This is a genomic window from Paenibacillus sp. J22P51, assembly GCF_059692215.1.
Window position 1 is genome coordinate 229,651 of the sequence record NZ_JCAUAZ010000008.1, and the last position, 40,737, is coordinate 270,387.

At 46.8% G+C, this 40,737-nt stretch carries 40 protein-coding genes, 16 tRNA genes, 1 rRNA gene and 1 riboswitch (1 of these 58 only partly in view); of the genes, 7 read left to right on the forward strand and 50 right to left on the reverse strand.

Annotated elements, in window-relative coordinates; translation table 11 throughout:
* The 6 genes from AC58QC_RS18815 to AC58QC_RS18840 all read right to left on the reverse strand — a co-directional run.
* Nucleotides 1–444, reverse strand: partial view of an ABC transporter ATP-binding protein gene (locus AC58QC_RS18815; RefSeq protein WP_497416696.1) — the 5' portion only. The gene continues 318 nt to the left of window position 1, outside the view; 444 of the gene's 762 nt are visible here — the first part of the coding sequence; its start codon is at nucleotides 442–444; its stop codon lies beyond the left edge, outside the window.
* A 13-nt stretch (nucleotides 445–457) separates the two neighbouring features.
* On the reverse strand, nucleotides 458–1,324 hold the full coding sequence (locus AC58QC_RS18820) for a pentapeptide repeat-containing protein (RefSeq protein ID WP_497416697.1): 867 nt from the start codon (nucleotides 1,322–1,324) through the stop codon (nucleotides 458–460).
* Nucleotides 1,325–1,340: 16 nt separating this feature from the next.
* On the reverse strand, nucleotides 1,341–1,670 hold the full coding sequence (locus AC58QC_RS18825; RefSeq protein ID WP_497272459.1) for a PadR family transcriptional regulator: 330 nt from the start codon (nucleotides 1,668–1,670) through the stop codon (nucleotides 1,341–1,343).
* 257 nt (nucleotides 1,671–1,927) lie between these two features.
* The gene (locus tag AC58QC_RS18830; RefSeq protein WP_497416649.1) at nucleotides 1,928–3,019 is read right to left on the reverse strand and encodes a phosphodiester glycosidase family protein; all 1,092 of its coding nucleotides are present in this window, start codon (nucleotides 3,017–3,019) and stop codon (nucleotides 1,928–1,930) included.
* Nucleotides 3,020–3,390: 371 nt separating this feature from the next.
* Nucleotides 3,391–4,200, reverse strand: a complete 810-nt coding sequence (locus tag AC58QC_RS18835; RefSeq protein WP_497416650.1) for a TrmH family RNA methyltransferase — start codon at nucleotides 4,198–4,200, stop codon at nucleotides 3,391–3,393.
* A gap of 8 nt (nucleotides 4,201–4,208) precedes the next feature.
* Nucleotides 4,209–4,868: a potassium channel family protein gene (locus AC58QC_RS18840; protein ID WP_497416651.1), complete on the reverse strand. Its 660-nt coding sequence runs from the start codon at nucleotides 4,866–4,868 to the stop codon at nucleotides 4,209–4,211.
* 173 nt (nucleotides 4,869–5,041) lie between these two features.
* On the opposite strand from AC58QC_RS18840, the gene sspI reads away from it, so the two are divergent.
* Nucleotides 5,042–5,245, forward strand: a complete 204-nt coding sequence (sspI, locus tag AC58QC_RS18845; protein WP_497416652.1) for a small acid-soluble spore protein SspI — start codon at nucleotides 5,042–5,044, stop codon at nucleotides 5,243–5,245.
* 157 nt (nucleotides 5,246–5,402) lie between these two features.
* On the opposite strand, the gene AC58QC_RS18850 is transcribed toward sspI, so the two are convergent.
* The 8 genes from AC58QC_RS18850 to zwf all read right to left on the reverse strand — a co-directional run bounded on the left by AC58QC_RS18850 (nucleotide 5,403) and on the right by zwf (nucleotide 15,011).
* The gene (locus AC58QC_RS18850; protein WP_497416653.1) at nucleotides 5,403–6,500 is read right to left on the reverse strand and encodes a Gfo/Idh/MocA family protein; all 1,098 of its coding nucleotides are present in this window, start codon (nucleotides 6,498–6,500) and stop codon (nucleotides 5,403–5,405) included.
* A 21-nt stretch (nucleotides 6,501–6,521) separates the two neighbouring features.
* Nucleotides 6,522–7,154, reverse strand: coding sequence for a ThuA domain-containing protein (locus AC58QC_RS18855; protein ID WP_497416654.1), 633 nt, complete (start codon nucleotides 7,152–7,154; stop codon nucleotides 6,522–6,524).
* A 34-nt stretch (nucleotides 7,155–7,188) separates the two neighbouring features.
* Entirely contained in the window at nucleotides 7,189–8,328 is a 1,140-nt protein-coding gene (locus AC58QC_RS18860; protein ID WP_497416698.1) for a Gfo/Idh/MocA family protein, read from the reverse strand.
* 60 nt (nucleotides 8,329–8,388) lie between these two features.
* Nucleotides 8,389–9,423, reverse strand: a complete 1,035-nt coding sequence (locus tag AC58QC_RS18865; RefSeq protein WP_497416655.1) for a LacI family DNA-binding transcriptional regulator — start codon at nucleotides 9,421–9,423, stop codon at nucleotides 8,389–8,391.
* A 225-nt stretch (nucleotides 9,424–9,648) separates the two neighbouring features.
* Nucleotides 9,649–10,473: a YheC/YheD family protein gene (locus AC58QC_RS18870; protein WP_497416656.1), complete on the reverse strand. Its 825-nt coding sequence runs from the start codon at nucleotides 10,471–10,473 to the stop codon at nucleotides 9,649–9,651.
* A gap of 127 nt (nucleotides 10,474–10,600) precedes the next feature.
* Nucleotides 10,601–12,184, reverse strand: coding sequence for a peptide chain release factor 3 (locus AC58QC_RS18875; protein WP_497416657.1), 1,584 nt, complete (start codon nucleotides 12,182–12,184; stop codon nucleotides 10,601–10,603).
* 46 nt (nucleotides 12,185–12,230) lie between these two features.
* Nucleotides 12,231–13,304 carry a metallophosphoesterase family protein gene (locus AC58QC_RS18880; protein WP_497416658.1) on the reverse strand — a complete coding sequence of 358 codons (1,074 nt, stop codon included), beginning with the start codon at nucleotides 13,302–13,304 and terminating at the stop codon, nucleotides 12,231–12,233.
* A gap of 171 nt (nucleotides 13,305–13,475) precedes the next feature.
* Entirely contained in the window at nucleotides 13,476–15,011 is a 1,536-nt protein-coding gene (gene zwf / locus AC58QC_RS18885; protein WP_497416659.1) for a glucose-6-phosphate dehydrogenase, read from the reverse strand.
* Between the two features lie 191 nt (nucleotides 15,012–15,202).
* Between zwf and AC58QC_RS18890 the strand changes: the two genes are divergently transcribed.
* Entirely contained in the window at nucleotides 15,203–15,571 is a 369-nt protein-coding gene (locus AC58QC_RS18890; protein WP_497416660.1) for a hypothetical protein, read from the forward strand.
* 56 nt (nucleotides 15,572–15,627) lie between these two features.
* On the opposite strand, the gene AC58QC_RS18895 is transcribed toward AC58QC_RS18890, so the two are convergent.
* The gene (locus AC58QC_RS18895) at nucleotides 15,628–16,074 is read right to left on the reverse strand and encodes a GNAT family N-acetyltransferase (RefSeq protein WP_497416661.1); all 447 of its coding nucleotides are present in this window, start codon (nucleotides 16,072–16,074) and stop codon (nucleotides 15,628–15,630) included.
* 129 nt (nucleotides 16,075–16,203) lie between these two features.
* Between AC58QC_RS18895 and AC58QC_RS18900 the strand changes: the two genes are divergently transcribed.
* Entirely contained in the window at nucleotides 16,204–16,923 is a 720-nt protein-coding gene (locus tag AC58QC_RS18900; RefSeq protein WP_497416662.1) for a hypothetical protein, read from the forward strand.
* 110 nt (nucleotides 16,924–17,033) lie between these two features.
* Here AC58QC_RS18900 and lepB read toward each other — a convergent pair whose 3' ends face one another.
* The 5 genes from lepB to AC58QC_RS18925 form a co-directional block, all read right to left on the reverse strand.
* Nucleotides 17,034–17,582, reverse strand: coding sequence for a signal peptidase I (lepB, locus tag AC58QC_RS18905; protein WP_497416663.1), 549 nt, complete (start codon nucleotides 17,580–17,582; stop codon nucleotides 17,034–17,036).
* Between the two features lie 18 nt (nucleotides 17,583–17,600).
* A complete protein-coding gene (locus tag AC58QC_RS18910; protein WP_497365316.1) occupies nucleotides 17,601–18,248 on the reverse strand; it encodes a response regulator in 648 nt (215 codons plus the stop codon).
* A gap of 26 nt (nucleotides 18,249–18,274) precedes the next feature.
* Entirely contained in the window at nucleotides 18,275–19,342 is a 1,068-nt protein-coding gene (locus tag AC58QC_RS18915; RefSeq protein ID WP_497416664.1) for a sensor histidine kinase, read from the reverse strand.
* A gap of 24 nt (nucleotides 19,343–19,366) precedes the next feature.
* Complete coding sequence (gene liaF, locus AC58QC_RS18920; protein WP_497416665.1) at nucleotides 19,367–20,029, reverse strand: cell wall-active antibiotics response protein LiaF; 663 nt, start codon at nucleotides 20,027–20,029, stop codon at nucleotides 19,367–19,369.
* Between the two features lie 131 nt (nucleotides 20,030–20,160).
* Nucleotides 20,161–20,817, reverse strand: a complete 657-nt coding sequence (locus tag AC58QC_RS18925; RefSeq protein WP_497416666.1) for a PspA/IM30 family protein — start codon at nucleotides 20,815–20,817, stop codon at nucleotides 20,161–20,163.
* Nucleotides 20,818–20,971: 154 nt separating this feature from the next.
* Nucleotides 20,972–21,123, forward strand: a riboswitch (cyclic di-AMP (ydaO/yuaA leader).
* A gap of 4 nt (nucleotides 21,124–21,127) precedes the next feature.
* Here AC58QC_RS18925 and AC58QC_RS18930 point away from each other — a divergent pair.
* On the forward strand, nucleotides 21,128–21,919 hold the full coding sequence (locus AC58QC_RS18930; protein WP_497416667.1) for a stalk domain-containing protein: 792 nt from the start codon (nucleotides 21,128–21,130) through the stop codon (nucleotides 21,917–21,919).
* Between the two features lie 158 nt (nucleotides 21,920–22,077).
* Nucleotides 22,078–22,182, forward strand: a complete 105-nt coding sequence (locus tag AC58QC_RS18935) for a YjcZ family sporulation protein (RefSeq protein WP_497416668.1) — start codon at nucleotides 22,078–22,080, stop codon at nucleotides 22,180–22,182.
* A 373-nt stretch (nucleotides 22,183–22,555) separates the two neighbouring features.
* Here AC58QC_RS18935 and AC58QC_RS18940 read toward each other — a convergent pair whose 3' ends face one another.
* From AC58QC_RS18940 to AC58QC_RS18965, 6 genes are all read right to left on the reverse strand, one after another.
* On the reverse strand, nucleotides 22,556–23,833 hold the full coding sequence (locus AC58QC_RS18940) for a molybdopterin molybdotransferase MoeA (protein ID WP_497416669.1): 1,278 nt from the start codon (nucleotides 23,831–23,833) through the stop codon (nucleotides 22,556–22,558).
* 29 nt (nucleotides 23,834–23,862) lie between these two features.
* Nucleotides 23,863–24,867 (reverse strand): GTP 3',8-cyclase MoaA, encoded by a 1,005-nt coding sequence (moaA, locus tag AC58QC_RS18945; RefSeq protein WP_497416670.1) that lies wholly within the window; start codon nucleotides 24,865–24,867, stop codon nucleotides 23,863–23,865.
* 84 nt (nucleotides 24,868–24,951) lie between these two features.
* Nucleotides 24,952–25,566, reverse strand: a complete 615-nt coding sequence (gene mobA / locus AC58QC_RS18950) for a molybdenum cofactor guanylyltransferase (RefSeq protein WP_497416671.1) — start codon at nucleotides 25,564–25,566, stop codon at nucleotides 24,952–24,954.
* Nucleotides 25,563–26,207 (reverse strand): MOSC domain-containing protein, encoded by a 645-nt coding sequence (locus AC58QC_RS18955; protein WP_497416672.1) that lies wholly within the window; start codon nucleotides 26,205–26,207, stop codon nucleotides 25,563–25,565. Before AC58QC_RS18955 ends, mobA begins: the two co-directional genes overlap by 4 nt.
* Nucleotides 26,208–26,306: 99 nt before the next feature.
* The gene (locus AC58QC_RS18960; protein WP_497416673.1) at nucleotides 26,307–27,656 is read right to left on the reverse strand and encodes a molybdopterin-dependent oxidoreductase; all 1,350 of its coding nucleotides are present in this window, start codon (nucleotides 27,654–27,656) and stop codon (nucleotides 26,307–26,309) included.
* Nucleotides 27,657–27,835: 179 nt separating this feature from the next.
* Nucleotides 27,836–28,219: a hypothetical protein gene (locus AC58QC_RS18965; RefSeq protein WP_497416674.1), complete on the reverse strand. Its 384-nt coding sequence runs from the start codon at nucleotides 28,217–28,219 to the stop codon at nucleotides 27,836–27,838.
* 181 nt (nucleotides 28,220–28,400) lie between these two features.
* Between AC58QC_RS18965 and AC58QC_RS18970 the strand changes: the two genes are divergently transcribed.
* Complete coding sequence (locus AC58QC_RS18970; RefSeq protein ID WP_497416675.1) at nucleotides 28,401–29,198, forward strand: alpha/beta fold hydrolase; 798 nt, start codon at nucleotides 28,401–28,403, stop codon at nucleotides 29,196–29,198.
* Here the strand turns inward: AC58QC_RS18970 and AC58QC_RS18975 are convergent.
* Together AC58QC_RS18975 and AC58QC_RS18980 are read right to left on the reverse strand one after the other, a co-directional pair.
* Nucleotides 29,188–30,402: an ROK family protein gene (locus AC58QC_RS18975; RefSeq protein WP_497416676.1), complete on the reverse strand. Its 1,215-nt coding sequence runs from the start codon at nucleotides 30,400–30,402 to the stop codon at nucleotides 29,188–29,190. The two genes, AC58QC_RS18970 and AC58QC_RS18975, sit on opposite strands and share 11 nt — an antisense overlap.
* 77 nt (nucleotides 30,403–30,479) lie before the next feature.
* Entirely contained in the window at nucleotides 30,480–31,190 is a 711-nt protein-coding gene (locus AC58QC_RS18980) for a class I SAM-dependent methyltransferase (protein WP_497416699.1), read from the reverse strand.
* A 250-nt stretch (nucleotides 31,191–31,440) separates the two neighbouring features.
* Here AC58QC_RS18980 and AC58QC_RS18985 point away from each other — a divergent pair, with 250 nt between their 5' ends.
* Nucleotides 31,441–31,548: a YjcZ family sporulation protein gene (locus AC58QC_RS18985; protein ID WP_497416677.1), complete on the forward strand. Its 108-nt coding sequence runs from the start codon at nucleotides 31,441–31,443 to the stop codon at nucleotides 31,546–31,548.
* Nucleotides 31,549–31,617: 69 nt separating this feature from the next.
* On the opposite strand, the gene AC58QC_RS18990 is transcribed toward AC58QC_RS18985, so the two are convergent.
* The 22 genes from AC58QC_RS18990 to AC58QC_RS19095 all read right to left on the reverse strand — a co-directional run.
* Complete coding sequence (locus AC58QC_RS18990) at nucleotides 31,618–33,168, reverse strand: ABC transporter substrate-binding protein (RefSeq protein ID WP_497416678.1); 1,551 nt, start codon at nucleotides 33,166–33,168, stop codon at nucleotides 31,618–31,620.
* Nucleotides 33,169–33,242: 74 nt separating this feature from the next.
* Nucleotides 33,243–34,190, reverse strand: coding sequence for a carbohydrate ABC transporter permease (locus tag AC58QC_RS18995; RefSeq protein ID WP_497416679.1), 948 nt, complete (start codon nucleotides 34,188–34,190; stop codon nucleotides 33,243–33,245).
* 15 nt (nucleotides 34,191–34,205) lie between these two features.
* Nucleotides 34,206–35,186, reverse strand: a complete 981-nt coding sequence (locus AC58QC_RS19000) for an ABC transporter permease (protein WP_497416680.1) — start codon at nucleotides 35,184–35,186, stop codon at nucleotides 34,206–34,208.
* A gap of 249 nt (nucleotides 35,187–35,435) precedes the next feature.
* Complete coding sequence (locus AC58QC_RS19005; protein WP_497416681.1) at nucleotides 35,436–37,037, reverse strand: response regulator transcription factor; 1,602 nt, start codon at nucleotides 37,035–37,037, stop codon at nucleotides 35,436–35,438.
* Entirely contained in the window at nucleotides 37,030–38,739 is a 1,710-nt protein-coding gene (locus AC58QC_RS19010) for a sensor histidine kinase (RefSeq protein WP_497416682.1), read from the reverse strand. The genes AC58QC_RS19005 and AC58QC_RS19010 overlap by 8 nt, the downstream gene beginning before the upstream one ends.
* Before the next feature lie 266 nt (nucleotides 38,740–39,005).
* Nucleotides 39,006–39,084, reverse strand: a tRNA-Leu gene (locus tag AC58QC_RS19015).
* Between the two features lie 18 nt (nucleotides 39,085–39,102).
* Nucleotides 39,103–39,191, reverse strand: a tRNA-Leu gene (locus AC58QC_RS19020).
* Between the two features lie 11 nt (nucleotides 39,192–39,202).
* A tRNA-Cys gene (locus AC58QC_RS19025) sits at nucleotides 39,203–39,276 on the reverse strand.
* Nucleotides 39,277–39,286: 10 nt separating this feature from the next.
* Nucleotides 39,287–39,361 (reverse strand) — tRNA-Gly (locus tag AC58QC_RS19030).
* Between the two features lie 8 nt (nucleotides 39,362–39,369).
* Nucleotides 39,370–39,441 (reverse strand) — tRNA-Gln (locus tag AC58QC_RS19035).
* 22 nt (nucleotides 39,442–39,463) lie between these two features.
* Nucleotides 39,464–39,536, reverse strand: a tRNA-His gene (locus AC58QC_RS19040).
* Nucleotides 39,537–39,561: 25 nt separating this feature from the next.
* Nucleotides 39,562–39,635: transfer RNA gene (locus AC58QC_RS19045), tRNA-Trp, on the reverse strand.
* 13 nt (nucleotides 39,636–39,648) lie between these two features.
* Nucleotides 39,649–39,730: transfer RNA gene (locus tag AC58QC_RS19050), tRNA-Tyr, on the reverse strand.
* A gap of 9 nt (nucleotides 39,731–39,739) precedes the next feature.
* Nucleotides 39,740–39,815, reverse strand: a tRNA-Thr gene (locus tag AC58QC_RS19055).
* Nucleotides 39,816–39,831: 16 nt separating this feature from the next.
* A tRNA-Phe gene (locus AC58QC_RS19060) sits at nucleotides 39,832–39,907 on the reverse strand.
* A 23-nt stretch (nucleotides 39,908–39,930) separates the two neighbouring features.
* Nucleotides 39,931–40,007 (reverse strand) — tRNA-Asp (locus tag AC58QC_RS19065).
* A gap of 11 nt (nucleotides 40,008–40,018) precedes the next feature.
* Nucleotides 40,019–40,095: transfer RNA gene (locus tag AC58QC_RS19070), tRNA-Met, on the reverse strand.
* A gap of 56 nt (nucleotides 40,096–40,151) precedes the next feature.
* Nucleotides 40,152–40,224 (reverse strand) — tRNA-Val (locus tag AC58QC_RS19075).
* A gap of 14 nt (nucleotides 40,225–40,238) precedes the next feature.
* Nucleotides 40,239–40,313: transfer RNA gene (locus AC58QC_RS19080), tRNA-Glu, on the reverse strand.
* 15 nt (nucleotides 40,314–40,328) lie between these two features.
* A tRNA-Ser gene (locus AC58QC_RS19085) sits at nucleotides 40,329–40,420 on the reverse strand.
* Between the two features lie 3 nt (nucleotides 40,421–40,423).
* Nucleotides 40,424–40,499 (reverse strand) — tRNA-Asn (locus AC58QC_RS19090).
* An 81-nt stretch (nucleotides 40,500–40,580) separates the two neighbouring features.
* Nucleotides 40,581–40,737 (reverse strand): 23S ribosomal RNA (locus AC58QC_RS19095); the annotation flags it as partial.

A 40,737-nucleotide genomic window follows, 5' to 3' on the forward strand; every position in this document is an offset into this window, starting at 1 on the left:
GCTCAAGGCGATGTCGAGCCTGCGGCGCATACCACCTGAATACGTAGACGCTCTGCGGTCGGCGGCCTCTGTCAGGCCGAAGCGTTTAAGCAAGTCGTCCGCAACCTGACGTGGATCCTTGAGGTAACGCAGCTTCGCAATCATGATCAGATTTTCCCGACCTGTCAAAATTTCGTCCACGGCTGCAAATTGCCCAGTAAGACTGATCGCTTGCCGCACATTCTCGGGTTTAGAAGCAACATCAAATCCGTTGACGGTGGCTGTTCCGCTATCTTGTTTGAGCAGTGTGGTGAGGATTTTGACAACTGTTGTCTTGCCCGCCCCGTTGGAGCCGAGCAGGGCGAAAATACTACCCTTTTCTACCTCGAAATCAACGCCTTTCAGCACTTGAAGCTGCTTGTAGGACTTTTGCAGGCCAACCACTTTAATTGAAGTATTTTGCATAAAATTCCCCTCCTTATCGAATAGTAACCTTGGACAAGTCGGCCCCCATGCCTTTAAGCGAAGCATAGGTCAGTTTATCCATGACTGCGCCGTCAAAGCAGATGGTTTTGAAGGCACGGTAATACTTATTGGTCAATGAAAAGAACGCCTGAAAAGACACATTCATGAGTATAGCACCCCTAAATGAAACTTCGTTTACTGCCGATTTGTCAAATTTAACACCGATAAAGGTTTGACCGTCAAAACGCACCCCGCTCAGGTCGGAATATTCGAAGTCCACGCCGTCAAAGATACAACCTTCAAAGCTAGTTTTTCTAAGGTCGATCTTGCTTAGCGTGACATCGGTCAGTTTGGCACCTGTAAATTTCGCTCCTTCCATCCCTGAAACACTGAAGTTAGTGCGTACAAGGATCGATTCATTGAAGCTTACATTCGTAAGGTCACTTGCAGTTAGGGTACAGTCCGTCAGATTTGCTCTATCAAAATTAGCTTCACGTAAATCACTGGTTTTAAACGAACTTCCGGTTAAGTCAGCGCCCGCAAAGTCGGCACCGCGTAACGCGCTAGCATTAAATTGACCTTTATGGGCCTTGACGCCTGCAAAGTCGCCCATCGCTAAGTTGCTAGCACTAAAATTTGTCACGACTTGCCTTTCCAGAGAGCGGGAGAGGTTGGCAACTTCCAATATCGTTTGTTCAATGTCGCCGATGCTCTCAATGGTCATCTTAAATGCTGTTTCATCGTCTTTGCCCTCGGCTTTGAGTTCACGATATCGCTCCTGCAAATCGGAGTGCAGGTCCGTCTTTAATTCGGTGACGCTTTTTACCCCATCGTATGGCGTAAACACGCCGTTCAAATAGTTCGTTAATTTCTGATTCATCATAAAAATCTCTCCCTTATAATAAATTTTCTAGTACGCGCTTTGAGTACTCCCAATTGTTTTTGTTGCGTACGTAAGCATTCCTGCCTTTTTCAGTAATCCTAAAATACTTGCGCCGTCCACCCTGAGATTCATCGCCCCAATACCACTCGATATCACCGTCAGTTTCAAGCCGCCGGACACTGGAGTACATGGTGGCTTCCTTTAATTCATACTCGCCGCCTGAGCGCTCGGCGATCAGTTTAACAATCTCGTACCCGTAGCGGTCAGCTTCGGATAAGAGCCGTAAAATCATCGTATCGGTATGTCCGCGCAGCAGGTCGGATGTAATTTTGTTCTCGCTCATGTCATCACCTCCGTGTTTTTATAATACGACATAGTACTGTGACTGTCAAGGTAGTATTTCAAATAAAATACTTTGCTTGAAAATCATGTTGTATTCATAATGATATCTAATGGATTCATTCTCTTTTTCCGTGCTTTTTCTAATTTGAAACAGATTAGAAAATAAATATACCGATGCCCACTCCGACTTATACATCGGTAGGCATCGGTATGAATGTTGTAATCTGCGCTATATATACCCTCGGCTTTGAGTAGAGCTTACTTATTCAAATTATTTTGTTCCGCGAGGTATCCTGGGTTATCATAAGCACCACCCGGATCAATTTGAGTCACACCTTCCCAAATGTTCGGCACTTCAACCTGATCAGGATGTTCGAAAATAAGGAGCCCTGATGGGAGCCTTCTCTCACCATAACGGCTTGATGGATGGGTAATAAGATCACTTCCGACAACCATTTCAGAAGACGCGCCACCGTCTAAGAAACCGGCATTTAAGCAGCCTTCTTTCAGTAACAGATCCTGAACATCTTTTAACGAAGCGCCTACACTTTTGGTCTGACGACCGTCAATAACGACAATGATAATGACACCATCTGCGCGTTGACCGATGGCTGTCCGCGGGTTAAGGCCATCTCCTACTATGGGCAGTGCTTTTCCGTTTGCAATGATGCGCGGATAGAAGGAAACGGCATCGGTCACATGCAAATCTAACAGTTCATCAATAGAATATTTGCCGATGATCAATTTACCGGTATTATCAAAAGCGACAACTTGTTGAGGTACAGTTCCATCAACGCTCGTATACAAAATCTTACCGCCTGACATAATAACTCCAATAGGAGCAAATCCGTTGCCTAGACCCTGCGGGTCGTTGAAGCCTCCACCATTAACACCGGCTAATGCTCCCGTACGTTTCACCATAGAACTGATCGTTTCACCTTGACCCACTACACTGGGAACAACTACTCGGATAGCTCTTGGATCGTATACGTACATTTTTTTCCCAACCCAACCATGTCCAGAGATATCTTCAATGTCTATTACCTTGCCATCTTGTTTTTGAATGTTGATGGCATTCATATCCTGTTTCTCTATCGAGTTAATTTCACTCATTTGCATGACATTTTGAATCATCTCGTCTCGTTTCTTTACACCAACAAAAATCCATGCCCAGTCACGATGCTGCGTGGCAATAACCGTATCCGCAAGAAACAGGCGGATGTTCTTTCCTGGTGGTGTTATGAAAAGAAAACTGACGAAAAGACATACGAGTAAAATACAAATCAGTACCGAACGTTTCAGCCAGCTTCTGCTTTGCTCTTGTTTATAATCAATTCCCGCTAGCTTCATTTAATTGATTCCTACTTTCTTTAAAATTTAAGTGTGATCCGGTATATCATAATAAGTCTTCGAACTCATCGAACTCACGTCTGTGGTTTACAAATTACTTTTAGATAGCATAAAGGTACTCAAAGTATATAAAGCTAATCTGTATTTGAGATGAAAATGAGATTAAGTTTTGAAAACCATGCTGTGTAAATAGAACCAATTTAGCTAAATAATTCAATATAATCTTAAAAATAGAAAAAAAGGCAACCACATTGGGTTGCCTTTTTTGCTTTATGAGGACAAAGCAGTCGCTTAGGAATAGAAATTAACCTAGGTGACTGCTTTTTTATTACTGTATCTTTTAGATTTTGTTTGTTTTAGTTGCAGTTCAACTACCTCGTCATCCGCTGTCTCGCCGCCTCAAACAGCAAAACCGTCGCCGCCATCGCGACGTTCAGCGATTCCGCTTTGCCCTGCATCGGAATAATAACCTTCACGTCCGACTGCGCAGCAACTTCCGGCGACACGCCCTTGGCCTCGTTGCCGAGAATCAGCCACGTCGGCTGCCGCAGGTCCGTGTCGTAGCACGAGCCTTGCGCCTGCAAGCTCGTTGTCACAAGCCGCACGCCGCGCTCACGCGCACGCGGCAGCAGCTCAGCCAGATCTGCCTCCACAATCGGCAGATGATACATCGATCCCATCGTCGATCGGATCGTCTTGGGATTGTATAGATCGACCGTGCCGCGGCCGAGCACGACAGCTTTGGCCCCGACGGCATCCGCGCTGCGGATAATCGTGCCCAAGTTACCTGGGTCTTGGACGCCGTCCAAAACCACGACCAAATCGTGCTCGCCGGCAAACAGCTCGTCCATGCCTAGTTGTGGCCGCGCTACAATGGCCACTACGCCTTGCGGGGTCTGTGCATCCGAACATTTGTCCAGTACAGCTGGACTGACAGCCACCCATTCGACGTGCGATCCTTCAGCAAGCGCTGCAAGCTCCGCAGGTAATCCTTTTTCCGCAAGAAAAAGAATAACCTCCACGTGTGCCCCAGCTTTCAATGCTTCCTCAATTACATGGTAACCTTCTATGATATATTTCCCTTGCTTATCTCGGCCTCGGCGCTCTAAGAGTTGAGCCCAGTCTTTGACTCTCGTATTTTGAACGGACATAATTTCTATATATGAATTTGAATTTGCCATGATTGTACCTACTCCGCAAAAGTGACTTCAAAGGTTTGAAGACTCGAATTTTTACCCACAATAACCAAAACATCTTCCTGCTTAATTGGCTCTTCAGCACTTGGCGGAATGATCATCTGCTCATTTTGCTTAATTGCAATCACATTGCAGCCAAATTTGGCGCGGACATCGAGCTCACGCAGGCTTTTGCCAATCATCTGCTTCGATGCTTTCATTTCCAATATACTATAGTCGGCCGAAAGCTCTATATAATCGATAATATTCGTTGAAATCATATGATGAGCCACGCGCTGTCCCATATCTCTCTCCGGATAGACGATTTTATCAGCGCCAATTTTTTTGAGAACCTTGCCGTGAAGATCATTAACAGCTTTTACGATCGTCGTAGCTATGCCCAATTCCTTGAGAATCAATGTAGTCAAAATACTCGCTTGAATATCCTCACCAATTGCCACAACCACAACGTCAAAATTTCGAATCCCCAAAGCCCGCATAGCTTCCTCATCTGTCGAATCGGCTTGAACAGCATGTGTGACATAGGCAGAAACATCTTGCACTGTTACTTCGTTCCTATCAATGGCTAGAACCTCGAAGCCTGATTGTGATAACGTCTTGGCGACAGCTGAACCGAATCTTCCCATCCCAATAATCGCAAATTGTTTTCTCACTGCTCACGTTCCCCCATATTCCCAAGAATACCTCCCATTATATCATACTTGCTACTCGATGCTCACTTCTCCATCATCGAGCCATAACCAGCTTTGGCGAAGTGTGGGAAGGATGAAGCCATCTTCAACTGTGCATATTAATAGCGAGAATGAAATGGAAGCGAGGTCCTCGAATGAATATCACCCTTAGACAAGCCATCCACCAGCGGGTTCATAACAAAACGACCGAAGAGCTCAAGGAAGTAATTGAAGATTCCATCGGCGGAGAAGAGAAGGTTTTACCCGGACTTGGTGTGCTTTTTGAAATTATTTGGCAGCATACAGAAGCTAGTACGCAGGATACGCTCGTCGAAACACTCAAGGCACACCTCGAGTGAAATTAAACCATATACATCGACTATCGTTTTTAAAAATAACCAAACTTGCTAGGGGATGCTGCGGCATTCCTTAGCACTATGATTAAACAATCAAAGCATCGCGTTATCCAATTAAAAAAATCCCCCTCGCATTCCCGAGGAGGATCCATGTTCATTTCTATAGCACCGTAAACGGATTCATCGCTACCGGCTTCTCACAGCTGCTATGCATCACATAGTGCTGTCCGGAATCGGATGCATCATGGAAGCCATGCATGGCTTCTAGCACATGGTAAGCCAGCTCGCCATTCGCACGATGTGCGGAGTTATCGCCTGTTAACAATGCCTGCGCCATTACTGCAACACCAAGTCCGCGATGATTGTCTTTGTAACCGTGTGAAAGCGGGATCGGTTCATATGCAGCGGAACCAAGCTTGCGAATAAGCACTTCCCCTCCGAAGATATTCGGGTTAGGCACACTCAAAGAGCCATGGCTGCCGTAGATTTCAATGTGTGGCAGTTGCGTGCCTGCCATAATATCAAAGCTTGTCACGAGCGTTGCGATTGCACCACAGTGGAAATCTAATACGCCTGCAACGTGAGTCGGCGTATCCACATTAATTTTTTGCCCGCGCTTCTTCTCACTCGAAATCGTTCTCTCTGGGAAGCTAACGGCCGTTGAACCCGTTATACGACGAATCGGACCCAACAATGCCACAAGCGCCGTTAAATAATAGGGCCCCATATCGAACATCGGACCGCCGCCTTTGGCATAGTAAAACTCCGGATCCGGATGCCAGTGCTCATGCCCCTTACCCATCATGAAGGCTGTAGCGGCAATTGGTGTACCAATCCAGCCATCTTCAATCAGCTTCACAGCTGTTTGAATCCCTCCTCCAAGGAACGTATCTGGCGCACTGCCAATCAGCAGTCCTTTACGCTTAGCAACCTCTAAGATTTGCTGCCCTTCTTCACGGGTAACCGCCAACGGCTTCTCCACATACGCATGTTTGCCTGCTTCTAGGATCTGAATACACACTTCCGCATGCACCGCAGGAATAGTCAAATTAATCACAATGTCCACCTGAGGATCGCTTAGCAATTGTTCTACTGTATACGCATGAGGAATCCCAAACTCTTCCGCTCGTGCTTGCGCTCTACTTACATCAATATCTGCACAAGCGACTAATTCCAAGTGTGCAAATGTCGGGATATTTTTCATATAAGCCGAACTGATATTCCCACATCCAATGATACCAACCTTCATCTTGTTCATCGAATTCATTCCCCCTTGTGATTAGCGTGTCGCCCATAGCAACCCGCGTCGCATTAATTCCAATGTTTCCGGCATACGAACAATGTTAGCCTGATGGCCAAGTGAGTTATAATACACCTTGCCAGCACCGAAAGTTTTGGTCCAAATAACCGGCATCTCCACATCATCGAAGTCTGTCACCGCATGTACTTTAATCGCTGGGTCAACATGCATATAATATTTCTCCGAAACAACCACGAAATCACCAATGCCCGCGGTCAATGGCTGCTCGTTGTCTTTCATACGAACTGTATAGGTAACACCATCATTTCCCGGATGTGCCACCCATTGTCCACCAACCATATATTGGTAATTCACTTCATTTCGGAAGGAATCAGCCATCCCGCCATGACAGCCTGCGATCCCTGATCCGCCTACTTGGACCGCGTTAATTAAAGGCGTTAGCTGCTCTTTTTCAATTTTCCCCATTGTCCACACAGGGACTATAAGATCGATACTTGCTAAGCGCTCTTCATCACGGAAGCTGTCTAGCGTATCCGAAACCTCCACCGCATAATTTTCTTCCCTTAACATGCCCGCAAAAATCCCCGCAACCTCCTCGGGTTGATGGCCATCCCAGCCACCCCATACAATCAATGCTTGTTTCTGACTCATCCCAAACGTGCTCCCCTCTCTATCAAAGTCCCTTTTATACTTCGCTTATACTCACCCAACGGCGCTGCGCAATCGATTGGTCTACGGCTTCCAGCACCTCTTGGCATTTCACGCCATCTACGAAATTCGGAACTGGCTGACGATCCTCTGATAGCGCTGTCATCAACTCGACAACTTCATGCACAAATGTATGTTCATAGCCAATCGTATGTCCTGCCGGCCACCAAGCATCCATATAGGCATGTGAGGCATCTGTTGCAAGCACCCGTCTAAAGCCCTGAACATCCTCATCATCACTTGTAAAATAAACCTGCAATTCATTCAATCGCTCGAAATCGAATTTCACGCTGCCTTTACTGCCGTTAATTTCAAAAGAATTCGTACACCGGTGCCCTGGTGCAAACCGTGTAGCCTCGAAGCTGCCTAACGCGCCATTGGCAAACCTCGCCATGAATAACGTCGCGTCATCGACGGTAACAGGACCATGCGGTGCATCCTTGCTGCCTTTGGCGCTAAGCCCTGTCATGGATGTCGGCAGCGGACGCTCCTTCACGAACGTTTCACTCATCCCGATCACCTCGGTCATATCGCCAACGAGGAAGTGCGCAAGATCGATGAGATGCGCCCCCAAATCGCCGTGTGAGCCTGAGCCTGCGATCTCCTTTTGCAAACGCCATACTAACGGGAATGTCGGATCAACGATCCAATCCTGCAGGAACCACGCGCGGAAGTGGTAGATCTGGCCGAGACGACCGCTCTCGACGAGCTTCTTCGCCAGCTGCACCGCAGGTGCAAACCGATAGTTGAAGCCGACCATGTGCTTCACACCCGCCTCTTCAGCCGCTTCCAGCATCTCCCTTGCATCCGCAAGGGTCAGTGCCAGCGGCTTCTCACAGAAGAGATGCTTGCCGGCCTTTGCCGCCGCCAACGCGATTTCCTTGTGCGCATCACTCGGCGCATTGATATCGACCACGTCGATTTCGGGATGCGTAACCAGCTCGCGCCAATCTGTCACATAACCGTCCCATCCGAATTGCTCCGTTGCCTGACGAACACCGTTCTCGTCCCGACCGCAGATGAGCTTCATCTTCGGAATTGCCGTCTGCGGAAAGAACATAGGTAAATCTTTATAAGCATGACTATGGGCTTTTCCCATAAATTTATAGCCAATCATCCCGATATTAAATGTCTTTTTCACCGAATTCACGCCTCCCCAAAGTGTAGTTATGCTATCTCACTTCAACCGCTGTTCATGCCTCGATGACTGCCTAATCTTCACTTCTGTTGGCAGCTTCACTTGTAATTGAGCCTCGCTATTTCCCTGCCCAACACTTGCAAGCACTGCACGTGCCGCCTGTTTGCCCATTTCAAAAAAAGGCACTTTAATGCTGCTAAGCGGTGGATCACTTAGCTTCGCAGCATCCGAGTCATCGCACCCGATAACAGCAAAATCTCGCCCAGCAACCCAGCCACGTTCCCGAAGACCCTGCATCAATCCGATGGCCATTCGATCATTGGCCGCAAATACGGCTTCTACATGATCCCGGATCTCCCACAGCCTTGCCGCTGCCTCATACCCACTAGTACGGCTGTAGTTCCCCTCTAGCTGAAGCGCAGGATCAATCGTTAAGCCTGCCTCCAGCATTGCCCTTTGATAGCCATGAAGTCTGTCCAAGGAATTCGAATACTGCGGAGAACCGTTGAGGAACGCGATTTTGCGGTAACCTTCATCCAGCAAATGACGAACCGCCTGATAACTCCCCTCCACATGATCCGCATCTACCTCAAGGAAGGATAGCCCCTCGAATCGTTGGTTAACCAAGCAAAACGGATGACCCTGCTCTTGCAACTGCAGTAAAGAGCTTCGCTGGGACTCGGTATCTCGTGCCCCCAGAATCACACAGGCATCCACCTTTTGCGAGCGGTATAACCGTCCATAATCCAAATCATCATCTGGTGTCAGCAGGGACAACAACATGTCATAGCCTTGCTCCCTCACCTGCTCCCCAATCCCGCTCAGAATTTCTGCAAAATAATACGCGGAAAACAGATGCACCTTCGGCATATACGGAAGCACCACGCCAAGATTACCACTTCTTCTTCGAGCGAAGCTTTGCGCAATCGCATTCGGGTGGTATCCAAGTACTTTCGCTGCTTCAAGTACACGTGCTTTGGTTGCAGGCTTCATCGGACCAAGTCCATTGAACACACGAGAGACGGTCGCCTCTGATACCTTGGCTAGCTCAGCAACCTCTTTTCTCGTTACCATGTTGATATGCTCCCTTCCACTCATTTCCTCACGATATGTACACGCGTACATTTTCTCATTCAAGTACTGTTTCTGTCAATATAAATTCCTATCATGTCGCCATCGCTCATTTTCCATCTCCATCGATGATTTTGGAATTGGTTATTCGTCCCTCAATTACTTGAAGGAGTTCCCTATTCATTGCCTCAAAATTGACATATGTACGACAACAGACCGGTTATGATTTCATAACCGGCCGTATGCCTTGGCGTATCTTCTTATTTTCGCAAAAATGCGCTTATCACTTAATCTCTGAAAAATATAAGGATCCGGACTTGTGTTCACCTCAAGAACCCATGGATGCAGATCCTTATCTAAGGCTACATCGACCCCAATCTCTTTAACTCCTCTATACCTAGCGTTGATCGCCTTAGCAACCTGAACCCCCATCACATGCAGCTGCTTGACATACCCTTTCCTCTCCGTAGGCGGCAAATACTTCTGGAGCAAGGTATCCACCGATTTCAACGTTCCCCCATTATGAAAGTTCGTCACAATCTTCGTGGGATGTGCCACGCGGCCGATAACCCCAGTGGTTTCCCATTTACGAGCAGGCGTTTGCTGCACCATGACACGAAGATCAAAGCGATTCCCCTTATAGGTCAGCAAATGTATCCCTTTCTGTACCAGATAGGGACGCTTCTTAGTCAGTTTGAGAAGAGATACGAACATCTCACCGAATGTTTTGAACCTTTTGATCGTGACCCCAGATTGGAAGGAATAGGACCGTTCATCGTCCTCCCCCGCTAACTCTACACGGATCACACCGTTCCCGAACATCCCAATATTGGGTTTAACATAGACCATTTTATATTGTTCGAGCATTTCTTGTAAGGTTGCTGACGTCATACGTTTGGTGCTTGGCACATACTTGCGAAGTGATTCAACCGACTCGACGGCCTTGGTTTTTCCAATTTTGCTGCTTACATATCTTGCTCTTTTCAAGCCTAGTGTTTTCTTGGTGATTTTCTTTATACGCTTAATTAAACGCTTCTTTATACGCTTCTTCATACCTAGCCTCCAGCTTCGAATTCACCCCATCCTAGTGTATGAAGGCAATCGACGGTTGGCGACTATTAAAAGAAAGAAGAGGCTGCCCTGAAAGCCATCAGGAGAGCCTCTTTCTCATGTTTTGCGATTAAGGCGCACTCGTTAAGAACTGTGCACTTGGGTTCTTATCAATGGAAGAGCGCAGTGCATATTCACTTTCGAATAAGCCCACGAAATTCCCTTTCTTATCTTTCACCAATTGTGAGTTGATTCGGAATTTAGCCGGATCGATTTTATCATCGATGATCCAACGCGCGAATTGATAGTTCTGACGCTGCAAGAGAATATCTACGCCATATTCCGATTTCATCCGATGCTCCAATACTTCGAATTGAAGTTGGCCTACGACGCCAAGAATCATATCCTCGAAACCAATCGTCGTGAAGACCTGGATCATCCCTTCTTCGGTTAATTGATCGATCCCTTTCAGGAACTGCTTTTGTTTCAAGGCATTTTTGATCGATACCTTGCTGAATAGCTCCGGCGAGAAGGTTGGAAGCTCATCGAATACGACCTCTTCCCCTTCGCTTAAGGAATCGCCAATCCGGAAAATACCTGGATCGAACAGACCAATAATATCCCCTGGGAAGGCTTCTTCCACGATATCACGATCCTGTGCTAGGAACTGCTGTGGCTGCGCCAGCTTAATGTCCTTGCCAAGCCTTATATGTTTTACGGACATTCCCCGTTCAAACTTACCAGAGACAATACGCAAGAAAGCTACGCGGTCACGGTGAGCAGGGTTCATATTCGCTTGAATTTTGAACACATAACCAGAGAACTTCTCTCTCGTTGGCTCGATCACTCCAGCTGTGCTCGTACGCGGCTCTGGTGGAGGGGCAAGCTGCAAGAAGTTCTCTAGGAAAGTCTGCACACCGAAGTTGTTCACTGCGCTTCCGAAGAAGACAGGCGTAAGCTCACCCTTCATCACTTTTTCCATATCAAAAGGATCTCCCGCGACATCGAGCAACTCGATATCTCCGCACAATTGCTTGTGCAGGAATTCACCTGCGATTTGCTTCACTAACGGATCCTCAACGCCATCAACCTTACGGACTTCAATATCCTTATGATCATCGCCTTGATACAGCTCTAATTGCGATTTCCCACGGTCATACACACCACAGAATTGCTTCCCTGAGCCAATCGGCCAGTTCATTGGATACGAACGAATGCCGAGCACTTCTTCAAGCTCTTCTAACAACTCGAAAGGATCACGGCCCTCACGGTCCAATTTGTTAACGAATGTGAAAATGGGAATACCACGCATACGACATACTTGGAATAGCTTCTTGGTCTGTGTCTCGACCCCTTTGGCAACGTCGATCAACATCACAGCGCTATCCGCGGCTGTTAATGTACGATACGTGTCCTCACTGAAGTCTTGGTGACCAGGCGTATCCAGAATGTTGACGCGGTGACCTTCATAGTCGAACTGCATCACGCTTGACGTTACGGAGATACCACGTTGCTTCTCAATTTCCATCCAGTCCGATGTTGCATGTTTACTCGCTTTACGTCCTTTAACCGTTCCGGCAAGACGAATTGCGCCCCCGAATAAGAGCAGTTTCTCTGTTAAAGTTGTTTTCCCCGCATCCGGGTGAGAAATGATCGCGAACGTACGTCGTTTAGCGACTTCCGTTTCGAGAAGTTTAGTGAGTTGCGTTTTCATGTGTTCGTTTATTCCCTTCTTCTTTTACATATAGACTACATCGGAATCAAGCGCGTGCTTTCTCCAAGGGAACACTCCAGTTCGCTTCTTCAATGAACTTGCGAGTGCTGAATTCCCTGCCGCGCACAACCACTTTATCCGCAAATACTTGCACATAAATGCCTTGTGCTTTATCCTGTGCAGTCTGCTGGTACGCCCGATTCAGCGTTCTCCCAACAGAGGCATTGTGAAAATAATGGAACGTTTCCTGAATATAGTGCGGTGTCCCATTCTGGAAATCCTGATGACGATGACCGCAGAAGACGAAAACATTTTTATAATCCTTTAACGTCTCGCGGAACTGAATCGCACGGATAAGCTGATGTGAACCGCCATCCGTACCTACAGGAGGCAGCGGTTGATGCGTCATCACAAACAGGGGTCTTCCTGGTTTATATAAATTGCCCATTCTGCTTTTGAACCAAGCCATTTGTTCATCTGAGTACCAGGCACCTTCGCCCACTTCAGGCTTCTCTTGCACGTAAGCTTCCTGTGATAGCAATAGTATAGAGTGTCCGTTAGCCGTAAAATCATTATAAATGGAAGTATAGCCCATAAATTTTTTGAACTGCTCTCTACTTATCGCATCGCTCTTGCCATTCGGGACTTTATCCTGATCCCAGCTATTCGCTTTATTAATCCAAATCGTGTAATAATCATGATTCCCCATATTCCCATGAAAAGGAGGAAGTTTATAATCATTCATGATGGCGCGCAATGCCTTATAGTCAACTTCGGTTCCTGTATCCGTCAAATCACCGGTAAACATGATCGCATCGACTGGACCATCGAACTGGGTAACATCATCTAGAGCTAGCCTAAGCTTCTTATTGGGAAGAGAATCACCCGAAGTCACATGAAGATCGCTTAAGATAAAGAAGGACATCAATGGCCCAAGAGGCAGAGGTTCCTCTGAGGGTTCTGGAATAGCTTTAGGAGGCTCGGTAGTAGCCACGGAAGCGACAGCAGTCTGATCCTCGGGAATGAATTTTTTCTTGACCAACAGACTAAACCAAGCACTTAATCCTACTAAAACAGCCCCAATGGCGAGCAGCCATCGCACAAACGCTCTTCGTGACATCGATGCACCTCTAGTGTATAAAATGAGAAAATGGCCATATGCACTAGTATACCACAAATTGTGTCATATACGTCGTCCAGACTAGGCGACATCAAGCGATTTCTTACTATGCTTGTTCCAACATGCAAAAATCCAACAGGCCAAATCGCCTGTTGGATGAGCTAACCACTATTAAGCCAATACGGTTGATTTCTGAATAGCTTCCCAATCGACTTCCCCTTCGTGCTGACCGTTAATCGGCCACCACTTGAACCCATCATCGCACAACAGCTTCACTGCTTCTTCAGGGCCCCATGAGCCAGCAGGATAATGCTTGAGGTCGTCGGTCTGCTCGCCCCACGCAGCTGCGATACGATCCACATAGGACCATGCAAGCGCAACTTCATCCCAACGTGTAAAGTAAGTGGAATCTCCACGAGTTGCATCATATAGCAAGCGCTCGTACGCCTCTGGCGTATTGATGCCGATCTGACAGCTTTGGCAGAAGTCCATCGCAACAGGTACGATCACGCCTTCAGAACCAGGCTGCTTCGCGTTCATTTTCAAATAAATGCCTTCCATCGGATTCACACGGAATACGAGGAGGTTGGGTTCTAACTCGTGCTTTTTAGCCAAGTAGACATTGTTCGGAATATTCTTGAATTCCACAACGACCTCAGTCGTTTTGACCGGCAGTCTTTTACCCGTACGAATGTAGAATGGCACACCCGCCCAGCGGAAATTATCCACGTGAACACGCGCAGCAAAATAAGTTTCGGTCGTCGATTGCGGATTCACAGAATCCTCTTCACGGTAAGCAGGCAGCGTCTTGCCTTTGGCAGAACCGCTAGCATATTGACCGCGAATCACATTTGCGCGTACATCGTCGCCGTCTTCGAACAGACGAAGTGAGCGCAGCACCTTCACCTTCTCATCACGGATATCTTCCGGATGTAGACGGCTAGGCGGTTCCATCGCCATCATCATCAACATTTGCAGCATGTGGTTTTGACCCATATCGCGAAGGGCTCCAGAGTGGTCATAGTACCCACCGCGCTCTTCTACACCGACAGTCTCACTTAACGTGATCTGAATGTTCGCTATGTATTTATTGTTCCAAAGCGGCTCAAAAAACGCGTTCGCGAAACGAACGAACTCGATATTTTGGACCATTTCTTTTCCAAGGTAATGATCGATACGATAAATATCCTTCTCTTCGAACACTTGACGAAGCTGTCCATTCAATCGCTCAGCCGATGGCAAATCGTAGCCGAATGGTTTTTCAATAACTAGACGGTGCCAGCCCTCTGTTTTGAGCAAGCCGCCTTCACTTAAATTGTAAGACACATTACCGAACAGCTCCGGTGCTAAAGCCAAATAGAATAGACGGTTACCGCCTGTTTGATATTTCTCATCCAGCTTCGCAGTCAGCGAATTCAATTCATGGAAGCCAGCAACATTGTTAATGTCGAGCGACATGTATTCGAATCTCTGGGTGAACTTCTCCCATTCTGCAGCATCCGTATTTTTGTAACGAGCGAAATCTTGAATCGAATTTTTCACGTCTTCACGGAATTGCTCATTCGTCCGCGGTCTGCGAGCCAGACCAACTACCGCAAAATTTTCTCCCAATTTGCCTTCCCGATAAAGGCTGTAAAAGGCCGGAAACAGCTTTCTTTTCGCTAAATCACCCGTTGCACCGAAAATATAAAACACAGCTCCACTCATCTATGCATCATTCTTTCTCTATTAGAATTAGTTAATATGCTTAGCATACCTAAAATTGTCAAGCTATTCAACTTATCTGGAGACTTTAACCCATAACTTTTTCTTATGAGAAACTAGACATTCGTCTATACCGTTATCTATCACATGGCATAGGCTAACAGTACATACCAATACGGAGGTGCCTCCTAGTCATGCAACCCTTTCATCCGATCACCGAAAAAAACTGCAAAAGTCTTGTCGGAAAGCCCGTTCTTGTCTTCTTAACGAATGGCTCTGACTTTTATGGAATCGTCAGTCGCGTTGAGAAAAACAAGCTCATCTTAAATGATACTGGGCAAGCTAAGCTCAAATCTTCTACCAAAAACTCAAAATCAACGCCTACTAAGAAGGGGAAAAAGAAGCCCGCCCAACCAGATACTCTGGCTCCAATGACAGCCCCGGATCAGCTCTCATCCTTCGGCCTTATCCGCTTTGGAGGCCCTGCCCCAGAACTGACAGCCAGACCCACTGGTCCCGTAGATATTCAAATCGACTATATTGCCGCTATGTTTAGTGATTGAACAAGACAAACTGAAAATGAAGGCTGTGGATGCTGGGCTCATCTACAGCCCCTTTCTCAACGTTTGATCTTCTTACTCATGCGATAGCAGCTAAGCTCAGGAACAAAGGTATCAATTTCATACCCTCTTTTGCTATAAAATCGAATCGCTTTCGGGTTGCTGTCATCAACAAAGAGCTCAACCGAACGACAACGCTCACTACGCCCGTAGTCCTCCGCTGCCTTCATAAGAGTGTGCCCAATGCCTTTCCCTTGCTCACGCGGATCAACGGCCAGCATATCAATGAAGAGCATATTGGATTTGCGCGTAAACGAAATGAAGCCATAGGCCCGTTTGTACCCTTTTGCGATGACAAAAGTTTTATTTGCGTTTAAACGTTTGCGTATCTCGGAAAAAGTAACCGAATTACCTGAGTCATACATTCTGGAAAAAGGAACTAATTGTTCAACAACTAATCGATATATAGCAGCGTCGTCAATGGTAGACAAACGTTTGCGTATCACATGGCACCGCCTCCACAAGAAGCAATAATGCTATCTTATGTTGGTAATCCTGTAATTGACCCCACAATACCAATTTACCCCAGTCTACGCAAGTGATATACTGAAAGTATACGAAATGAGGTGATCTTCATGATCAATGCGTATCCATCCGTCATGGCTGTGAACAGGTACCAAACTCACAAGGATTACTACCGTGTTGGAGCTGTAAGTGCGGTTTCCGGAGGTAAGTCGAATACGATTCGGCGAATGCTGGACTTGCCCTTTGAGGGTCTCCCCTACAAACAGTTCGCACAGACGGCTGCCAAAGACGTAGCAAGCTTCGTACAATCTACGCAAACCGTCAAACAATCGGCTCAATCGCTCGTCAACACGAGTCTTACCTCAAGTACGAACTCGCCTGACTACACGCCTACGAAAGAGTCTCAATCCAACATCGCCCAGAAAGTTCAAGACTTTATTCATACATATAATGAATTGCAAGATCAGCTAGGGGATTCACCTATCTATGTCAGTCATGCCCTTCTACAAGGTCTCGAAGGCGCCGCTAAGCCCAACACGCTGCATGATCTTGGCATCACCAAGCAGGATGACGGAAAGTTAATCCTACAAGCTGATGTACTAGAGGAGCAGCTTAAGCAACCTACTGGTATTGATCGCAAAAGCCTGCTGAATCTCACCAGCTTCGCAAGCTCGTTAGTCAGCAGTATTGATCGCTTGCAGCAGCTGCCTTCCGCTTCACTGTTCCAATTATCTTCGTCGCCACTCAAGCCTTATGGCCAATATCAATCACAGCTCGGGGCGTATTTGCCGGTTCCAATGCGAGGTTTGTTGCTGGATGCGAAGATGTGAGTTAACCCACCACTTGGTGGGTTAACTTCACGCTCCACCCCCATACCTATTACGACAAGAGGCTGTCTCTCCAAAGTAGAATCTTCTACTGGCGAGACAGCCTCTTTAATTTAAAATAGTTTTTTGCCTAGCACATGGTCAATAGGAATGAAACCAATTACACGACTATCCATGCTATTGTTCCGATTATCCCCCATCACGAAAATATGGTCGGCTGGAACGGTCCACTTTTTGTTCCCGTTCGCTCTCATTTCCTCGTTGATGTAAGACTCATTCAGAAGTTCGCCGTTGCGGTACATCTGATTATCCTTAAGCTCAAGTTGATCCCCTGGCTTACCTATCACCCGCTTGATCCACACATGCTTATCATCACCGCGGACGAATAAGCTAAGCAACGGGCTGTCCATTAAATCATTAATAAAAGTCCGCTTCATATCTACCCTAGAGTCGATAATGACAATATCCTCGTAATTGGGTTCGTAACGAAAGGTATGTGAAAGCTTCGATACATACACACGCTGACTATCATGCAGCGTCGGATCCATCGAATGACCGCTAACTCGCGTCGATTGGAACACAAACACACCTAGAAATACAACTAATACAAAGGAAATCGCAATGGAACCAAACCAGCTCCAAATCTGTTTGACTACATTCAAGCTAATCGCTCCCTTGTGTTATTCCGCCAGTCCGTGCTTGAAAGCATAAATCGCTGCTTGTGTGCGATCTTCTACGCCAAGCTTGGACAGAACGTTGGTGACGTGGAATTTCACCGTCTTCACACCAATGAATAAATCATCGGCTAGCTCTTGATTAGATTTACCCTTCGCGATCAAGCGAAGCACTTCCATCTCGCGGTCCGTTAACTCTTCATGCGGTTCCGCTGCTGGTTTCGGTTGCCGAAAGCGGTTCATGATTTTCGAAGCAACCTGCGACTCCAGAATCGATTGCCCTTTGGCCGCGGCCCTAATCGCTTGCGCGATTTCAGATGCCCGCGATGTTTTCAACAAATAGCTGAATGCACCCGCTTCGATGACTGGATACATTTTCTCATCATCTAAGAAGCTCGTCAACACAATGACCTTGCATTCCGGGTACAATTGCAGTAATTTTCTAGTCGTTTCTATCCCGTCCATGCCTTCCATGACCAAGTCCATCAGGACCACATCGGGACGATATTCTTGGGCTAGCCGAATGCCATCGTGACCATTGCTCGCTTCGCCCACAACCTCAATGCCATCTTCTGTCCCGAGGACAGCCGCAAGTCCGATTCTGACCATTTCATGATCATCGACAAGTAGTACTTTGATTAAGGTGTCGTCCATTCGCTTCTCCCTCTCTATGTACAGTCCTAATTCTCGATCAATTGAGGATCGTTTGCTAGTAGCGGTACTCGAATCTCGATACGTGTTCCTCGGTCAGGTGCTGTAATAATATCGACAGAGCCGCCGATTTCGTTCACGCGTTCCTTCATAGACACAATGCCATAGGAAGTCAGCTTTTTCGCATCAAGCTCGAAGCCAACACCGTCATCGCGGATCACTAAACGAATGCCATCCGAACGATGCAGCAGCTTCACTTCCAGCTTATTCGCCTTAGAGTGACGCAGCGCATTCGAAAGCGCTTCTTGCACGATTCGGAATAAGTGATCTTCAATCCCTTTGTTCAAGCGGATTTCCTCATCCATATCCCAACTGATCGCCATAGGAACCTTGGCTGCTAACTCTTTCAATAGCTCAACAAGCCCCTCGGACAATCGTTTTCCTTCCAAATGGATCGGCCTCAGATGCAGCAATAAAGCTCTCATTTCGGATTGCGCGACGGAAGCCATTTCTTCAATAAGATGAATTTGCCGTTTCGCTTTCTCGAAATCCTTATCCAGCGTCCGACCTACGGCTGTTGCTGTCATGGAGATCGCGAACAATTGCTGGCTAACCGCATCATGCAGCTCGCGTGCCAACCGCTGGCGCTCTTCAATGACCGCTGACAGCTTGGCTTTCTCTGTAAGCTCAGCGTTACTATTAGACAATCGTTGGAGAGAGGTCACCTGCTCTTCCCATCGCTTCATAATACGGCTGAGTTGTTCACCTAAACGCCCTATCTCATCATCGTCTCCGTTTTGGAAGCCTTCACGGGCAAATGTTCCTTTTTCTAATAAAATCATCGTCTCCATCATCGGCTCAAGTCTGCGAGTTACCTTAGAGCTGTTCCAGTAACCGAACACCGCGCCAATCACACCCAGAATCAATAAAGCCATGAACGAGAATTTGACACCCTGCTGCCAGCTGGCAAAGGGCTCGATCAAATGTCTTGAATTCAAGTAATATAGCATAGCACCGAAAACAGCGAAGCTAAATAGGATAGATTCCCCCATGCTGCGCCATATCATATTCGTTAAACGTCTTTTGTAGCCGTCCACTTGGTGATGTACCCCCTCCAGCCGTTACAATACTTTAACCTTGATATCTCCTACGATGAAAGAGAGAACGAGTTTCACCCGATGGTCGCAATGTTGATAATTCTCCGATTGCCATACCACTTTGTTCATCACACCTGCTTCACGTTGTTCGGCTACATGAAGCTGCCCGAACATCACGGAAGCTGTAACGGAAACACCGATATCATCGGGTACCTTTATATCAATATCTCCTACAACACCCTGTAGGATGACTGTTGTTTCCTTTTGTTCTAAAATCGCCAGCGAGAGATCAATATACGTTTCTCCCACCAAGTACCATGTCGAAGTATTCCGTAGAATCCAAGGCTCTCGGCCGAGACGTATGCTATCTACGATCTTTTGCTTTTGTGTGTAAGTCTCATCTTTATGAACCTGCTTGGATCGAATAAAAAAGAAACCTAATGAAATCAACACAACCGAAATAGCGATTGTGAGATGATCACCAAATAAAATGACGGCACCGATCCCCATCAGCACATAACCCTTGCGTTCTTTACGTGAACGAACACGATGAATGCCCAGCAATATAAGGATTACGGCCATTATGGGAAAAAAACCTACGGTATGATCCAGAAGCAAAAAAACACCGGCTCCAATCAGCACAAGCGCTGTATTCCGGCTGCGGTTATTTTTCGTATCTTCTCCCATCGATGCACCTCCTCTTGCTGCCATTTCTCTTTCGTTCATACGATTCCTAGCATACCATAAGAATGGACGACCTCCAAGATGCAAATCCTTATCCCGCAAGGCTTTGCTTCCGTGGAGGTCACGATCCATGGCTATTTTCTGCCGCGCGGGTCTCGCTCATCGCGCGAGCGCTGCTCTTGCTGCCACTCATGCTGCAGCTTGCTGCGCAGCGAACGCAGCTCATGCTGAAGGTTGCCACCGGCCTCCTTCAGCGTCTCCTTCGACAGGCGGCCCGCCACGCGGAGCCCCTGCAGCGCTTCCCGGCCGAGCTCGCGGCCGGTGACCTCCAGCTCGCGCCATGTGTCGCGAGCCTCTTTGCCGTGCAGCCCGCCACGCGGCTGCCCATCCTCGGCTGCGTGCCCGGCACGCAGCTCGCGCAGTTCCTCTGCGAGCGCCAGGCACAAGTCCTGGCTGCTCGCGTACTGCGCGCGGTAGTGCTCGCCAGCGGCTTCCTCGCGCAGCTTCTCTTGCAGCGCGAGCCGCGCGAGGTCCTCTTCGCCGGCGCGCATCGCCAGCTCGGCCTGCTCGCCGCGCAGCTTCGCCATCTCTTCCGCTCGCGCGATGTGACTGCGCAGCGCAATCGTTGCCTGAAGCGCTTCTTCATAGCGCTCCTCAAGCTTGGCAATGGTGCCATCATCATAGACGCCTGGCGTCGTTTTTCCAATGGTCTCCTGCCAGACGGTTTCAGCCATTTTGCCAATTCGATCAAATATATTAGTAGGATCAATTTCCCGATTCTTATTGTTCATGTCTATCGCCCCTCACCCTTCATCATACTCCTATCGTAGCTCAATTTCAGAAAGTCTAAAACCGACTATCGACTGTTTTTGAACCTAGACCTAAGTCTAGTATATTTGTGTTCACCCATAATTTGGTCGTTGTTCGAGCCTGCGTGCGATGATAAAATATTTGAAGCCGAGTCTGGTGCATAAATAAGGCACTGGTACGGGGGACGAAATACTTGGGGTGAATATTTGCTTCGGCTTGGAGCAGACTAGGGAGAACCTTCTTCCCGAACCCGTCAACTAACCTCGAAGGCTCATGAAGGAGGATTACCAATTGAATAAGCTTACCAAAGGGTTAACTAGCCTTGCCATTTCACTATCTGTATTGGCAGGAGGCTTTCTTTCCCCATTTTCGGCTCAAGCAGCTGAAATGGAAGTGAAAGTGCAAGTCAATGATGACCTGATTCATTTCCCAGATGCACAGCCATTTCTGGATGGCAACCACACAACCCAAGTTCCACTTCGGTTCGTAACCGAGAAGCTTGGTTATACCGTGAACTGGCAAAAAGAAGGAAATCAAATTAAGGTAACATTAAATAACAACAAACATACGATTACCTTGGTATCCGGAGAAAAAGAAGCCAGCATCGATAATACCCCCGTGGTCTTAGAGGGAGCTTCCCAGTTTCAAAATGGGCGAGTTTATGTGCCGCTACGTTTTCTTTCCACCGCTGCAGGGGTTCCTGTACAGTGGGATGCTAGCAGCAATTTAGCCATTTTAAACAAAGATGGCGGACATCATGCACCAGACTATGAAATTTTCGAGTCCACAGCTTATTCGGCAGATCCTTCTGAAAATGGTGGTTATGGAGCCTTTGATTACATGGGCAACCCACTTGCGATCGGCACAGTTGCTGTTGATCCATCCGTAATTCCACTTGGCACGAAACTTTATATTGAAGGTTATTCTTTTGGTGGGCTTCCTACAGGCGGTATGTACGTGTATGCGACAGATACCGGCGGGGCCATTAAAGGAAAGCGAATGGATATCTTTGTTCCAGGTTCAAGGAAATCCTTACAAAGCTTTGGCATTCAGAAAATTAAAGTGTATCAAATTCCCAATTAGTAATTGAAGAAAGCTGCCTTGAGAATTCACTCAAGTGCAGCTTTTTTCGTAGGTGAATGTTCCGATGAAAAGAGGGCATTCGTCCAATCAACATATATCCCGCCTTCATATGATGTATAGTGTTTTACCCATATCAATTGAAAACCGGAGGGGATACTATGTCAGCTGTAGGTAGTTGTGGAACGCCAGGATACGGAAATTCTGTAGGCGTTATTCTTGTTCTTTATGTGCTGTTGGTCATTATTCTTGCAACTTTCTATTAGGACCATGTCCCGCTAAACTTTCTACATTGAAAATAGACCCGCCTACTGAAGCACTCATTTAGAGCTTCAGCAGGCGGGTTTCTTTTTATTTAAAATTGATACCACTTGTTCGTTGTGTCAGGATCTGCTTAAGATGACCTCCAAGATAAGTACCCGCTTCCATGGGGGGGATGCGCGCTCCCCCTTCCAGTTCACATTCACCACTGCTGAGTTAAACGAGTTTCCGAGCCTATCTCCCTCAATGGCCGATTTATAACTAGTTGCAAAAAAAGACGCTACAGCTGACCCTCCTGACAGACGGTTACTTGTTAGCGCCAAATATTTGATGATATAGCGTATATCATTTTATTTATAAAAGTATAAGTTCACTACGTTATCTCGTTGTATAGACCTTCACAATATGGCCACGCTGAAAGCCTTGCCCACCTGCTGGCAGCCAAATCAAGCAATCTGCATCCTTGATCGACACCATAATACTCGACTTATCAATGCCAGCTGGTCTCACCCATAAGGTACCTGCTTCGATGCGTGTTGTCCCCCTTATATAGCGAGGATAGGCGGACGGTTTATCATAAGGAACATCTAAAAAGGCTGTAAACTCTTCCGCCACAGGACGCTGGCTCCCCAGCATCGCGTTAATAATGGGCTTAGCAAATAGCTCGAAGCCAACGAACGATGCCCCGGGATTACCGGACAGCGCCATTAACAGCTTTCCCTTCCATAGCGCAGCACTCGTCGGCGTGCCTGGCCGCATGGCTACTTTGTTAAACAACAGCTTCCCGTCGAATCGACCGAATAGATCGACAAGGACATCGTAATCGCCAACAGAGACACCGCCTGAAGTCAGAATGAGGTCGACATTAGGCAATACGGCCTCAAGTAAGGCTTCCACCTGCTGAGGATCATCAGAGAGTGCCGGCATGATCAAGGCCGATCCCCCAATTGCTTCCACTTGTACCGCCAGCATGTAGCTGTTGCTATTGCGTATTTTCCCAGGCTGCAGCTCCTGTTCGACATGTAGAAGCTCTGACCCCGTTGAGAAAATAGCCACTCTTGGCTTCCGGTACACCTCAACCTCTGAGAAACCGAAGGTCGCCAAGATCGCGGCTTCTCCTGGACCAATTCGGGTTCCACGGGCGATGACGAGTTCCCCTCGGGCAACTTCACCTGCAATTGGCGTAATATTACTTGCCGCTTGCACATTTTTCTTAATTTTCACCTTGGGATCAATGGAAGACAGTAACTCCTCCTGCAAGGAATCCGTCATCTCCAGCATTACAACAGTATCAGCACCATCTGGAACAGGCGCCCCCGTCATGATACGTGCAGCGGTCCCTGCCTGAATCGTCTGCTGGGGCATGGTACCGCTTGGAATCCGCTCGATCACATGTAAGATAACCGGTGCATCCGGTGATGCCTCTGCGATATCCAGTGAACGAACAGCATACCCATCTACACCCGATCTGCGGAAATGTGGTACAGCATGATCCGCATAAATATCCTTCGCCAACCTTCTGCCGAAGGACGTCGGCAGCGAAACGGACTCCGTCTCCGTGGGTTTAACGTGCTCGTAAAGTGCGGCTCGCGCCTCTTCGACCGAGATCACATTACGGCCAAACCTAAGCTTCATTTCGCTGTTCGCCTGCTTCACTTGCTTCCAATGCCCCCCATGCCCTCTAGCTAGCCGCCGATTTGCGACATTCTGCGATTAGTTGGTGTATGCGACTGCTCTTCATTCATCAAAGCCTGAGCCATCTCGTGGTTTTGCGGTTTAATATCCAGCGCTCGGAAGAACAAGTCTTCCACCGCAGCAACATCGCCAATATATTTTCGGACATTAAATTCATCCGACCAATACAAGCAAGGCTTGATATTCCCATCTGCCGTCAGTCGCAGGCGATTGCAGGTTTCACAGAAGTGATCGCTAATCGGATGAATAAGACCGAAGGAACCTAATGCCCCCTCAATGCGATAATTCTGTGCAGGGCCATTGCCATAAACCGCGTCGGAAGCTTTAGCTTCCCAACCCATTTCCTTGCAGCGATCGAGGACTGTCGTAAGCGATAGGTAACGGCTTTTCCAATCCTCATCTTGATGACCGATTGGCATATATTCAATAAATCGAACTTGAATCGGGCGATCAATCGTCATTTGTAAGAAATCAGCGATTTCATCATCATTAATGCCTTTCATCAGCACCACATTCAGCTTAATCGGCGTAATACCAACACGATAAGCTTCTTCAATCGAGGCTAAAACACGGCGAATATCCCCGCCACGCGTGATCATCGAGAACCGATCTGCTTTCAACGAATCCAAACTAATATTTACACGAGTTAACCCTGCTGCCCGAAGCTTCTCAGCCCGCGATGCAAAGTAAATCCCATTCGTAGTCAATGCTATATCTTCAATACCGGGAATCTGTGATAGCATGCCGATCAGCTGCTCCAGGTTTTTACGAACCAGAGGCTCTCCGCCGGTTAATCGCAATTTGCGAACACCAAGACCAGCTAATATACGGACGATCTCTGTTATTTCATCAAAAGTTAACAGCTTCTCATCCGGCTCAAATTCCATTCCTTCTTCCGGCATACAATATACACAACGCAAATTACAACGATCGGTCACTGAGATGCGCAGGTAATCATGCATCCGTCCAAAACGATCCATTAGCAGTTTTGGCATAGAAGTTCACCTTCTCTCTCTGTCCATTATGGCATATTTCCTGACAAAATCCTAGATTTTAAAGCATTTCATCTGAAATTCAATTCACAATGGTAGATTTACTAACATGTCTTCATATTCTTCTGGTGTATTAATATTCGTAGCAAAATTCGTTCGGAGCCCACGTTGCACGAACTCATCCGTCCCTACAGCACGCCAATCCAAATGATCAAGCAACCCCATCAATCGATAGCTTTGTTGTTGAAGCAGGAGTTCAGCCTCAGGCCCTACCTCTCTGGCATAAATCCCATGGAGGGGATGCAGGCGGCCCTCAATTTCCGGGATGACCGCATCCACATTCGACTCTCGGCATACCTCTTCCATGACTCTAGCTGCATCTGCAGAGATGAAAGGCATGTCGCAGCCGACTATCCATAAATGAGTCCCAAGAGCAACGCTGGAGGCGGCATGAATACCGCTCAAAGGGCCCTTTTGGAGATAGTGGTCGCTCACACACTGCACGCTAATCCCCTCTACCTCAGCAAGTAATGGCTGCAAAGCCTCACTTGCATTTGTTACCACGATAATTTGCTCGCACGCGCGCGACATTTCTTTCAGTTGTCTTAGCAGAATAGCTTCCCCCTGCACAGGTAAGAGCGCCTTGTGTCTCCCCCCCATACGGCGATTCAAGCCTCCTGCAAGAATGACTCCTGTTATCATGCTTCGAGCTCCATTAAGCGTTTCCTGAATGATTGCTTCCAGCTTGCAGAAAGTGCATCGACAGCAAGAACTCTTTTAACCCCTTCAATATTGAACTTATCGTGATATTTCATCTGATTGGCGAACGCAACCGTCACACCCGCTTCATCTCTAGTCATGCGTCTCAACTCGGAACCAGGTGCGATAATACCTTCCTGCAGCACGCGAAAATAATACCCCGTATACCCAGTCTCCTGAACGTATAGAGTTGCTTCTGGCCAATCCATGCGCTTTGCTAACTTATGACAAGGCTGTCTGGGCTGTGAGACCTGAACGATAACCTCATCAATGGCAAACGTATCACCGATACAAAGCTCATGCTCCTGCAAACCGCGAATCGTGAGATTTTCACCAAAGGTGGCGGCATCCAACTTGTGTCCTCGCTGATTTTCCCAGTAGGCATAGTGCTCCTCTGGATATACACAGATCGCTTTATCAACACCGCCATGTACCGTCAGATCAGCCTGCCCATCCCCGTCTATTTGCACCTTCGATACAAACAAAGAGGAGCTGACCGGCGTCTTATAAATCCCCGTGGTCAGCTCTTTGCCTTGATATATGATTGTTTTGGGTAATCCCACATTGATCGATGTAATTTGCATGGCAAATGTCCCTCATTTCCGAACAGGATTCTTTGCCCTAACTATATCAAATTCCTTGCAAAAAGTCAGTGTCCGCATTCATCCATCTATGACCTAAGGTTACGTGTTCGATTTACCGACCCAAGCATCGTTATCATACCCTCGCACTTCCCAATACCCCATATGCTCCTTCTCGATCAACTCAATGCCTTGCAGCCATTTCACTGATTTATAAGCATACATCTGAGGTACAATCAGTCGCACAGGTCCACCTAATTGCTGTGGAATCGGCTTACCATCCATTAAGACAGCGACCATAATATCGTCCCCATTGGCCTGACTCAAAGAAAGGGCATCGGTATACACTTTATCACCCGAATAAAATTTCACAAATTTAGCGGATGCTTGAACACCCGCCGCCGCTAACAGCTGTTTCAGCGGAATGCCCTCCCACGTACATTGGTATACAGACCATCCCGTCACGCAGTGGAAATCACTAACCTGAACAGTACGCTTCAGCTTCAGGAACTGCTCCCAGTTCCACGCATTGGGGTTATCCACGAGACCGGAAATCGCGAATCTCCAGGTGTCTGATGAAAAAGCCGGAATTTCCGTCACCGTGTAGATACGGAAATTCCCTTTTGCCCCTCCGCCTACGACAGCGGCGGAGTCGGGCAATGGCTCTGGCGGCGGCAGCATGCGATTGCCGTCGTTCGCCACATACTCGGCGGTCGACGATCCGCCGGTATCGAACGCGCCTTTTATCCAGCGATAAAAGGCTGGGCCGATCGCGATCACGAGCACCAATCCTGCGACTAGTCGCAGGAACGAGGCGCGTGTGATCGGCGATTCCTTCAGCGCGGCGATAACCGCCTGCGCTGCTGTGCGCCTTCCAGTGGCGTCATCTGTCGCCACTGGAGCTGTATCCGCCGCTGCTGCGCTCGCGGCGGCATCTGTGACCGCCTGCGCGGATGCTGGCGGTCTGCCTGCGGCAGCGGCTTGCTCGAGCCGCTGCTGGCGCTTCAGCCATCTGCTGCGCGAGATGGCGTGGTACACGGCATACGGCACTCCGACCCAGGTGAGCAGGTCATGCACGAGGAGTGCCGCGTTGTTCAAAGCCGGTGGCATGTGCCGGAACTGCCACAGGATCACGCCTGATACAGCCCAGCCGATCAGGAGCGCGAGAACAAATGCCAAATTCGCGCGTTGGTTGCGCCGCGCGCGAATTTGGCGCCAATGCTTGCGGATCATTGGCGCATACACAATCATGAGTACAACTGAGGCGACGCCCAAATAAATGTGGAGCTGCTTCAACGTCACACGAAATGCTCCAAGATCCCCTCTGATCGCACCAATACTGAGCACAATCCCTGTCACCGTCAGCAGCACCAAAAGCCAAGCATTCCAGCTATGTATGGCGTTTAACCGCTTTCCAAACGACTGCTTCAGCCAACCTCGTTTTGACTCCACCCTCGCCACATCCTTCTTAAGATACGTTCAACCTTGTCATACACTAATCATAACGTAAGAACCTTAAAATAGGTTTAACAATGAATAAATTTATCCCTCCACCGATTATCCAGACAAAAAGAAAAAGGTCAAATCACGTCGGTAACGGATTTCACCTTCAATTCCATGCATATATGAAATTAGCCGCCAATACGAATCTTCCGGTATGTATCGATAAACGACAGGACATCGACCCGTTTCCCCCTCTTTTTAGCTACGCGAGCCATTTTCACAAGGGTAGTCCAGAACTCATCTAGAACAGGAGACTCAAATCCATTTTCTTTCGGTTCTTGTGTTAATTTATGTTTGTTTTTGTAGGAAGTGCCTTCGTCCGAAATCAGGTATTGAATTTGACTTTTTTTCCATTGCTCCCCAGATACATAGCTGACACCCATTTCACGCATTTTTTTACGAACAGAAGTGACAGGACGCGATAGTTCTCTAGCAATGACTACTGGCGGACATTCCGAGGAAAGGCGAATTAGTTTGTCCAGCTCTTGGGTGGACCATGGTTTTTTCGTCATATCAAAAATCTCCATTTCGTAAATATGAATGTTTCGTTTTGCCTATTCTTGGTGTAGTACAAAAGGTATAATCAGAGAATAGCAATGAAATGTTAAGTAAGTATGAGTTAACCATAATGAAAGTATGAAGACATAACTTTTTCGCTATATTTTTCAAAAACAGGTCCTTGGAGGGTGAAAAATGATGAAAAAACACATTAACGGAACCGAATTATTCGTTCAAGATCAAGGTCAAGGAGCCCCTGTTATCCTGCTTCATGGTTTTCCGCTAGATCATCGCATGTGGCAATCTCAAGTTGAAACCCTATCAGCCAACTATCGTATACTTACACCTGATTTTCGAGGTATGGGGCAATCTGATTTACCACTCACGCCGATGTCCCTCAATCAATATGCACAAGATATTCTCGGTCTCATGGATGAATTAGGGATACAAAAAGCCACCATCGGAGGCTTCTCCATGGGTGGCTATGTGGCTTTCGCTCTATTGCGTCTAGCGCCTGAACGCTTTTCAGCATTAATCCTAGCTAATACTCGTCCCGAGCCAGATGGGCAAGAAGGACGTAAAAATCGCATGAACATGGCTGTCTCTCTATATGACAAGGGAGCCGCGGCAGCCCGGGATGCCATGCTGCCTAAGCTTGTAACGCCAGCCACCCAACAAGATCAGCCTCAGCTTTTAGATAACTTGAAGTTGATCATGGACAGCATGCCAGCCGAAGGTCTTGTCCATGCCAGCATCGCGATGGCGTTCCGCGAGGACTCCGTACCTTTGCTCAACTCCATCACTATACCAACTCTCGTTATTGCTGGTGAGCAGGATGCGATAGCACCACCGGATGTTATGAAGTCAATGGCTGATCACATTCAAGGCGCTAGCTTTCACGTAATCCCTGATGCTTCTCATCTTACCCCGATGGAGAAACCCGAAGCCTTCAATGCGCTGCTTCTAGAATTTCTACAAGGTGTTACGGCTTAACGAGCTGATCCATGACCATGACGGCTGCACCGATGGCAAGTGCTTCATCGCCTAGCTGGCCTTTGCTGAAAATAACCTGATAGGCGGGGTAATAATACGTTTTGCGGATAGCAACCTGTGTTGCTGTCTGGAAGAACAGCTCCCCGCCTGTAATCAAGGGCCCCCCGATGATCACTTTCTCAGGGTGCAAAATATTCAATAAATTCGCAAGGCCGATCCCGAAATAGGTCGCAGCCTCCGTCACGATCTCCACGGCCAGGAGATCATTTTTTTTGAGCGCCTCCATAATATGCTGGTAAGTAACCTGCTCTGGATCCTCGACCATATGTATGAGTACAGAGGATCTCCCCTGCTTTAAGGCTGATTTCGCCGCCTTTTCTATCGCATAGAGAGAAGCGTAAGATTCCAATGCACCGTAATTGCCAGATCGGTCTCGATGGGGAACGCCATCGGTTTGAATTATCATTTGACCCACAGAGCCTTCCATATCAACGGCCCCATAGATGACCTTGCCTTCAGAGACCATGGAAGATCGCAAACCGACTCCTGCATGAATATACAGCAAGTGCTTGAAGCTCCGTGTTCGTTGATGCCAGGATTCTGCCAGAACGGCGGTGTTCGCTCCATTGTCCAGCAATGTAGGAATACCTAACTCCCGACTCAGCCATTGACAGATCTCCACATGCCTCCACCCATGTGCAGGGAAGTAGGATGGCTCCAGAATAACGCCTGACAACCGGTCTACAGGTCCTACTGCGCCGATTCCCATCCCCAACAATTCTGACGTTTGAATACCATGCTGCACAAGCATGCGCTTGGCTTCGGCAACAATAAGCGGAATCAGCACTTCGGGGGTCATGACCTCAGTCATTGACCAGCTCTTGGTTTCCAGCTTATTCATCCCTAGATCGACAAGAACCAACTTGGACAACGTTCTGGAAATTTCAACGCCAAATATATAAGCATAGGCCGGATTCTTCTCATACAAAATCGGCCTACGCCCGCCCGTAGATGCACCAAAGCCGGATTCCAAGATGAGTCCCTGGCTCGTTAACTCCTCTAACAGTCGCGTCAACGTCGAAACTGTCATGCCGCTTTGGTCTAATAAATCTATTTTCGAAACCGTCGTTTGACGCGCAATCAGCTCGTAAACTTCCTTGGCTTTACGGTTCGAAATTCGTTCTGATATCACTTCTACGTTCAAAAGAAGCAGCCCCCAATGATAATCTTTCTCATATGATTCGCCATTAAGGAACCAATATCCTGCTTATTTTCCTTTCCTTACTCTTTGGAGCCAATCATGAGGGTATAGCCCATATACGGATGATATTTGTTAACAAGCTCATCATATCGTGCTGTAATCTGCCATACACGCGGATCCATGAACGATTGTCGATCAGATAAATGAACAGGATCTGGATGCTGAACCTGATCTTCGAACATCGTGAGCGGGAAGGGATGTATACCTGTCGAGGTGACGGAGCTGAACTTGTTGCTCTCAAAGAGTTCTTGCCATTCCTCCAGCTTATAGATCTTGCTCACGCCATAGAAGCTGCAAAGGGCTCGATGGATGCCCGCTGTCATCTCTTTTACTTTAATTACTTCTCGGTCATACAGCTTACCTCCCGGCTTTAGTACCCGATAGTACTCAGATACGGCTTTCTGAGCATCTGCGAAGTTTGTGACCGACTCCACCATCACTACATCAAAAGTATGAGCTTCAAAAGGCAGCTGACATACATCTCCGATCAAGAAATTTACTTGAACTCCCTGCTTCTCCCCTCGAATTTTGGCTTTGTTGATCATCTCTGAACGTATATCAACGGCCGTGACATCACAACCCTGCTCTGCCAAATAACAGGCCGTTCTTCCTGTTCCGCAGCCAACCTCCAGCACCTTTTTCCCTTTTTCGATCGGATATTTATTCAATTGCTCGATGGTCTCTCCAAATCCCCCGGGATGTGCGTTTCCTATCCCGAGCTTCGCTAACATATCCAAGTAATCGATAGCCCTTACACCTCCGCAATGGCATTACTTTCTTTTTCTACCATATGGAAGGCTCCTGCCACTTGTTCAACTTCTCTCCGCTTTTTTCTAAAAACAGGCTTCTGCCTAAAAGTGGATATCGTCCCGATAGATTTAGGCTAAACACCCAAGCAAATCAAAACATCTCTCCATAGGATAGTATTGTCTCTCATTCGCTTCCGCGGAAGAGCATTCCTAGAGATGGGGGGTGACATATATGGGTGTTGCTGTAGGTGCTGGTGCAGGTTATGGTGGATCGTCTGCTGCTGTTGTTCTTGTTCTTTTCGTTTTGCTCGTTATCGTGACAATGACTTTTGTTTGGTAATTAGCCATACATGTCTGAAAAATAAGGAGCCAAGGCTCATTGAGCCTGGCCCCTTTTACATAGAACAATTTATTTCTTCGAGGCTGCTAAGAACGCATCCAATTGCTTTTGCTTTTCAGCGATAATTTTATCAATCCCTGCTGCTTTCATTTTATCTTGATATTTCGGCAAGGAAGCATCCATATCCACAGAACCTGTATCCATAGCTGCATCGAATTCTTTACCTACGTTGACTGCAGCAGCTACTTGTGTTTTGACAGGCTCTGAGTCGAAAGTAAAGCCAAGACCAGGGGATTTTTTACCTGTTTTGTTAAACTCTTTGAATTTATCCCATTTTTGCGGATCTTCATTATCATACAGATAGTTCAAGAATTGGTTACCGAACTGCCATGCAGCACCGGGTGCATAGTTTTTACCAGCATCTGTTGCTTTGATGATGTTCTCAGACACTTTCGTGTAGTGAGTACCTTCGATACCGAAATTAATCAAATTGTTCAATTGTTTATCCGTATGCAAGAGGTTAATCACCATCATCGTACGAGCTGGATCCTTGGACGTTACGGAAATACCCAGCATAGAACCCGCCGTGTCGCCAGTGGAGATTGTACGTGGTGTCAGCTCGATTTGGCCAAGCTTGCCTACCAAGTTAGTTGCATTCGCTAACTCACTATCTTTACCAGGCTTCAAAGAAGAAGTAATCATGAAAACATTTCCGGATTTCAAAGCATCTTGACCAGACAGTTGCGTTGTTGCCGCATCTTTATTGATATAACCTTTTTGCATAAAATCACGTGTTAATTTCAAAATTTCTTTGTATCGCGGTTGATCCCATTTCGGAATAACCTTCGTATCCGTGCCATCTTTCATAATAACACCTGGGATTGTACTATCACCCAGATAGTCATATTGAGCCAAATAGTGCGCATTCAAGTTATCCCCATCGCGAAGAAAGAATGCTGTCATTTCTGGTTTTTTCTCTTTGACTGTTTTGAGGACATTTCCTAGATCTGCCATCGTTTTAACAGCAGCCATATCGATTCCTAACTCTTTCGCGATATCAGAACGATATACGATTCCACCTGAAGCTGCGAGTTCCTTGTTCGTTGGAACACCATAGTTTTTGCCATTGATTTTAGCGCCTTGCAAGAACGCCGGATCCAAGGAATCCGTAATCCCTTTACCATATTGCCCCAATAGGTCATTAAGTGGCATTAGCGCACCTTTACCTACGTTAACTGCATGACCATTCCATTGAGCTGTGAACAAGATATCGAACTCTTCACGGGATGCGATCATTAAGTTCGTTTTGTTATCCCATTGACCCCAGTCGATTGGCATCAATTTGATCGTTGCATTGATTTTTTCTTTCAAAACCTTATTCATAGCCTCTTCTACTTTGGCTTGATCCGGTTGTGGCGTACCAGGGTACACCAGCTTCACTTCATAAGGTTTCAAATCAGATGTTGCGGCTTTCGTCGCAGCAGGCGCAGTACTTGATGCAGGTGCCGGTGTAGCGCTTGAAGTAGTTTCTGTATTACTCTTCGAACAGCCCGCCAAGGTGAGTGATAAAGAAAACGTTAGTGTAAGAAGTGCAAGAGTGCTTTTTTTCAAAGCTTTCATTGATGGATTGCCTCCCTTTATCTCAATTGTTCCTATATGCTAAACCAGTCTACACTGGTACAAGCCGTGTTTAACTAACCTTTAATTGCACCAACCGTCAAGCCTTTCTTAAAATACTTCTGGAAGAATGGATACGCGAATACGATCGGGCCTATTCCGAGTACAGCCATCGCCATACGCACTGTTTCCGTTGGCAGCTGGAGCATTCCTCCTGCTTGGGCTAGACCTTGACTTGCCTGCACATTCGAGGTCAGGAACTGAATATCCAGCATCGTTTTGTACATCATGAACTGCAGATTGATGTTCTTACTTCCTGAGATGAACACCAGACTGAGGAACCAGTCATTCCAATAGTTTAACACCTGAAACAATCCAACCGAAGCCAGTACTGGCAAGGATAGTGGAATAATGATCTGGCTGAAAATCCGAACCTCCCCGGCGCCATCAATCTTCGCTGCTTCTATTAAAGGCATCGGGATCGAATTGGCGAAGAATGTCCGAAGCAGCAGTACAAAGAAGGCGGATACAAGTAAAGGCAGCATGAGCGCTGCAATCGTATTTTTCAAGTCCAGCATCTGCGTATAGACGAGATACCAAGGAACGAGTCCCCCATTGAACAGCATGGTGAAAAACATGAAGAAAGAGAAGAAGCTTTTATGTGGAAAATCACTTCGCGAGATGGGATACGCATATAGCGACATCATCACTAAACTAATCGCCGTTCCCACCGTTGCTAAGAAGACTGAGATCCCGAAGGAACGTAAAATTTGATGCCAATCCTTAAACATGAACTTATAGGCTTCCAGGCTCCAAGCTTCAGGGATGAAATTGTAACCATGAATCAGAACGCCCTTTTCATCTGAGAAGGAAACAATAATAACTAATACAAGAGGCATGATACATGCTGCGGTATATATCCAGAAGAAAACGTTAACCAACAAATTCGCTGTAGGTGATAATTCGTTCGGTCCTCGTTTCTTGGCTATCCGTTGTTGTTTACGTACAGCAATTGCTTCACTCACGACAGCCACTCCTTCTTAAAATAGTGCATTCTCTTTGCTCACTTTTCTTACGAATAAATTCGTAACTAGGACAAGCAGGAAGCCTACTACGGCTTGATACAAGCCTGCTGCCGACGACATTCCGATATCCCCCATTGTTAGGAACGTTTGATACACATAGGTATCAATAACTTGCGTGGTAGGAAATAAAGCGCCTGCATTTTTGGTTACTTGGAAGAATAACCCGAAGTCCGCATAGAAAATTCGACCTACTTGAAGCAGTGTCATCGTAATCATGACGGGCATGATGAGTGGAATCGTAATCCGTTTCACTTGCTCCCATTTGTTCGCGCCATCAATTAATGCTGCTTCGTAATACTCGTTATCAATCCCAATAATGGCGGCCATATAAATAACCGTATAATAACCAAGGTTTTTCCAAGTGTTGACGATTGGCAGGATAACCGTCCAATATTTCGGCTCCGTATACCAGTCAATCGGCTGAATACCTAGTTTGGGCAAAAGAACCGTATTCACGAAGCCATGTTCTGCTCCCAAGAAGGCATATACAAGATAAGCCACACACACCATGGAGAGAAAGAACGGCAGAAACATCGTGCTTTGATGAAACTTCGATAGGAATTTGCTGCGCATCTCATTAAACATGATGGCCATTGCAACCGCTATCACTAAATTCAGTACGATAAACACGAGATTGTAGGAGATCGTATTTCGGGTAATGACCCACGCGACCTCGCTGGAGAATAAATACTTGAAGTTATCGAAGCCCACCCACGGACTTCCCAGAATCCCTTTTGTGTAATTCACATTCTTAAAAGCAATCAGAACACCAGCCATTGGAATGTAGTTGTTAATGATAAGCAGCAATGCTGCTGGTGCCATCATCACATAGAAGATCCAATACCTGCGAACGGTCCATAGAAACCCTGTTTTTACTCTAGTTTTTTTATTTAACTTAACCGGGTTCACTGCTGCAACATTAGATGTGTCACTCATAAGTTCACTGTGTTCCCCTCTCCGATGGATCCACTTAAAAGTCATCCTTTTTACTATAGGTTCATTCTAAAGTTTTTATAAGCAAATCTCTATCTTCGGAGTGACCGAATCAGCACTTCTGTGACATTCGAGAATGGGTTTCCTCTAATCCATAAGTCGCCAATGAGCTGCAGGCGCTAAACGCCAAAAGCTGCCCGATCCACGGGCAGCTTTTATTAATTGCACATCACTCTGCTTCCCTCAATCCCATCAGCCCTGAAAGTTTTTCCGATACTCCTGCGGGGGAAGTCCCGTATACTTCTTAAACATTTTTGCAAAAAAGGAAAAATGCGAATAGCCTGTTTGCTCCGCCACATAGCTGATCTTATCGTTTGTTTCTGCTAACAGCTTCTTCGCTTTCTCCATACGAACCTTCAAACTATACTCCGAGATGGAAAGCCCCGTTTCTTTCTTAAATAAACGTGATAAATACGCCGGATTGAGATACACAGATGCCGCTAGTTCCTCTCTGCTGAGCTCCTCCTGCATGTGCTCGTCAATGTATTGGCATACCTTCGCCGTAACTGCTGAGACACCCTTCAGATGGCTATTCATATAGTCACAGCTAACAGTAGCAATACGTATCGCCCAATTCCTCAACTGATTTAACGAACGTGTCGCACTAACATAATCCTGCACCTCTTGAGGTGGCAGCATATCATGGACGGCTAATCCCTTCTTATGCAAAACATGATACACCACATGCAGCAGTCCATAGTAGAAGGCCTCTACGGTTTCCGAGCCGATGTCAGCCTTCTGCAGACCATCTATATTCTCCTGAATGCGGGCTACCAGTTCCGCTTTCTTCCCAGCCTCAAGCAGCACGATCCAATCTGCAAAGGTTGGCGCTTGCGGCTTGCTCATTTGAGGCTGATCCGTCTCATTGTCCATAAGGACGCAATTGCTTTTCGTCACATTATTCCGTTCACTTTGAAAAAGATCTGCTACCTTCCCCGTCAACTTGAGCAAAGGCGTCACATCGCCCATGTAGCAGGACAAGCTGCACTGGAAATAGCGATGACAAGCACTTATATAAGCCTCACATTTCGCTTTTATTTCAGAGAGAGAGGGTTTGCTTCCTTCTGCCACATATAGCAGTACTAAAGTTGAGCCATTCTCTTGAATTACACAGCCGGGTTGTTCCACAATAAAGATTTCAGCAGCCGCTTTCCGAATCGCATACTCCATGATCTCTTCATCTCTTGCGTTCAATTCTTCCTTCCAGTGCTCCACACTTATCAAGATGGGTAAAATTGTGCTCGTCATATCCAATGGGATTTCGTACATCTGAAAATTGCGAGTTAACCGTTCCTCATTTGCAGGTATTTTCCCGCTCAGCAGCTCCTGCCAGAACTTTTCCACCAACGTCGGCAGCTCATTTACCCAGTGACTGTAGTACATCTTATAGGTTTCATGAAAATCTAACTGCTCCTGATCCTCTTTAATCTTCGCAATGGCGAGCTTCACGATGTCTTGCAAACGATCATGATCCACCGGCTTTAACACATAGTCAAAGCTGCCTAAACGAACAGCCTGCTGAGCATATTCGAAGTTCGCATGACCCGTCAGGAAAATCGTTTCCGTTTGGGGGGAATTCATACGTACCCACTCCTGTAGCTGCAAGCCATTGCTACCCGGCATTTCGATATCCGAAATCATGATGTCGATTCGATTCTCTGATAGAATCTGCTTCGCTTCATTCACATCCAGCGCTTCAAAAATTTGACCAATCGGAAACGCTTCCCAATCAATCCCCACTGTTATTCCTTTTACCGCGATCTTCTCGTCATCTACGACCAATAAGTTAAACATCCGTATCCGTCCCTTCCACAATGGGGGTATGAAGCGGCAGCCTGATTTGAACCAAGGCCCCTCTCTCCGGCTTATTCCGAAATCTCAGTGCTACTTTGTTCCCATAATTCATTTGCAACCGATGCCGTACATTCCATATCCCCAGATGCTCATCACCCGACTGGTCCAAATACTCCGCTGAATTCAATTGCTGCAGCATTTCCGTTTGAAAACCCTCCCCATTATCGCCAATGGAAAGAAGAAAGAACTCCTCAGGTGCTTCTGGATCTGGAGCAGCGCTTACTTGAATTTCATAGGTGCCATACTGCTTCGTAAACCCATGGATCACCGCATTCTCTACAAATGGCTGTACAATCAGTGGAGGTATCGCAAATTGGCTGTATCTCTCAGGCAGCCCAATATCGAACTTCAAATGATCCGGATACCTCATCACTTGAATCTCCAAGTAATTGCGAATATGATCGATTTCATCCTTCAGCGTCATTGTCGTTCTATTGGTTCGCATAATAAACCGAAAATAATCTGCCAGATGTAAGGACATCTTCTGAACTGATTTCGTATCCTTCAGCGCTGCAAGATTATAAATAATATTTAAGCTGTTCATATAGAAGTGAGGATTAATTTGCACCTGCAAATGCTTAAATTCCGCTTGCTGGACTCTAATCTTCTCCTCATACACCGATATTTTCAAATTCTCAATCTGATCCACCATCTTATTAAAAGTAGCAATCAGAAAGACAAATTCCGTCGAGCTCGCCTCATGCAGACGAATCGACAATTCCCCTTGGGCAATCTTCCTCATACCACGGATTAATTGCATCAATGGTTTGAAAAGGATCCGCTGGACATACAACAAATAAATCCCCAGCACAAAGGCTCCGCCTAATGGCAAAAAATAAATTAACATCTGCAAGTAAGGCAAATTCTGCAGCATATTTTTCTCCGCAATGATGAGCTCGAACTCTAAATCTGCGTGCGAAGAAGCTTCTCGGACAATCAAAAACTGCTGATCGAGTTCCTTGTCTTTGACAATTTGAAAGCCAGAGTTTTTGGGAGCAATCTGATCACTAATGTTCTGATACCTTTGTAAAGGGAAGTAGGCAGTTGTTAGCGTAATCCCTTCTGGAGATACCACGATAGTTCCTCCACCTTCTCCAGTGTCCCATTTGCTAAGCGGCTCAACCATACTGCTCATTTTAATGAGAATTCCACCAGACAGCCCCGCGCCTAAATCCTTATTAATTTTCATCAAATAGTGATCGCCATTCGTTCCCTTCATAATGAGCCAGTTCCCATTCGAGCTATCATTTGGACGTGTCTTCGAGTTCTCAATGATGAATTGTTTCACAGTCTGGACACGATCGTAGTAATACGTATTCTCTCTCGTCGATACTAACAGATCACCCGTCGTATTCGAAAATACAAAAAAGGTATTAACCAAATTGTATATATCCAATTGTCGTGTAAGCTTATTGAATAAGCGCTGCTTCGCTAGGACATAATCATCCGATTCCAAAGGATACAAGTTCATATTAATCACATCAGGATCACTATAGAGATGAAACAAATAATTATCGAATTCTTTGAGCGTATTATCTGTGTCCTCCACATATTGCTGTAGAAGCTTATTATAGTTTTGAGAAATTTGATCCCTCACCACATTCATGGAGTATACATTATTAAATATCAAAAATAAGACCAAGGGACCAACCACCAACACAAACCCAATAAAAATCTTAAACCTTACCGAATTCACTATATTCAAAGCGTTCCCCGCCTCATTTATCATTTTGGGTATGAACCACCATTGTAAGTATTCCCATCCTATTTTACTATCTGTAAAACACATATACATAGCATTTTAGATACAATGTTTGCTGCGATCCAAGATAAAATGCCCATCCTGCAAAAGTGAACAGAAAAAAAGCCCATGAAATCAAATGATTTCATAGGCTTTCTTGTTCGTTATACCGGCAAGAGGACTCGAACCTCCACCCTTTCGGACTCGATTTTGAGTCGAGCGCGTCTGCCATTCCGCCATGCCGGCATAAACTTGTAAAGACAATGGTGCCGAAGACCAGACTTGAACTGGTACGGTAGTCACCTACCGCAGGATTTTAAGTCCTGTGCGTCTGCCGATTCCGCCACTCCGGCTAATCAATTTGTGGAGGCGCCACCCAGATTCGAACTGGGGGTAAAGCTTTTGCAGAGCTCTGCCTTACCACTTGGCTATGGCGCCTTAGTAATAATGGAGCGGAAGACGGGGATCGAACCCGCGACCCTCGCCTTGGCAAGGCGATGCTCTACCGCTGAGCCACTTCCGCATATAAAACTGGGGATCAAGGATTTGAACCTTGGCATGACGGAGTCAAAGTCCGTTGCCTTACCGCTTGGCTAATCCCCATTATGTTGCTTTGGTAATAATGGGCGGACGACGGGACTTGAACCCGCGAATGCCGGATCCACAAACCGGTGCGTTAACCCCTTCGCCACGACCGCCACAATATTAGGTTTCTTGCATTTTTGGCAGGGGCAGCAGGAATTGAACCCACACCAAAGGTTTTGGAGACCTTTGTTCTACCCTTAAACTATGCCCCTACAGAAAGGAAAATGGAGGCTGATGGATTCGAACCACCGAACTCGAAGAGAGCAGATTTACAGTCTGCCGTGTTTAGCCACTTCACTAAGCCTCCACAAAGCAATGGTGCCGTCGAGAGGACTTGAACCCCCAACCTACTGATTACAAGTCAGTTGCTCTACCAGTTGAGCTACAACGGCTTATTAAGTTTAAAAATGGTGGCTTTGGACGGAATCGAACCGCCGACACGAGGATTTTCAGTCCTCTGCTCTACCGACTGAGCTACAAAGCCTAATTACTAGTGACCAAGAAAAATGGCGGAGCTGACGGGATTCGAACCCGCGGTCTCCTGCGTGACAGGCAGGCATGTTAGGCCACTACACCACAGCTCCACATATTCATTTGGTTGCGGGGGCAGGATTTGAACCTGCGGCCTTCGGGTTATGAGCCCGACGAGCTACCGGGCTGCTCCACCCCGCGTCATTAAGTATAAGTCACGTTTCCTATTAAAGCAAGTCTTTCATAAGGAAAAATGATGGAGGCTGACGGGATCGAACCGCCGACCCTCTGCTTGTAAGGCAGATGCTCTCCCAGCTGAGCTAAGCCTCCATGGGATTAAAAAATGGTGACCCGTAGGGGACTCGAACCCCTGTTACCTCCGTGAAAGGGAGGTGTCTTAACCACTTGACCAACGGGCCTTACTAGAAAGATTATGGCGGAGAGAGAGGGATTCGAACCCTCGAGACGCTTGTGACGCCTACACGATTTCCAATCGTGCTCCTTCGGCCAGCTCGGACACCTCTCCATATGGCTCCCCGAACAGGACTCGAACCTGTGACAACTCGATTAACAGTCGAGTGCTCTACCAACTGAGCTATCAGGGAATAGAAACGATGAATCTTTCAAGGATTTATTCCTTGAAAACTAGATACGAAACTTCACGTAAAGTATTATACTTAGGAATTTTGGTTAAGCCCTCGACCGATTAGTATTCGTCAGCTGCATACGTTACCGCACTTCCACCTCGAACCTATCAACCTCGTCGTCTACAAGGGGTCTTACATACTGGGAAATCTCATCTTGAGGGGGGCTTCGCGCTTAGATGCTTTCAGCGCTTATCCC

Coding starts and splice junctions, on each gene's coding strand:
- AC58QC_RS18830 (WP_497416649.1), bottom strand. CDS start 3,019: ATGAAGCTAGCGGGAATTGATTATAAACAAGAGCAAAGCAGAAGCTGG.
- AC58QC_RS18955 (WP_497416672.1), bottom strand. CDS start 26,207: ATGCAAATTACATCGATCAATGTGGGATTACCCAAAACAATCATATAT.
- sspI (WP_497416652.1), top strand. CDS start 5,042: ATGAATATCACCCTTAGACAAGCCATCCACCAGCGGGTTCATAACAAA.
- AC58QC_RS19000 (WP_497416680.1), bottom strand. CDS start 35,186: ATGAGTGACACATCTAATGTTGCAGCAGTGAACCCGGTTAAGTTAAAT.
- AC58QC_RS18925 (WP_497416666.1), bottom strand. CDS start 20,817: ATGAACAATAAGAATCGGGAAATTGATCCTACTAATATATTTGATCGA.
- AC58QC_RS18880 (WP_497416658.1), bottom strand. CDS start 13,304: ATGTCACGAAGAGCGTTTGTGCGATGGCTGCTCGCCATTGGGGCTGTT.
- AC58QC_RS18990 (WP_497416678.1), bottom strand. CDS start 33,168: ATGAAAGCTTTGAAAAAAAGCACTCTTGCACTTCTTACACTAACGTTT.
- liaF (WP_497416665.1), bottom strand. CDS start 20,029: ATGGGAGAAGATACGAAAAATAACCGCAGCCGGAATACAGCGCTTGTG.
- moaA (WP_497416670.1), bottom strand. CDS start 24,867: ATGCCAAAACTGCTAATGGATCGTTTTGGACGGATGCATGATTACCTG.
- AC58QC_RS19005 (WP_497416681.1), bottom strand. CDS start 37,037: ATGTTTAACTTATTGGTCGTAGATGACGAGAAGATCGCGGTAAAAGGA.
- AC58QC_RS18935 (WP_497416668.1), top strand. CDS start 22,078: ATGTCAGCTGTAGGTAGTTGTGGAACGCCAGGATACGGAAATTCTGTA.
- AC58QC_RS18970 (WP_497416675.1), top strand. CDS start 28,401: ATGATGAAAAAACACATTAACGGAACCGAATTATTCGTTCAAGATCAA.
- AC58QC_RS18890 (WP_497416660.1), top strand. CDS start 15,203: ATGCAACCCTTTCATCCGATCACCGAAAAAAACTGCAAAAGTCTTGTC.
- AC58QC_RS18900 (WP_497416662.1), top strand. CDS start 16,204: ATGATCAATGCGTATCCATCCGTCATGGCTGTGAACAGGTACCAAACT.
- AC58QC_RS18865 (WP_497416655.1), bottom strand. CDS start 9,423: ATGGTAACGAGAAAAGAGGTTGCTGAGCTAGCCAAGGTATCAGAGGCG.
- AC58QC_RS18855 (WP_497416654.1), bottom strand. CDS start 7,154: ATGAGTCAGAAACAAGCATTGATTGTATGGGGTGGCTGGGATGGCCAT.
- AC58QC_RS18910 (WP_497365316.1), bottom strand. CDS start 18,248: ATGGACGACACCTTAATCAAAGTACTACTTGTCGATGATCATGAAATG.
- AC58QC_RS18980 (WP_497416699.1), bottom strand. CDS start 31,190: ATGTTAGCGAAGCTCGGGATAGGAAACGCACATCCCGGGGGATTTGGA.
- AC58QC_RS18835 (WP_497416650.1), bottom strand. CDS start 4,200: ATGGCAAATTCAAATTCATATATAGAAATTATGTCCGTTCAAAATACG.
- AC58QC_RS18870 (WP_497416656.1), bottom strand. CDS start 10,473: ATGAAGAAGCGTATAAAGAAGCGTTTAATTAAGCGTATAAAGAAAATC.
- AC58QC_RS18825 (WP_497272459.1), bottom strand. CDS start 1,670: ATGAGCGAGAACAAAATTACATCCGACCTGCTGCGCGGACATACCGAT.
- AC58QC_RS18860 (WP_497416698.1), bottom strand. CDS start 8,328: ATGATTGGCTATAAATTTATGGGAAAAGCCCATAGTCATGCTTATAAA.
- AC58QC_RS18965 (WP_497416674.1), bottom strand. CDS start 28,219: ATGACGAAAAAACCATGGTCCACCCAAGAGCTGGACAAACTAATTCGC.
- AC58QC_RS18875 (WP_497416657.1), bottom strand. CDS start 12,184: ATGAAAACGCAACTCACTAAACTTCTCGAAACGGAAGTCGCTAAACGA.
- AC58QC_RS18985 (WP_497416677.1), top strand. CDS start 31,441: ATGGGTGTTGCTGTAGGTGCTGGTGCAGGTTATGGTGGATCGTCTGCT.
- AC58QC_RS18850 (WP_497416653.1), bottom strand. CDS start 6,500: ATGAACAAGATGAAGGTTGGTATCATTGGATGTGGGAATATCAGTTCG.
- AC58QC_RS18820 (WP_497416697.1), bottom strand. CDS start 1,324: ATGAATCAGAAATTAACGAACTATTTGAACGGCGTGTTTACGCCATAC.
- zwf (WP_497416659.1), bottom strand. CDS start 15,011: ATGAGTGGAGCTGTGTTTTATATTTTCGGTGCAACGGGTGATTTAGCG.
- mobA (WP_497416671.1), bottom strand. CDS start 25,566: ATGATAACAGGAGTCATTCTTGCAGGAGGCTTGAATCGCCGTATGGGG.